Genomic DNA, 57,671 nt, shown 5'->3' with positions numbered 1-57,671 from the left:
CTGCCGCAGCAGATGCTGCCAACGCTGCATGATCTGATCGCCTCCAGCACGCCCGCGCCGGTCAACGCTTACCTCGGCGAAGGCGCAACCGGCACGCTCCTGGGTCAGGGCAAGTTGCTGCTGATCGACAATCAGGTGGCGGCCAGCACGGGCACCATTCGCGCCAAAGCGATATTCGACAACGCCACAGAGAAGCTGTGGCCCGGGCAACTGGTGACCGTGCGCATTCAGACCGCCATCGACCGCGGTGCCCTGAAGGTCCCGCCGCAAGTGGTGCAGCGCGGCATCGACCAGCATTACGTGTATCGGATCAAAGGCGACACGGCTGAAGTGGTGCCGGTCAACGTGCTGTATCAGGACAGCGACCTGATGCTCATCAGCGGGGTGGAGGCCAATGACGTGCTGGTCAGCGATGGTCAGTCACGTTTGAAAAACGGCGCGCGGATCGAGGTGGTCAAGGGTGATCCTGTAGACACCCTGGCCGACTCCACCGGGGCGGCAAAATGAACAGCCGCGGTTCTATCTCCGCTTGGTGCGTCAACCACCCGATCGCCACCGTTTTGCTGACCTTCGCGCTGGTGCTGCTGGGCTGCATCGCCTTCCCTCGCCTGCCGGTGGCGCCGCTGCCGGAAGCCGAATTTCCGACGATTCAGGTTGCTGCCCAGTTGCCCGGCGCCAGCCCGGAAACCATGGCGTCGTCAGTGGCGACGCCCCTTGAAGTGCAGTTCAGCGCCATTCCCGGCATGACACAGATGACGTCGAGCAGCGCGCTGGGATCGACCAACCTGACGCTGCAATTCACCCTCAACAAAAGCATCGACACCGCCGCGCAGGAAGTGCAGGCAGCCATCAACACGGCAGCCGGGCGCTTGCCCGCGGATTTGCCAACGCTGCCGACCTGGCGCAAGGTCAACCCGGCGGACAGCCCGGTGCTGATCCTCAGCGTCAGCTCGAACCTGATGCCCGGCACCGAACTCAGCGACGTCACCGAATCCCTGCTGGCGCGTCAGTTGAGCCAGATCGACGGCGTCGGACAGGTCAACATCACCGGTCAGCAACGTCCGGCGATTCGTGTCCAGGCGGCGCCCGAAAAACTAGCGTCGATCGGGCTGACCCTCGCCGATCTGCGGGAATCCCTGCAGCAGACCAGCCTGAACCTGGCCAAGGGCGCGCTGTACGGCAAAGACAGCATTTCCACCCTCGCCTCCAACGACCAACTGTTTCAGGCGAAGGACTACGAACAACTGATCGTTTCCTACAAAGACGGCGCGCCGGTTCATTTGCGCGACGTGGCGCGGGTCGTCAACGGCTCGGAAAACGCCTACGTGCGCGCCTGGTCCGGGGATCAGCAGGGCGTGAACATTGTGGTGTTCCGCCAGCCCGGCGCGAACATCGTCGAGACAGTCGATCGCGTACTCGGCCAGTTGCCCAAGTTGCAGGAAATGCTCCCGGCGTCGGTGGACGTCTCGGTACTCAGCGACCGCACCAAAACCATCCGTGCGTCGCTGCATGAAGTGGAAATGACGCTGCTGATCGCCATCGCCCTGGTCATCGCGGTCATGGCGCTGTTCCTCCGACAGCTCTCGGCGACGCTGATCGTGACCGCCGTGCTCGGCGTGTCCCTCGTCGCCAGTTTCGCGCTGATGTACGTGCTCGGCTTCAGCCTGAACAACCTGACATTGGTGGCGATCGTGGTGGCGGTGGGGTTTGTCGTCGATGATGCAATTGTCGTGGTCGAGAACATCCATCGACACCTCGAAGCCGGCGACAGCATGCGCGATGCGGCAATCAAGGGGTCCAGTGAAATCGGCTTCACCGTGGTGTCGATCAGCTTCTCGCTGATTGCCGCGTTCATTCCGCTGCTGTTCATGGGCGGCGTGGTCGGCAGGCTATTCAAGGAGTTCGCGCTGACCGCGACGTCGACCATTCTGATTTCGGTGGTGGTGTCACTGACGCTGGCGCCGACCCTTGCAGCGCTGTTCATGCGCGCGCCGAAACACGATCCTCACGCCAAGCCCGGCTTCGGGGAGCGACTGCTCGCGCGGTATGCCCGCGGCGTGCGCTTCGCCCTCGCCCACCAGCGAATGATGATGGGGATTTTTGGCCTGACCCTGGTGCTGGCGGTGGCCGGCTATTTGCTGATCCCCAAGGGGTTCTTCCCGGTGCAGGACACCGGCATGGTGCTGGGCACGAGCGAAGCGGCGGCGGATATTTCCTTCCCGGACATGATCGAGAAACACAAACAGCTGGCGAAAATCATCGCCGCCGATCCGGCGGTCAAAGCGTTCTCGCACTCGGTTGGCGTCAGCGGCAGCAACCAGACGATTGCCAACGGCCGGGTGTGGATTGCCCTCAAAGACCGCGAAGACCGGGATGTGACAGCCAGCCAGTTCATTGACCGGATCCGGCCGAAACTGGCGCAGATCCCCGGCATCGTCCTGTACCTGCGGGCCGGGCAGGACATCAACCTGAGTTCAGGGCCGAGCCGCGCGCAGTATCAGTACGTGCTCAAGAGTAACGACGGCGCGCTGCTGAATGTCTGGACGCAGAAGCTGACCGATAAGCTGAAAACCCTGCCGGCTTTCCGTGACCTCTCCAACGACTTGCAACTGGGCGGCAGCGTCACGCACCTGGACATCGACCGCAGCGCCGCGGCGCGCTTCGGCCTGACCACGGCGGACGTCGATCAGGCGCTGTACGACGCCTTTGGTCAGCGGCAGATCAACGAATACCAGACCGACATCAACCAGTACAAAGTCATTCTGGAGCTGGAGCCGCAACAGCGCGGCAAGGCCGAAAGCCTGAACTACTTCTACCTGCGTTCGCCGCTGACCAATGAAATGGTGCCGCTGTCGGCGCTGGCCAAGGTCGGTGCGCCGAAGATGGGCCCGTTGTCGATCAGCCACGATGGCATGTTCCCGGCCGCCAACCTGTCGTTCAACCTGTCGGCAGGCGTGGCGCTGGGGGATGCCGTGGTGCTGCTCGATCAGGCGAAGAACGAAATCGGCATGCCGGCCTCGATCATCGGCAACTTCCAGGGCGCGGCCCAGGCGTTCCAGAGTTCGCTGGCCAACCAGCCGTGGTTGATCCTCGCCGCGCTGGTGGCGGTGTACATCATCCTTGGCGTGCTTTATGAAAGCTTCGTCCACCCGCTGACCATCATTTCCACCCTGCCCTCCGCCGGTATCGGTGCGCTGTTGCTGCTGTGGCTGATGGGTCAGGACTTTTCAATCATGGGCCTGATCGGGATCGTGCTGCTGATCGGCATAGTCAAGAAGAACGGCATCCTGCTGGTGGACTTCGCGCTGGACGCTCAACGCAATCGCGGAATGTCCCCGCGTGACGCCATTTATGAAGCGTGTCTGACGCGCTTCCGGCCCATCATCATGACCACGCTGGCCGCATTGCTCGGCGCGCTGCCTTTGATGCTCGGCTATGGTGTCGGCGCTGAACTGCGTCAGCCGTTGGGCATTGCCGTTGTCGGGGGATTGCTGGTGAGCCAGGCGCTGACGCTGTTCACCACGCCGGTGATCTACCTGCAGCTTGAGCGACTTTTCCATCGCCAGCGTCCGACGCCGGACCCGACAGCGCCAGGCTCGACAGCGTCCAGGCCAGCCGCAGTCCAACTGGGTGCGGAAAAGCAGGCCGTTGAAACAAGCACCTATAAGTAAGCATCAACAAGTGAGCGTGGACCGATGCGTGTCCTGATTATCGAAGACGAAGAGAAAACCGCCGATTACCTGCACCGGGGCCTGACCGAGCAGGGTTACACCACCGACGTCGCGCGCGAAGGCATCGAAGGCCTGCACATGGCGCTGGAGAGTGAATACGCGGTGATCATTCTCGACGTCATGCTGCCGGGTCTGGACGGTTATGGCGTGCTGCGTGCCCTGCGCGCGCGCAAACAGACGCCGGTGATCATGCTCACCGCCCGCGAGAACGTCGACGATCGCATACGCGGCCTGCGCGAAGGCGCTGACGATTACCTCGGCAAGCCGTTCTCGTTTCTGGAACTGGTGGCGCGTTTGCAAGCCCTGACCCGACGCAGCGGCGGTCACGAGCCGGTGCAGATCAGCGTCGCCGATTTGTGGATCGACCTGATCAGCCGCAAGGCCACGCGGGCCGGCGTGCGTCTGGACCTCACTGCCAAGGAGTTTTCGCTGCTCAGCGTACTGGCCCGGCGTCAGGGGGAAATCCTGTCGAAGACGTCGATTGCCGAGATGGTCTGGGACGTGAATTTCGACAGCGATGCCAACGTCGTCGAAGTCGCGATCAAACGCCTGCGCGCCAAGCTCGACGGGCCGTTCGAGCAGAAACTGCTGCACACCATCCGCGGCATGGGTTACGTGCTGGAGAGCCGTCGTGTCGACTAACTCCATCGCCCTGCGCCTGAGCGGCATGTTCGCCCTCGTGGCGCTGCTGGTGTTTCTGTTGATCGGCTGGGCGCTTTACCTGCAAGTGGACAAGGGCCTGGGTCTGCTGCCGGAAGCCGAGGTCGACGCTCGATACAGCGTGCTCGAATCGGCCGTCCAGCGTTACGGCACGCCTGAACACTGGGCGAAGATCAACGCCAAGCTCAGGCTGCTCAGCGAGGAAGACAAACGCCTGCGCTTTTGGGTGGTCAGCGACAACCCGACCTATGAATTCGGCAACCCGGACGCCGAGATCCGCGCTTTCGCCAAGGGCCCCTTGGGCATGCGCGACTTGAACCTGAGCGGCCATGATTACCCGTTCAAAGTGCTGGTCAGTCAGTTCCCGGCGAAAGATCAACGCCCGCCGCTGCGTTTTCTCACAGCGGTCGACACCGAAACCTTCTGGCAGACCCAACACTCGCTGCTCATCGCGCTGATCAGTCTGGCAGCCGTCGGCATTCTCCTCGCCTCAGCACTGGGTTACTGGGTGGCGCGCATTGGCCTGAAACCGCTGACGGAATTGTCGCTGGAGGCGCGCAAACTGACGCCGCCTCGATTGAGCGGGCGCCTGAAGTTGGCGCATCTGCCGCCGGAGCTGGATCAGTTCGTGACCTCGTTCAACTCCACGCTGGACCGGGTTGAGCAGGCCTATTCGCGGCTGGAGTCGTTCAACGCCGACGTCGCCCATGAACTGCGCTCGCCACTGACCAATCTCATTGGGCAGACCCAGGTGGCGTTGACCCGAGGGCGGTCGGCCGAGCATTACTTCGAGGTGCTGCAATCCAACCTTGAGGAGCTTGAGCGGCTGCGCTCGATCATCAATGACATGCTGTTTCTGGCCAGCGCCGACCAGGGCAGCAAGGCCACGCAACTGACCCAGGCCTCGCTCGCCCAGGAAGTGGCGAAGACCCTGGATTACCTGGATTTCATTCTGGAAGACGCCCAGGTGCAGGTTGACGTGCGAGGCGATGCCAGCGCGCCCATCGAAACCGCGCACTTGCGCCGGGCGCTGATCAACCTGCTGCACAATGCGGTGCAGCACACCTCGCCAGGGCAGTTGATTCATGTGGATATTCGCGATGAGGGCGATCACGTCAGCATCGGCGTGACCAACCCCGGCGCGCCGATCGCCGAGGAACATCTGCCGAAACTGTTCGAGCGCTTTTACCGGGTGGATGCCTCGCGCAGCAACAGCGGCGCCAACCACGGGCTGGGCCTGGCGATCGTCAAAGCCATCGCCCTGATGCACGGCGGCACCGTGTTCGTGCGCAGCGAGCATGGGGTGAATACGTTCGGGATTAATTTGCCGAGTTGAGGTGGGCGCTTGTCACTCCACCATGATCGTTATGATCGTTCCCACGCTCCGCGCGGGATGCTCCGCGTCCCCCAAATACATGGCTGCTTGAAGTTAACTGTGGGAGTGAGCCTGCTCACGAAGACGTTAGTACATCCGCAAAGTATCCAGCGGTTGGAATGCAATCTTCGCGAGCAAGCTCGCTCCCACAAGTCCACCAGCATTCCCGAGATCCTGAGTCCACCCCCGATCCTGTGGGAGTGAGCTTGCTCACGAAGACGTGGGTACATCCGTAAAGTATCCGGCGGCTGGAATGCAGTCTTCCCGAGCAAGGTGGAGCGCCACCCCGGTCACCCCCACCTGTACAGCGTGGGACACGCATTCCGGAGACGCAGAGCGTCATCAGCGGCATTCCCACGCGGAGCGTGAGGAACGATCCTCGTGGAGATCAACCCTTCTTCACAAACTCCGACTTCAGCTTCATCGCGCCGATGCCGTCGATTTTGCAGTCGATGTCGTGATCGCCGTCCACCAGACGGATGTTTTTGACCTTGGTGCCGACCTTGACCACCAGCGACGAGCCTTTGACCTTCAGGTCCTTGATGACCGTGACGGTGTCGCCGTCCTGCAGGGTGTTACCCACGGCGTCCTTGATGACTTTGGTGTCATCGCCCGCCTCGGCGCTGGCGCCGTCAGCCGACCATTCATGGGCGCATTCCGGGCACACGAACTGGCTGCCATCTTCGTAGGTGTACTCGGAACTGCATTTTGGGCACGGCGGTAAGCTCACGGCGGATCTCGCATCAGAAGGAATAGGCGCAGGATTATAAGGGTTTTTATCCACCTGAGGAGCGGGCGCCTGAAAACGCTGGAAACATCGCCCGCTGCGGTAGTCTGAATCCCAAGCACGGCGAGAGGCCGTGGTCAGGGCGAGGAGTCAGCCATGAACGATCCATTTGACCTGCAGCGATTTGTCGAGGCGCAAGCGTCGACCCACGAACGCGCATTGGCGGAGCTTAAATCCGGGCGCAAACAGTCGCACTGGATGTGGTTCGTCTTCCCGCAACTGGCGGGTCTGGGCCACAGCGACATGGCCCGGCGGTACGGCATCAGTGGGCGTGACGAGGCGATTGCCTACTTGCAGCATCCGGTATTGGGCGAACGGTTGGCGCGCTGTTGCGAGGCGTTGCTTGAATGGAAAGACCGCAGCGCCCTGCAGATCATGGGCTCGCCGGACGACATGAAGTTGCGATCAAGCATGACCCTGCTTGCAGCGGTTGCGCCTGAAACGCGGGTTTTTCAGGAAGTGCTTGAGGCGTTTTTCGACGGCAAGCCGGATGCCGTGACGCTGTCGAAGCTGGGCTGAGGCAGGCTTTCACCTGCACTCACCCTCAGGCCAACGCCGTGTCCATCACCATCATCAGGCAGAACCCGACCAGCAATCCGAAGCTGGCAATTTTGTCGTGACCGTTGCGGCGGGATTCGGGGATGATTTCGTGGGTCACCACCAGCAGCATCGCCCCGGCTGCCAGCGCCAGGCCCACCTGCAACAGCAACGCGGCCACTTCCACCAGCCAGGCGCAGAGCACGGCGAACACCGGCTCGACCAACCCGGACGCCGCGCCGATCAGAAACGCCTTGAGCCGCGACATGCCGGCAGCCGCCAGCACCAGCGCGATAACCAGCCCTTCCGGCACATCCTGAATGGCGATACCCATCGCCAGGCTGTCGGCGTGAGCCAGACCACCACCCGCCGACACGCCCACCGCCATGCCTTCGGGAATGTTGTGGGCAATGATGGCAATCACAAACAGCCAGATGTTCGAGGGAATCGCCGGTTTCCCGGCCACCTCCGACAACTGCGGTCCTCTGGAGACCAGCGTGTCGACCAGAAACAGGCCCGCCGCGCCGAGCAATATCCCGAAGCTGATCAACGCACCGGCGCCCCACGGGGTAAAGCCCAAATCGTGGGCCGCGCCAAGGCCCGGCACGATCAATGAAAACGCCGTCGCCGCCAGCATGATGCCGGCGCCGAATCCCAGCAGGCCGTCGGACACCGCCACCGGCATGCCGCGGATCACCAGCACCGGCACGGCACCCAGCGCGGTGCCCAATGCGCAGATGGCGCCACCTTCCAGCGCTCGCAACATTCTGGGCTCAAGTGCAACCCATGAAAGTCCCTGCGCCACCAGCAGGCAGGTGCCAACGAGGACCAGAATCGAGCCCAATGCCAGCCGCAATAACCGCACGCTGCCGAGAGCCAGTATGTCCGAACGCATAAATCGCCTTATCCGAGGTCTGGGAAATTTCAGCCGAGCGCCGCTGCGTAGCGCTTGGCAACCTCATCCCAGTTGACGACGTTGTAGAACGCGGCGATGTATTCCGGACGACGGTTCTGGTAGCGCAGGTAATAGGCATGCTCCCAGACGTCCAGCCCGAGGATCGGCGTGTTGCCATTCATGAGCGGGCTGTCCTGATTGCCACTGCTTTCCACCACGAGTTTTTTGTCCGGGGTAACGCTCAGCCAGGCCCAGCCGCTGCCGAAGCGGGTCAGCGCTGCCTTGGTGAAGGCGTCCTTGAACGCGTCGAATCCGCCCACTTGCTCGTCGATCGCCGTCGCCAGCGCACCGCTTGGCAGGCCGCCCCCTTGGGGGCTCATCACTTCCCAAAACAGCGAATGGTTGGCATGACCGCCGCCTTGATTGATCACCGCCGGGCGCAGTTTTTCCGGAAGCTCGGCGACGCTGGCGACCAGCTTCTCGATGGGCCACTCGGCGTATTCCGTGCCGTCGACGGCTGCGTTGAGGTTGTTGATGTAGGTCTGGTGGTGCTTGCTGTAGTGGATTTCCATGGTCTGCGCGTCGATGTGCGGCTCGAGTGCATCGTAGGCGTAGGGCAAGGCAGGCAAGGTAAACGGCATGTCAGTGGACTCCAAACGAGAGGGTGCCGGCGCGGGCAACGTGGTGCTGAAGCGCCGAGCGGGAATGTTCGCCGTTGCTGTTGAGCAGGCGACGGGTGCGTGGGTACTCGCCGTATTGGCCGACGAAACCCAAGAGTTCGCTGTAGGTTTTATTGCTGTGCCGCAGCGCCGACTGTCGCAGGGCGGGCGTCATTTGCGTGTCCTGAATCACATTCAACAGGCGCTGATGGACGGCGCAGAGGTATTCGGCGCTCTCCTCCGGCTGACCCAGGCTCAGGTGCAGATCCGCCAGGTTGTGGTGCGAAATCACGAACGCCGCCACGGCCTCATCGGCGACGCTCCAGCGGTCGAACAGCACTTGCGCCAGCGCGAGGGCTTGCAGGTACAGCTCTCGCGCATCGATCAGGTCGCCTCGGTTGAAGCAACTGTTACCGCTCAGGATGGTACGTTTCCATTGCTCCATGGCGCAGGTCCTCACGAGTGGCGCCGGCGATCAGAAGCCGTCGGCAGGGCGTTTTGCGGATTCGATGGCGCGGGTTCCGTCAGCGAAATCGACGGCAGCAGTGCGCAGGTCGCCAGGCGCTGGGCGAAGGCCTGAACGCGTTCCAACTGAGCAGCGGAGAAAGCAAGCGCCTGCATGTCTCGCAGCGGACGCCATGCCTGGTCCAGGCACAGACAACGCCAATGCCAGGGCAGCGCGGTATCGCTGGCGGTGTCGATCAGCAGGCGAAAGGTGCTTTCACAGATGAGGGATTTGGGCGTGGCGGTAAAGCGCGCCAGGTAGCGGCCTTCCGCAAGGTAGTGTTCGATGAGCCGCGGCTCGTCCGGATCCAGCGCGCAGCGAATCCGCAGACTCAACGCGCGCCAGTTTTCCAGGTACGGCGACTCGTGCAGAACAGTGCCCATGACCGAGGCCCACTTAACGAATGAGATTCATTATTAAATGAGTTTAAGAATCAAAACAACCCCGGCGGCGGATTGAGTTCACGCACGGAGCTTGAAATCGCCCATAAAAAAGGCCCGCACCGAAATCGGGGCAGGCCTTTTGGGTGAAGCGGCCGAACAGGACGAACTCAGCTGCCCGCGACCATCATTTTCTCGATCAGCACAGAGCCGGTGCGGATGTTGCTGCGCAACTCCAGATCACTGCCCACGGCGACGATCTGCTTGAACATGTCGCGCATGTTGCCGGCGATGGTTACTTCCTGAACCGGGAACTGGATCTCGCCGTTCTCGACCCAAAAACCTGCCGCGCCGCGAGAATAATCGCCGGTGACCATGTTCAGGCCGCTGCCCATTAGCTCGGTGACCAACAGCCCGCGTCCCATTCGGCGGATCAGCGCCGCCTGGTCCTCAGTGCTGTGGCTGACGAACAGGTTATGCACGCCACCTGCGTTCGCGGTGCTCGGCAGGCCGAGTTTGCGGCCCGAATAGGTGCTGAGGATGTAGGAGACCAGATCACCGTTTTCGACGAACGGCTTGGCGTAAGTCGCCAGGCCATCGCCGTCGAACGCGGAGCTGCCCATGGCGCCGACCAGATGCGGACGCTCGTCGATGGTCATCCACTCGGGGAACAGACGTTGACCGATGGCGCCTTCAAGGAAAGACGACTTGCGGTACAGGTTGCCGCCGGAAATCGCGCCCATAAAACTGCCGAACAAACCGCCCGCCAATTCTGCCGAGAACAGCACCGGCACTTCGCAAGTCGGCACCGGCCGTGCGCCCAGTCGGCTCGCGGCGCGCTCGGCGGCTTTCTGGCCGATGAGTCTGGCGTCCATCAACAGCTCGCCACGGCGATTCACGTCATACCAGTAGTCGCGCTGCATCTGCCCTTCGCCCTCGGCGATCATCACGCAGCTCAGGCTGTGGCGGGTCGACGCGTAGCCGCCGATGAAACCGTGACTGTTGCCGTAGACGCGGCAGCCCTGATGCACGTTCAGCGTGGTGCCGTCGGCGTTCTTGATCCGGCTTTCGGCGTCGAAGGCTGCGGCTTCACAGATCAGCGCGCGCTCGATGGCTTGTTCGGGGGTGATGTCCCACGGGTGATAGAGGTCAAAATCCGGCTGGTCTTTCGCCATCAGCGCAGCGTCGGCGAGCCCCGAGGCTTCGTCTTCCGACGTGTGTTTGGCGATGGCCAAGGCCGCGGCAACGGTTTCACGAATGGCGTCGGGGCCGCTCGCGGAGGTGCTGGCCGAACCCTTGCGGTGGCCCACGTACAAGGTGATGCCGAAACCCTGATCGCGGTTGAATTCGACTGTCTCGACTTCGCGCTGGCGAACCGTGGTGGACAGGCCCTGCTCCAGCGACACGGCGACTTCACACGCAGTCGCGCCCTGACGCTTGGCTTCAGCGACGATCTGCTCGACCTGCTGCTGCAATGCCGGCAAAGCCTGCGGGCCGACGCTTTCTGATGCACTCATGACGTTCTCCATCAAATTCTGATTTCAGCAGCCGGGCCGGACAACCGGGCCCTGACTGGTTATCATGGCGGCGTTTATTTGCGGACGGCCCCCATGGTTGATTCTTACGACGACTCCTTCGACGGAGAGAAAAGCAAAACCCAGGTCAAACGAGAGCTTCACGCTCTGGTGGAGCTGGGCGAACGCTTGACGACATTCAAGCCCGATGTGCTGGCCAAGCTGCCTCTGACCGACCCTCTGCGTCGGGCATTGGCCGATGCTCCCAAGCACACCGCGCACATTGCGCGCAAACGCCACATTCAATTCATCGGCAAGCTGATGCGCGATCAGGATCTGGATGAAATCCTGGTGCTGCTCGATCAGCTCGACGCTTCTACGCGCCAGTACAACGAGCGTTTCCACAATCTGGAACGCTGGCGTGATCGCCTGGTGACCGGTACCGACGACGTACTTGAGCAGTTCGTCAGTGAATACCCGGACGCCGACCGCCAGCAACTGCGCTCGCTGATCCGTCAGGCTCAGCATGAAGCCGCGCAGAACAAGGCCCCTACCGCGACCCGCAAAATCTTCAAATACATCCGCGAGCTAGACGAAAGCAAACGCGGACTGCGCTAGAACTGCTGCGCCGTTTGAATCACTCAACCGGCGCAAGCCCCTCGATTATCAAGCCCCGCCTGTGCCGCCAACGGTGATCGCATCGATCTTCAGCGTGGGCTGACCGACGCCGACTGGAACCGATTGACCGTCCTTGCCGCAGGTGCCCACGCCACTGTCCAGGGACAGATCGTTGCCGACCATCGACACGCGGCTCATGCATTCCGGCCCGTTACCAATCAGCGTCGCGCCTTTGACCGGTGCGGTGATTTTGCCGTCTTCGATCAGATAGGCCTCGCTGGTGGAGAACACGAACTTGCCGCTGGTGATATCGACCTGCCCGCCACCGAGGTTGGCGCAGTAGATCCCGCGCTTGACCGAGGCGATGATTTCCGCCGGATCGCTCTGGCCGCCGAGCATGTAGGTATTGGTCATGCGCGGCATCGGCAGGTGCGCGTAGGACTCGCGACGACCATTGCCCGTGCGCGCGACGCCCATCAGCCGTGCATTGAGCTTGTCTTGCATGTAGCCCTTGAGCACACCGTTTTCGATCAGCGTGGTGCACTCGGTCGGGGTGCCTTCGTCATCGACGGTGAGAGAACCGCGGCGATCGGCCAACGTGCCGTCATCGACGATGGTGCAGAGCTTGGACGCGACCATCTCGCCCATGCGACCGCTGTAGGCCGAGCTGCCCTTGCGGTTGAAGTCGCCCTCAAGGCCGTGGCCGACCGCTTCGTGCAGCAGCACGCCGGACCAGCCGGAACCCAACACCACTGGCAAGGTGCCCGCCGGCGCCGGAATAGCTTCGAGATTGACCAGCGCCTGACGCAGCGCTTCACGGGCATAGCCCATGGCGCGGTCGTCGCTGAGGAAATAACGGTAATCGGTGCGACCGCCGCCGCCATGGCCGCCGCGCTCACGACGGCCGTTCTGTTCGACGATCACGCTGACGTTGAAACGCACCAGCGGACGGACGTCGGCGGCAAGACCACCGTCAGTGGAGGCGACAAGAATGCGTTCCCAGACACCGGCCATGCTCACGGTGACTTGCTGAATGCGCGGGTCAAGCGCACGGGTAGCGGCGTCGACACGCTTGAGCAATTCGACTTTCTCGGCGCGGGTCATGACTTCCAGCGGGTTGTCCGGCGCGTACAGCTGGGCGACGTCCTGGGTGGTGAACGCCTGAACACGACCGTTCTGGCCAGCTCGGGAAATCGAGCGCGCGGCGCGCGCCGCCTGGGTCAAAGCTTCAGGGGTGATGGCGTTGCTGTAGGCAAAGCCGGTTTTCTCACCCGATTGCGCGCGGACGCCGACGCCCTGGTCCAGGTTGAAACTGCCTTCCTTGACGATGCCGTCTTCCAGCGCCCAGGACTCGGAAATCTGCCCCTGAAAATACAGGTCGGCCGCATCAATGCCGGGGCCGGCCAGCTCGCCGAGCACCGATTGCAGGCTGTCGATGCTCAGGCCGCCTGGTGCCAGAAGGTGTTCGCTGACAGAGGACAAGTGGCTCATATTCACTCCGGGGTATTGGCAGGTCGCACGGCGGCCTGCGAAAAAAATCGCCGGTGATTCGATACCGGCATGCGCGCCCGTATGGACGCTTGTTCTACGCTGTCTCGTTCGGCCAGCAGCACGGCTTCACCCTGTGCCTGCTCGGCCAGCACGCGGCCCCATGGATCTATGATCGCCGCGTGCCCAAATGTTTCTCTCGGCCCCGGATGAATGCCGCCTTGCGCGGCCGCCAGTACGTAGCACTGGGTTTCGATGGCCCGGGCGCGCAACAGAATCTCCCAGTGCGCCGCGCCGGTCACGGCGGTGAAGGCCGACGGCGCAGTGATCAATTCAGCCCCCGCCTCCCGCAGCGCGGTGTACAGCTCCGGGAAACGCAGGTCGTAACACACCGAAAGCCCCAGCCGTCCGACCGGCGTGTCATCCACTACGACATTGTTGCCGTGGGCGTAATCGTCGGATTCCCGGTACCGCCCTCGGGCATCGGCAACATCGACGTCGAACAGGTGCAGCTTGTCGTAACGCGCGACTTGCCGGCCCTGGTCGTCAATCAGCAACGAACACGCGGTGACTTTGCCATCAGGCTGACCTTCGGGCGGCAGCGGCAATGTCCCGGCCACTATCCATAAGGTGAGGTCGCGAGCGGCAAGTTTCAACCATGGCAGGATCGGTCCTTCGCCAAGGGCCTCGGCGCGGCCGATGGCAGCCACATCACGACGGCCCATCGCGGCGAAGTTTTCCGGGAGCACAGCCAGTTTCGCACCTGACGCAGCGGCCTGTTCCAGCAATCGGCGCGCCTGGGCCAGATTGCCTAGCACGTCGCTCTGGCTGACCATCTGAATGACTGCGAAGGACATACACGCTCCCTGATCGATAGAACTGCACTCTACTCCAAGCGCCGATGATTGGGCTTGCTCGACACGCTGATTTCAACTCAGTGGGACTGGCTTTAGCCGGGAAAGCGTCGGGCGTCACACCGCAGATTCATTTTCCGGGCGTCACACCTCACTGCGGTTTCTCGAACGGCTTGTCGAAGGTGATCTTGGGTTCTTTCCATGGCCCTTCGACCTTGTACTGGACGCTGGCGAATCGGGACACGCGGTCGCCGAGCAGCTTGTCGACCAGAAACAACGCGCCGCCAATCGCCGGTGCGCCGACGATCAATGCGGCAATCGGCAGGTTATTGGTCACCGGCAGGGTCACCAGCAGCTTGGCGTCGACGCGGTCGCGGACCATGTCCAGCGTGCCGTCGAGCTCAAGATTAGTGGACGGCCCGGTCATGGTGATCGGATCGCGGGTGACGTAAACCCCATCGCTCGCCACCAGCAGCCCTTTGACCTTGTCGTAGCTCAGCCCCTTGCCCAGCAGGTCGGAGAAGTCCAGACGCAGACGCCGGCCAATCGAATTGAAGTTGAGCAAGCCGAACACTCGCAACGCCTGCGCGCCACCCTCGACCTCAACGAACTGGCCGTTCTTCAGCGTCGCATCCAGGCTGCCGGAATAACGCTTCAAACCCACCCACGCAGGCGAACCCGGCCAACGTCCGTCAGCGTTCAGCTCGAACTCCTGACTGGTGACGGTGGGCGCGAAGCCCCAGGCCTTGAGCACATCCGCGAGATTCTTGCCGCTCACTTGGCCTTTGAACCAACTGCCCGTCGTCCCCGGCGTGCCTTCCCAACCGCCATTGCCCAGCAGCGCAATACCTTTGAGGCCCAAATTCATGTCAGACATCTGGAGACCGTTCGGCGTCGGACGGACCTTGAGCGACCACGCGCCCATCAACTGATCGCCCTGAAACAGCTGGGTGATCTTGATGTTCAGCGCGGGGATCTTGCGCGGGTCGACGTCCGCCAATGGGTCTGGCGCGTTTTCCACAACTGCGGCATTCGGGTCCGGCGCGGGCAAGCGCACGTAGAGCAGGCTGATGTCGATCGGCGAGGATTTGCTGTCCGGCAACGTAGCAGTGCCTTTCACCTTCGAGCTGTCCAGCGATAGCGCCCATGCAGTATCACTGCGCTTGAGCTGAACGCCCGCCTGCTCAAGGGTCGTGCCCATCGCGGTCAACTTGCCGATCTGCAAGTCGACACTGTTGAGCAACTGCTTGGCGCTGCCGCCCGGATCATTGCCGGCATAACGCTCAGCCATGGCTTGCCAGGGCGCGATGTCCAGCTCCGACAACGAGCCGCGAACACGCAGCCCCTTGCTGTCCGGCACGATCGCACCGCCCTCACCGAGGAACAGCTCGCCACGTCCGTCGCCGAATTTACCCGGCGGCGACGCGAACGCCAGATTGGCGATATTGCCGTAGCCGACGTCGATACGCCGCTCCGGGCCTTGCAGGTTCATGCGGAAATCGGTGTCGCGCGTCTCATCAACGGTTTTGCCGAACGGAGCTGGCAGATCCACAGCCAGCCCTTTCAGGTCCGAGTTGATCTGCAGCTGGCTGGCGTTGCCGCTCAACGTTAGCTGCAGCTGATAGGGCAGATCCCCCGAAATCGGCAGCGGCTGCGTGACGCCCAACCAATCGGTCAGGCGTTTGCTGGCGATCTGGCTGCTGGCGGTGATGCGCGTCACCGGCGCCCCCGGTTTGCCTTCGGCGAAAATCTCGGCGTTCACCGGCTTGTCGAACGCAACGGCCTTGATGTTCTTGCCGCTCAGGCCTTTGGTGTAATCGAAGCGGAAGTCACCGCGCAGCTGCGTCAGCTCCAGCACCGGATCGGCGAGCTTGAGCCGCGCGCTGTCGGTACTGAAATCCATCACGACCTTGGGATCCTGTCCCTTGACCAGCGGAATATCCAGATTGAGGTGCCCCTGCAACGGCCCTTCCGCCTGCCAGCCGGCGAAGGTCTGGGCGGTGCCGATTGGCGCTTCCTGGAGAATCTTCATGCCGTCCTGGAGGCTGCCTTTCAAGTCACTGTCCACCAGCAGATGGCTGGACTGGCCCGAAGGGACGTGTGGAATGTCCACCGCGACATTGCTGACCTGGGTGTTCAGCAGCTGACCCTTGTTGGCCCGAATGCGCACGCCGCTGTTCTCGACGAACACATCGCCGTCGACATTGTTCAGCTGCGGCCAGCCCGGTTGAAAGGCCAGGCTCGCGTTGCGCACCTTGAAGAACAGGCTGATGACCCGCGCCACGTCAGGCGCGTCCTTGTTGATCGAGCCCTGATACTGGAAGAAACCCTGATCGACTTTGCCGCCCAGAATCGCAGTGCGCAGCCATTGATCGAGGGCCGGGCTGAGCACGGCGGGCAGGTACTTGGAGGTGTAGCGACCGTCGCCGTCGACCAGCCCGACGCGCAGGTCCATGTAGTCTTCCTGGCTGTGATCGAAGTGCAGGCGAATGAGGAAATCGCTGGCGATGTTGCCCTCCTCCCCCGCGACCTTGATGTACGGCGCAATCAGCGTGAAGCCCTGATCGTCCAGCGACCAGGTCAGCTTCGCATTGGCGTGAAGGTACTTCCATTCGTTACGGAAGATCGGGTCCAGGTGCAGCATGAAATCGTCGGTGTCCAGGCGCAGTTCGCCCTGGCCCAGATCTCCGCTGATGGCTCCGCTGACGTTCCCCGCAGCCGGCGCGCCGTGGTAGGCGTCGAAACCGACCTTGTCCAGGTTGGCGGCGAAGCTCACTCGTTTCGGCGCCTCGGCCTGAGGGCGGTAATCAACCAGCACGTTGCGCAGCCCGCCGGTGACTTTCAGGCGGTCCACCGCCACCATGACTTGGTCGGGCAACGGCGCCAGTGAGTCGAGCAACGGCGTGATGGGCGTCAGATCAAGCCGGTCAGCCTGGACGTGCCACAGTTCTTCGGCGTCAGCCGTGGCGGCGGTCTGTTGCAAGTGAATGCGGCTTTCCCAACGCTTGCTGTTCAGGTCCATCGCCAGCGAGTCGAGGGTGGCGCTGAAGCCTTTTTCGTCGCGCTGAAACCAGGCGTTTAGGGCCAGGTTGTCGATGCTCGCGGATTTGCGGTCGGCGTAGGCGCCTTTGAACTGCGGCACATTCAGCCGCACCGCGGCACTTTGCAGATTGCCCTTGCCCCAGTTCAGCCACACCTCACCGCCGGCCTTGAGGTTCTGGATATTCCAGTCGCGGGTGAGGCTCTTCGGCAGCCACTTCGACCAGTCGCTTTGCGGGAGGCTCAAGTACGCTTCGGCCGCACCGTCGCGCCACTCATGGGCGCGCACGGTAGAGCGAACGTTCAGCGACAGCGGCTGGCCGTCAGGCAGGTTCAGGCGGGCGTCGAGGCGCTGGTGCACGCTGCCGGTCTTCAGCGTCAGGCTTACATAGGTCAGCGTCAGGGGCGACTGATCGTAGGGCTGCAAGGTGATCTGGCTGTCGAACAACGACAGGTGCGAGACCATCTGCATCTGAGTGAAGATTGTCTCGGGATCGGTGACCTGATCCGGCTGTACGGGCAGGCCTTGCAGTGCCCAGTGGCCGTTCTGGTCTTCTTTCAGGCCGAACTGCAGCCCGTCCAGCTCAAGCCGTTCAAGGCGCACTTCACGGGTCCGCAGGCTGGCGAGCAGGTCAGGCATGGCCCGCACGTGATCCAGCCGAACGGCGTTGCCGCCCTCGCCGATCATTACGTCACGGGCGACGAAGATAGGGGCGAAGCCGCTCCAGCTGCCTTCCAGCCGACCGATGCTCACCGGCATGCCCAGCGCGGTCTGCGCTTTGGCTTCCACATCGGCGCGGTATTCGGCCACCATCGGCACCAACTGACGCCCGACGCTCACGTACAGCGCGACCAGCACCACGAAAAGGGCACACAGACTCAGGCCCCACCGCGTCAGTACAGCCAGAAACCGGGTCAGACGCTCCATGTCGCTGCGCCTCCGCAAAAACGGCCTGCATATGGCATCCGGCCCAATCGTGCAGGTGCGGGTACGTCCAGGTTGTGCTCAATCGCCACGCGTTGTTCTCTTTGGACGGCATCCGTTCCGTCTGCCTCAAGGGCACTGTTTTCTGTCTTCAACTGCACCGCCACTCGGCAGCACGGCGCATCACGCACTCTCAGAGCAGCACGACGTCATATTGTTCCTGGGAGTACATGGTCTCGACCTGAAAACGAATGGTTCTGCCGATGAACACTTCCAGCTCGGCCACGTTGCCGGATTCTTCGTCAAGCAGCCGGTCGACCACCTTCTGATTGGCCAGCACGCGATAACCCACCGCCTGATAAGCGCGGGCTTCACGCAGGATCTCGCGGAATATCTCGTAGCAGATGGTTTCCGGGGTCTTCAGCTTGCCACGGCCCTGGCAACTGCTGCACGGCTCGCACAGCACTTGCTCGAGACTTTCCCGGGTGCGCTTGCGCGTCATCTGCACCAGACCCAGTTCGGTGATGCCGATGATGTTGGTTTTCGCGTGATCGCGCTCGAGCTGTTTTTCGAGGGTCCGTAGCACCTGGCGCTGATGCTCGGCGTCTTCCATGTCGATGAAATCGATGATGATGATGCCGCCGATGTTGCGCAGGCGCAGCTGTCGGGCAATGGCAGTCGCCGCTTCAAGATTGGTCTTGAAGATGGTCTCTTCGAGGTTGCGATGGCCGACGAACGCACCGGTGTTGACGTCGATGGTGGTCATGGCTTCGGCAGGATCGATCACCAGATAACCGCCGGACTTGAGCGGCACCTTGCGGTCCAGCGCCCGCTGAATTTCGTCCTCGACGCCATACAGGTCGAAGATCGGCCGCTCGCCAGGGTAGTGCTCAAGACGGTCGGCGATTTCCGGCATCAGCTCGGCAACGAACTGGGTGGTCTTCTGGAAGGTTTCGCGGGAATCGATGCGGATCTTTTCGGTGCGCGGGCTGACCAGGTCGCGCAAGGTGCGCAGCGCCAGGCCGAGGTCTTCGTAGATCACGCTGGCCGGGCTGATGGTTTTGATCTGCTCGCCAATCTGGTCCCACAGCCTGCGTAGGTAGCGGATGTCCATCATGATCTCGTCGGCGCCCGCCCCTTCGGCCGCCGTACGCAGGATGAACCCGCCCTTCTCCTTGATCCCTTCCTTGGCGACGCAATCGCTGACCACTTGCTTCAGGCGCTCGCGCTCGGCTTCGTCTTCGATTTTCAGGGAAATGCCGACATGGGCCGTGCGTGGCATGTACACGAGGTAGCGCGACGGAATCGACAGTTGAGTCGTCAGCCGTGCGCCTTTGCTGCCGATCGGGTCTTTGGTGACCTGCACCACCAGACTCTGGCCGTCGTGGACCAGCGAGCTGATGGTCTCCACGGCCGGCCCTTCGCGCATGGAGATTTCCGAGGCGTGAATGAACGCCGCGCGGTCCAGACCGATGTCGATGAACGCCGCCTGCATCCCAGGCAGCACGCGCACGACCTTGCCCTTGTAGATATTGCCCACGATCCCGCGACGCTGGGTGCGTTCGACGTGCACCTCTTGCAACACCCCGTTCTCAACGACCGCCACGCGCGATTCCATCGGCGTGATGTTGATCAGAATCTCTTCACTCATGACTTGTCACCTTCCGGGCGTTGCCAACAGGGTATGCCGAAACGCTGGAGGATTTCTGCGGTTTCGCACAAGGGCAAACCGACCACGGCGGAATAACTGCCACTGAGGTTTTCCACGAACACCGCGCCCAGGCCTTGAATACCGTAGCCGCCGGCCTTGTCGCAGGGCTCGCCGCTGGCCCAGTAACGGCGGGCCTCGTCCTCCGGGATCGCCCGGAAACGGACACGGCTGGTGACGGTTCGGGTTTCGCAGCGCTCTTCATGGACCACGGCGATGGCGGTCAGGACTTCGTGTTCTCGGTTCGACAACGCGGCAAGCATCGCCAGCGCCTCGGCCTCGTCCGCCGGTTTGCCGAGGATGCGGCCGTCGAGGACCACGGCGGTGTCGGCGCCGAGGACGCAGGCAGTCGGGTAAGCAGGATCGTTGGCGAGCTGCAGCAGGCCGGCGTCCGCCTTGCCACGGGCCAGCCGCAGGACGTACGCGGCGGGGGCTTCGTTGGCCAGAGGGGCTTCGTCGATGTCGGCGCTGAGGGTCGTAAACGGCACGCCGATCTGGGTCAGCAGCTCACGACGGCGCGGGGAGCCGGAGGCTAGAAGAAGTTGGGGCATGGGACGTCTCCGTGTCGTTGATCACAAGCGTAGCCTTGGTGCAGACCGCTGACGTGATGGTGGTCACACTGGCCTCTTCCCGGCTGAAGCCGGTCCCACTAAAGCATCGCATTCATCCTGCGGGACCGGCTTTAGCCGGGAAAGCGCCGGGTGTCACACCGCAGAACTGATGGCGCCCATACCGGCCTCTTCCCGGCTGAAGCCGGTCCTACTGAGACAGACCGCAGCCGGTCCCACTGAATGGTATTGCTCAGTTGATCTTCAACCGCAAACGCAATCCGCGCAGACCGTAGCTGACCCATGGCCAGAGCAATGCGCTGACCAACGCCGGCAACACCAGCGCCAGGGTCGGCTGACGGTTGCCGGTCAGGGCGCTGAGCCATAGCTGTACCAACTGCGCGAGGCCGAAAATCACCAGAATCACCAGGCACTGCTGCCACATCGGGAACATGCGCAAGCGCTGCTGCAGCGACAGCACCAGAAAGGTAATCAGCGTGAGGATCAACGCGTTCTGCCCCAGCAACGTGCCGTACAGCACATCCTCGGCCAGCCCCAGCATCCACGCCGTGACCATGCCGATCTTGTGCGGCAACGCCAATGCCCAGAAGGCCAGCAGCAGCGCCAGCCACAAAGGGCGAAATATTTCCATGAACTGCGGCAGCGGCGAAACGCTGAGCAGCAGGCCGATGGCGAAGGTCAGCCAGACCACCCAGCCGTTTCGTGCGGGAGCGTGACGCGCCATTATTCTTCCCTCTCGCGTGGAGCGGCCGGGGTAGCAGCAGGTGTCGCCGGTCGGGTAGCGGCAGGCTTTGCCGCAGGTTTGGCGGCCGGCTTGCTGGTCGCGGGCTTGGCAGGCGTTGTCGCCGCCGGTGCGGTAGTCGCCGGCGCAGGCGCCGTGCTGGCGTTGGCGGGCGTCGACGAAGAACTGTGCCCGGCCGGTTTCGGCACGGTGGCCGGAACCACCGCTTTGTTCGGCGTGGCGGCAGGCGCGGCACCCGGCACAGTGGCCGATGGCACCGCCGACGGATCAGCTGCCTGACGATCAAGGGACTCCTGCTGCTGCGCGGCGTCGGCAGCGCGCTCTTCAGGGGAACGGCCGTCCGAGAACACCAGCAGCAAATAACGACTGCGGTTCAGCGCGGCCGTCGGCACCGCGCGCACGATGGCAAAGGGTTGACCGGAGTCGTGAATCACTTCCTTGACCGTCGCCACCGGATAACCGGCCGGGAAACGCTGACCCAGGCCGGAACTCACAAGCAGGTCGCCTTCCTTGATGTCAGCGGTGTCGGCCACATGGCGCAGCTCAAGGCGTTCCGGGTTGCCGGTGCCGCTGGCAATCGCGCGCAGGCCGTTGCGGTTCACCTGCACCGGAATGCTGTGGGTGGTGTCGGTCAGCAGCAGCACGCGGGACGTGTACGGCATCAACTCGACCACCTGCCCCATCAGTCCGCGTGCGTCGAGCACCGGTTGACCGAGCACCACGCCATCGCGCTCACCCTTGTTGATGATGATGCGATGGGTGAACGGGTTGGGGTCCATGCCGATCAGCTCGGCGACTTCGACTTTCTCGTTGACCAGCGCCGACGAATTCAACAACTCGCGCAAGCGCACGTTCTGCTCGGTCAGGGCGGCCAGCTTTTGCAGGCGGCCTTGCAGCAGCAGGTTCTCGGTCTTGAGTTTTTCGTTTTCGGCGGCGAGTTCGGTGCGGCTGCCAAACTGGCTGGCGACGCCCTGATACAAACGCTCGGGCAGATCGGCAATCCAGTAAGACTGCATCAGCACCAGCGACATCTGACTGCGGACAGGCTTGAGCAGGGTGAAACGCGCGTCCACGACCATGATGGCCACAGACAGCACGACCAGCACCAGTAGACGGACGCCCAGGGACGGGCCCTTGGAGAAAAGCGGTTTAATGGGCCGCTCCTTCCAGAGATGCGTGCAGAGGTGCTTGAGTGTGGCTGTGCTTATTCATGCGACATGAAACCGGCCTGATGCGGGTTGATGGAAATGCAGGGCGTCAGACTTGCAACATCGCTGCGCGACGTCAACAGGTCGGACACGAACAGGCAGCACGGTGAGGTGCTGCCCGTTAAGCGCAACATGCTGCGTTCCGGCGACTTATTCGCTGGAGAGCAGGTCCATGGTGTGCTTGTCCATCATTTCCAGCGCACGACCACCGCCACGCGCGACGCAGGTCAGCGGGTCTTCGGCAACGATCACCGGCAGACCGGTTTCCTGGGCCAGCAGCTTGTCGAGGTCACGCAGCAACGCGCCACCACCGGTCAGCACCAGACCGCGCTCGGCGATGTCCGAAGCCAGCTCTGGCGGAGATTGCTCCAGCGCGCTTTTCACGGCCTGAACGATGGTTGCGAGGGATTCCTGCAACGCCTCCAGCACTTCGTTGGAGTTCAGGGTGAAGGCACGCGGCACGCCTTCGGCCAGGTTGCGGCCGCGTACGTCGACTTCACGCACTTCGCCGCCCGGGTAGGCCGTGCCGATTTCCTGCTTGATGCGCTCGGCAGTGGATTCGCCGATCAGGCTGCCGTAGTTGCGACGCACGTAAGTGATGATCGCTTCGTCGAAACGGTCGCCACCGACACGGACGGATTCGGCATACACGACGCCGTTCAGGGAGATCAGCGCGATTTCAGTGGTACCGCCACCGATGTCGACGACCATCGAACCGCGGGCCTCTTCGACCGGCAGGCCGGCACCGATGGCCGCCGCCATTGGCTCCTCGATCAGGAATACTTCACGTGCACCGGCGCCCAGAGCGGATTCACGGATCGCACGACGCTCGACCTGAGTCGATTTGCACGGAACGCAGATCAGTACGCGAGGGCTTGGCTGCAGGAAGCTGTTCTCGTGAACCTTGTTGATGAAGTACTGAAGCATTTTTTCGCAGACGCTGAAATCGGCGATGACGCCGTCTTTCATCGGGCGAATGGCGGCGATATTGCCCGGGGTACGGCCCAGCATCCGCTTGGCTTCCATCCCGACAGCAACAACGCTCTTCTGATTTCCGTGGGTCCGAATGGCCACAACTGATGGCTCATTCAGCACAATGCCGCGCTCACGCACGTAAATAAGGGTGTTGGCAGTGCCCAGGTCGATGGAAAGATCGCTGGAAAACATGCCACGCAGTTTCTTGAACATGGGGAAAGGACCCTAGGCAACGCGTGGGTAAAAAAGTGCGGCAAACTCTAACAACGACAGGGATTTTGGGCAAGGAGCCAATATGTTAAATTGGCGGTTTTTCCGAGCACTACCCTGGTAGATCGCGGCCTTATGACCGTTTAAAGGGCGTAGTGTTCCGCAATCTGACGTACGGCCTGGCCCTTACGCATTCCACTGGAGAACCCCATGGCGCTTGATCGCTCCGACGTGGAAAAAATCGCTCATCTGGCCCGACTGGGCCTCAATGACGCCGATATCCCGCGTACTACTGAAGCACTGAACAGCATTCTCGGGCTGATTGACCAGATGCAGGCGGTCGATACCACCGGCATCGAGCCCCTCGCGCATCCCCTTGAAGCCTCGCAACGCCTGCGTGTAGACGCCGTGACCGAGGTCAATCATCGCGACGCCTATCAAGCCATCGCACCAGCGGTCCAAGACGGCCTTTATCTGGTTCCGAAAGTCCTCGACTAAGGGAATGTGCCTGCAATGCATCAAATGACTCTGGCAGAGATCGCTCGCGGACTCGCCGATAAAAAGTTTTCCTCCGAAGAACTGACCCGCACTCTGCTGGCGCGCATCGCCCAGCTGGATCCGCAGCTCAATAGCTTCATTACTGTCACCGAAGACCTGGCGATCACCCAGGCCCAGGCCGCCGACGCCCGTCGCGCGGCAGGGGAAACCGGCGCGCTGCTGGGCGCTCCTCTGGCGCACAAGGACCTCTTCTGCACCAAGGGCATTCGCACCAGCTGCGCGTCGAAGATGCTCGACAACTTCAAGGCGCCCTACGACGCCACCGTGGTTGCCAAGCTCGCCGCCGCCGGCACCGTGACCCTGGGCAAGACCAACATGGACGAATTCGCCATGGGGTCGGCCAACGAATCCAGCCATTACGGCGCGGTGAAAAACCCGTGGAACCTGGAGCACGTCCCGGGCGGCTCGTCCGGCGGTTCAGCTGCGGCGGTTGCCGCGCGTCTGCTGCCCGGCGCCACCGGCACCGACACCGGCGGTTCCATTCGCCAGCCTGCCGCACTGACCAACCTGACCGGCCTGAAGCCGACTTACGGTCGCGTGTCGCGCTGGGGCATGATCGCCTACGCTTCCAGCCTCGATCAGGCCGGCCCGATGGCGCGTACCGCTGAAGACTGCGCGTTGCTGTTGCAAGGCATGGCGGGTTTCGACGTCAATGACTCCACCAGCATCGACGAGCCCGTGCCGGATTACAGCGCCAGCCTGAATGCCTCGCTGCAAGGCCTGCGCATTGGCGTGCCGAAGGAATACTTCAGCGCAGGTCTCGACCCGCGCATCGCCGATCTGGTCATGGCCAGCGTCGAGGAGCTGAAAAAGCTCGGCGCCGTGGTCAAGGAAATCAGCCTGCCGAACCTGCAACACGCGATTCCGGCTTACTACGTGATCGCGCCGGCCGAGGCTTCCTCGAACCTGTCGCGTTTCGACGGCGTGCGCTTCGGCTATCGCTGCGAAGACCCGAAAGACCTCACCGATCTGTACAAGCGCTCCCGTGGCGAAGGCTTCGGCCCTGAAGTGCAGCGCCGGATCATGGTCGGCGCCTACGCGCTGTCGGCCGGTTACTACGACGCTTACTACTTGCAGGCGCAGAAGATCCGCCGCCTGATCAAGAACGACTTCATGAACGCGTTCGCTGAAGTCGACGTGATCCTCGGCCCGACCACGCCGAACCCGGCCTGGAAAATCGGCGCCAAGAATGCCGACCCGATCGCCGAGTACCTGGAAGACTTCTACACCATTACCGCCAACCTCGCGGGCCTGCCGGGCCTGTCGATGCCTGCCGGTTTCGCCGACGGCCTGCCGGTGGGCGTGCAACTGCTGGCGCCGTATTTCCAGGAAGGCCGCTTGCTGAACGTTGCCCATCAATATCAGCAAGTCACCGATTGGCACACCCGCTCGCCGGCTGGCTTCTAAGGAGAAAACACATGCAATGGGAAGTCGTCATCGGGCTGGAGATTCACACCCAGCTCACCACCCAATCGAAGATTTTCTCCGGTAGCGCCACCACGTTCGGCTCCGAGCCCAACACTCAGGCCAGCCTCGTCGACCTGGGCATGCCCGGCACGTTGCCGGTGCTGAACCAGGAAGCCGTGCAAATGGCGGTCAAGTTTGGCCTGGCCATCGACGCCGAGATCGGTCAGCACAACGTGTTCGCCCGCAAAAACTACTTCTACCCGGACCTGCCGAAGGGTTATCAGATCAGCCAGATGGAATTGCCGATCGTTGGCAAAGGCCACCTGGACATCACCCTGGAAGACGGCACCATCAAGCGCATCGGCGTGACCCGCGCCCACCTTGAAGAAGACGCCGGCAAGAGCCTGCACGAAGACTACAGCGGCATGACCGGCATCGACTTGAACCGCGCCGGTACGCCGTTGCTGGAGATCGTTTCCGAGCCGGACATGCGCTCGGCGAAAGAAGCCGTCGCCTACGTCAAGGCGATGCACGCGCTGGTTCGCTACCTGGGCATCTGCGACGGCAACATGGCCGAAGGCTCGCTGCGTTGCGACTGCAACGTGTCGATTCGCCCGAAAGGCCAGGTCGAGTACGGGACGCGCTGCGAGATCAAGAACGTCAACTCGTTCCGCTTCATCGAGAAGGCGATCAACAGCGAGATCCAGCGCCAGATCGACCTGATCGAAGACGGCGGCAAGGTCATTCAGCAGACTCGGCTGTACGACCCGAACACCAACGAAACCCGCGCCATGCGCAGCAAAGAGGAAGCCAACGACTACCGTTACTTCCCCGATCCTGACCTGCTGCCGGTGATCATCGAAGACGCGTTCCTGGAGCAGACCCGCGCCACCCTGCCGGAACTGCCACCGCAGAAACGCGAGCGCTTCCAGTCGCAGTTCGGCTTGTCGCTGTATGACGCCAGCGTGTTGGCGTCGAGCCGCGAACAGGCGGACTTCTTCGAGAAGGTGGTGAGCATTTCCGGTGACGCGAAGCTCGCGGCCAACTGGGTGATGGTTGAGTTGGGTTCGTTGCTGAACAAGCAAGGCGTCGAGATCGACGAGTCGCCGGTCAGCGCTGAACAGTTGGGCGGCATGTTGCTGCGCATCAAGGACAACACCATTTCCGGCAAGATCGCGAAGATGGTGTTTGAGGCCATGGCCAATGGTGAAGGCAGCGCCGACGAGATCATCGAGCAGCGCGGCCTGAAGCAGGTCACCGACAGCGGCGCCATCGAATCGATGCTGGACGACGTCCTCGCCGCCAACGCCGAACAGGTCGAGCAATACCGTGCGGCGGATGAAGCCAAACGCGGCAAAATGTTCGGCTTCTTCGTCGGGCAGGCGATGAAAGCATCGAAAGGCAAGGCCAACCCGGGCCAGGTCAACGAGCTGCTGAAGCGCAAGCTCGAAGGCTGAGTGCATTCACCCCAGTGATCGTTCCTGCGCCGGGCGCGGGAACGATCATCGCTTTCTGTAGGGACCCTGCCCCATGCAGCGAATCCTCGGCGCCTGCGCCCTGCTCTCTCTGCTGGCCGGCTGCGCCAGTGACGGCATCATCGACCCGCACGGTTACAACGCCACCGGCGGCGCCTCTTACTACGGCTCGCAACATCACGGTCAGCGCACCGCCAGCGGTGAACGCTTCGACGCCAATTCCCTGACCGCCGCGCATCGGCAATTGCCGTTCGGCACGCGCGTGCAAGTCACCAATCTGGACAACGACCGCAAGGTCATCGTCCGTATCAACGACCGCGGCCCGCACACCCGGGGGCGGCTGATCGATGTGTCACGTGCAGCCGCCGCGCAATTGGGTATGCTGCGCAGCGGAACCGCACAAGTGCGGGTACAAGCCCTCGACGACTGACTGGTGCCCTGAATTCTCGCCCTAACGAATCTGCCCTTGCCCACACTGATCGAGCTGGTCAGCGGCCTGCTGCTGATGATCATCGGCGCGCAACTCTCGGTGCGCGCTGCCGTGGCCCTCGCCGCCCTGCTCAAGACCCGCCCGCTGTTCCTCGGCCTGACCGTCGTCGCGCTGGGCAGCAGTGCCCCGCAACTGGCGGTCGGGCTGCAAGCGGCGTTCACCGACAGCACCGACATTGCGGTCGGCAGCGTCATCGGCAGCAATATTTTCAACATATTGGTCACGCTGGGGCTGTCCGCTCTGATCATCCCGCTGCGCGTGGCCCGGCAACTGGTGCGCGTTGATCTGCCGCTGATGATCGCTGCCACCGCCCTGGTCGCGGCGCTGGCGTGGAATGGCGAGCTGAGCGCGCTGGATGGCGTCGTGCTGTTGCTGGGCATGGCGGCGTATCTGTTCGTTGTGGTCCGTCAGTTCGCCCACGGCGCGCGGCATGTGCCGAGAACAGACCTTGAGCCGCGCTGGCGCATCTGGCCGTTGCTGGGCCGTCTGGCACTCATGGCCTGCGGCCTGGCGCTGCTGACACTTGGCAGTCATCTGCTGGTCGGCGCGGCGGTCTCGGTGGCCCTGGATCTGGGCCTGTCGGAGCGGGTGATCGGCCTGACCGTGATCGCCGTCGCAACCTCGCTGCCCGCGCTGATGACCTCGCTGGTCGCCGCATTGCGCGGCGAGCGGGATATCGCAGTGGGCAATATCATCGGCAGCAACCTGTTCAACCTGCTGGGCGTGCTCGGCATCACGGCGTTGATTTCCACCGGGCCGTTGTCGATCTCGCCCAATGCGCTGGATTTCGATTTGCCGGTGATGCTGGGCGTCGCGGCGCTGTGCGTGCCGCTGTTCTACTCGGGGTACCGAATCACCCGGCTGGAGGGGCTATTGATGCTCGGGCTTTACGCGGTGTACGGGCTGCACATCGTTTCGTTTACCACGGGCATGCCACTGGCCGAGCGGCTGGAACGACTGATGATCCATTACGCGCTGCCGGTGATTGCGCTGTGCATTGTGGTGGGGACGGTGCGGGCGTGGCGGCGTCAGCATTGATTGGCGACAGCCCGAATCAAGACTAAATCCACCCGCCCCACTGCAGAATGAAAATCCCGACGTTGGTCGTCACCGCCGCCGCCAGGGTGGTCATGACGATGATTGAGGCGGCCAGCTCGTGGTTGCCGTTGGCCGCGCGGACCATGACGAAACTGGCCGATGCGGTCGGGGCGCCGAAGTACAGAAACAGAATCCCCAGTTCCGCATGACGGAAGCCCAGCAGCCACGCGCCCAGCGTGCAGATCAGCGGCAACCAGACCATCTTCATCAGGCTCGCGCTGATCGCCAGCGTGCCGCTCTCTCGCAACGACTTTAACGACAGCGTGCCGCCGATGCACATCAGCGCCAGCGGCAGGGTCATCTGCGCCAGATAGCTGCCGGAGGTGTCGAGCCATTTGGGGAGCGGGATCTGGAAATAGGCGAACGGCGCCGCGACGACAATGCTGATGATCAGCGGATTGGCCATGACGCTCTTGGTGATGCTCCACGGGTCGGACTTGATCACCGGGCTGTAGACCGCCAGCACGACCGTGGACAGGGTGTTGTAGAAAAGAATGACCAGCGCCGCCAGGATCGCACCGAGGGAAATGCCGTAATCGCCGTACATGCTCGCGGCCAGGGCGAGGCCGATGACGCCGTTGTTGCCGCGAAACGCCCCTTGGGTGTAAGTGCCACGCTCGGCGAACGGCACTCGGTAGATCGCCCAGCCCCACGACAATGCGAAACCCGCAAGGGTAGCGACGATGAAGTAGATCAACACGCCCGGCTGAAACGCCGCGTGCAGGTCAGCGTGAATGATCCCCAGAAACAGCAGCGCCGGCATGGTGCAGTTGAACACCAGCGACGAAGCGGTGTGGATGAAGCTGTCGTTGATCCAGCCCACGCGCTTGAGCAACACGCCGAGAAACAGCATCGCGAACACCGGCGCGGTGATGTTCAGGGTTTCCAGAAAGATTGCCAGCATGCACGCCAAACCCTGAGCCGTCGTTAGGTGGCTAATGATAGGCCAGCGGCGCGGGAAGTGTTACCGGCAATTACGCAGTGGTCGTACAACCCAAGGGCTGCGTCAGGCGATGAGCGCAGGCTGCAGCTTCTTCTCGAACACTGAAACCCCGTCCAGATCCCGCAGCGTTACGGTCATCTCCCCGCTCTGACCGTCGATGTTCACCTCACCAAAAAACTGGAAGCCGGCGAAGGGTGAAGTGTTCTGCGCCGGGGGAGCTTTCTGGAACACCAGTTCAGGGCCGAAGGTTTTGTCCAACGTATTGGGCCCGAAGCTGCCGGCATTCAGCGGGCCGGCAACAAACTCCCAGAACGGGTCGAAATCCTGAAACACCGCCTGATCCGGATGGTAGTGGTGAGCCGCGCAGTAATGCACATCGGCGGTCAGCCAGACGGTGTCGCGCACCTTCTGCTGGCGCAGGAAGCCCAGCAGCTCGGCGACTTCCAGTTCACGTCCTCTCGGCGCGCCGTTGTCGGTGTTGGCGATCGCTTCCCAGCGCATCACGCCAGGGCTGATCTCGCCGTCGGGCACGCCAAGGCCAATGGGCATGTCGGCGGCGATGACTTTCCACTGAGCGCCGGAAGCTTGAAGTTCGCGTTTGAGCCAGTCCAGTTGCTGGCGGCCGAGGAATGCGGTGGTGGGTCCGGGTTTGTCGGCGAGATTGGCGTCGTTGCCGTCGCGGTAGCTGCGCATGTCGAGCACGAACACGTCGAGCATCGGACCGTAAGCGATTTTGCGATAGACCCGCCCGCCGTTGTCGGCGCTCTGTAGGCGCATAGGGGAGTATTCAAGGAACGCCTGACGCCCGCGCGCCGCCAACAGCTGGATGTCTTTGACCTTGTAGCGGTCGTCGAGCTGTTTGCTCGGTGACCAGTTGTTGGTCACTTCGTGGTCGTCCCACTGCCAGATCTGCGAGACCTCGGCGTTGAAGCGCCGCATGTTTTCGTCCATCAGGTTGTAACGGTAGGCGCCGCGGTATTCGTCGAGGGTTTCCGCGACTTTGCTTTTTTCTTCGGTGGTGATGTTGCGCCAGACCCGACCGCCTTCGGTGACCACTTCGGCGGGCACCGGACCGTCGGCGTAAATGGTGTCGCCGCTGTGGATGAAGAAGTCCGGCAAGCGCAGGCGCATGGCTTCGTAGATGCGCATGCCGCCGATCTCGGGGTTGATGCCGAAGCCCTGGCCGACGGTGTCGCCGCTCCAGACGAAGCGGATGTTGCGGCGATTGACCGGCACGCTGCGCAAGTGACCGAACCAAGGTTCGCTGGCGACGCCGGTTTGCGCGTCTTCGAAGAACACGCGATAGAAGATGGCTTGATCCGCCGGCAGCCCGGTCAGATCGACGCGTGCGGTGAAGTCGGTGCGCTGGTCGGCGAGCAGCGAGACCGTGCGGCGCGGGTTGCTGAACATGCTGCGGGTGTCCCATTCGACCACCATGCGCGCCGGCCGGTCGCTGCGACTCCAGACCATGGCGCGGTCGCCGAGCACGTCGCCGGACTGCACGCCGTCGGTCATCTTCGGACGGTCCTTGACCGAAGCAATGACCGCCGGCGCAAGCCCCGGCACCAACAATCCGGCGCCAGCGGCCTGGATGATACGGCGGCGAGTCAGGTCGAACCGGGACATGTTTATCCTCCTCAAGCGAATGCCAAAAGAAGGACGCTAGCAGCGGATTGTTTGCGGGAGATGACAGGGCAGTGAACAGGCCGAGTGTTGTCTGTATCCGGCACAAGATCCAGTGCCGAGCCCGGTCCCTGTAGGAGTGAGCTTGCTCGCGAAGAGGCCTGCACATCTGCCACACCTCAGCGCTTGGAACATCGCTTTCGCGAGCAAGCTCACTCCTACAATTGATCGTGTTCGCCCGCGGAAATCCGGAGCGCACTCAGCCTCCTGTAGGAGTGAGCTTGCTCGCGAAGAGGCCGAACATGCAAAAGCATCTCTGGCGGCCGGACCGAGCACTTGTAGGACTGGCTTTAGCCGGGAAGGCGTCAGCATTCACACCAAAAATCTGATGGCGAACACACCGGCCTCTTCCCGGCTAAAGCCGGTCCCACTGACCGCATGCACTTTGTGGACTGGCTTTAGCCGGGAAGGCGTCGGTATTCACACCGCAATTTTGATGGTGTGCCGACGGGCCTTTTCCCGGCTGAAGCCGGTCCTACTAAAGCATCGCGTGCATACAACAGGACCGGCTGGAGCCACAATTTGTAGGACCGGCTTTAGCCGGGAAGTGTCCGGTGCGGTCAGCGGTCAGGCGCCGGCGGGCACCGCGTCCAGCTCTGCCGTTTCCGGCCGTTTCAGCAGCGCGTACAGCACGCCCGTCACGACGCTGCCTGCCACGATCGCCAGCAGATACAGCAGCGCATGGTTGATCGCATTCGGGATCAGCAGTACGAACAATCCACCGTGAGGCGCCATCAGTTTGCAGCCGAAGAACATCGACAGCGCACCGGTCAGCGCGCCGCCCACGATGCTGGCCGGAATCACCCGCAGCGGGTCTTTCGCGGCAAACGGAATCGCGCCTTCGGAGATAAAGCAAAGCCCCAACACAAAGGCGGCCTTCCCCGCCTCACGCTCGCTCTGGGCAAACTTGCGCCGGGCAATCAATGCCGCGATGCCCATACCAATCGGCGGCACCATACCCGCAGCCATCGTGGCCGCCATCGGCGCGCCACTGCTCGAGGCCAGCAAGCCCACGGAAAACGCATACGACGCCTTGTTGATCGGCCCACCCAGATCCACACACATCATCGCGCCCAGCAGCACGCCGAGCAGCACCGCGTTGGCCGTGCCCATGGTGTCGAGGAAGTGGGTCAGCCCTTCAAGCATGCCGGCAACCGGCTTGCCTACCACGTAAATCATCACCAGCCCGGTGAACAGGCTCGCCAGCAGCGGAATGATCAGGATCGGCTTCAGCGCTTCGACACTGGCCGGCAGCTTCGCGTAGCGATTCACCGCCCAGGCGCTGTAGCCCGCAAGAAACCCGGCGATGATCCCGCCAATGAAGCCAGCGCCCAAGGTGCTCGCCAGCAGACCACCGATCATCCCCGGCGCAAGGCCCGGACGGTCGGCAATGGAGTAAGCGATGTAACCGGCCAGCAACGGCACCATCAACTGGAACGCCGCGCCCGCGCCGATCTGCTTCAAGGCTGCCGCCAGCGTGCCCGGTTCTTCCGCCGCGTGAATGCCGAACACGAACGACAGCGCAATCAGCAAACCGCCCGCCACCACCATCGGCAGCATGAAAGACACGCCGGTCAGCAGGTGTTTGTAGACGCCGGTCTTCTCTTTCTTGGAGGAGGCCTTGGATGCCGAAGCCGTGGATTCAACCTCCGCCTCCGCCAAGGCTTTTTTCAACGTCGCTTCGGCCTGCTTGAGGGCGACACCGGTGCCGCAGCGATAAATGCGCTTGCCAGCGAAGCGCTCGGTGGCGACTTCAATATCACACGCCAGCAGCACCACATCGGCGTCAGCAATGGCCTGGGCGCTGAGCGGATTACGCGCACCGACCGAGCCCTGGGTTTCCACCTGCAGGTCATAGCCGAGTTTTTTCGCCGCCTGCTGAATCGCCTCGGCCGCCATAAAGGTGTGGGCGACGCCGGTCGGGCACGCCGTTACCGCCACCAGACGCGGCTGCGCGCTGGACGTAGCAGACGGGGCGGAAGTTGCGGTGTGCTCGGTCGCCAGCGCCGCCGCTGAACGCAGGAAGCCATCGGCGTCCTGCAACGCTTGCGCGGGCGTGGCCTGATACAGGCGCTTGCCGGAGAAACGCGCCAGGTCCAGCGCGCCGGTGTTGACCACCAGCACCCAGTCGGCCGCTTCGATGTCGCCCGGCGACAGTTGCTTCTCCGGATGGCGCGGATCGTGGATCTCGACGCTGGTGCTCCAACCCTGACGCTGGGCCGCCGCGTCCAGCAGACGGGCACTGAGGACGCTGCTGATTTTGCCGTTCGGACAGGCCGTAACGATGGCTAACTTCATCACACTTCCTCTCTTGTTATGCCGTCAGGACGCGGACGTTGACGCCGCTTTCCAGACGTTTCAATTGCGCCGGATCATTGATGCCGAAGCCGATCTGAGTCACGGCCATGGCCGCAATGGCCGTGGCGGTGCGCAGGGTTTGCTCGGGTTTGTGCCCGCAGAGCAAACCGTGAACCATCCCGGCCAGCAGCGAATCACCCGCGCCGACCGTGCTGGCGACCGTGACTTTGGGCGGCAGCGCCTGCAGCGCCACGTCGGCACTGAACCAGTGAACGCCTTCTGAGCCCTGGGAAATCACCACGTGCTCGATGCCGCGCTGGCGCAGGTCCGCCGCCGCTTGCGCTTGAGCGTCAATGGAAATGATCGGCGCATCGAGGGCGTCGGCCAGTTCTTCGGTGTTGGGTTTGATCATCCACGGCGACGCTTCCAGTCCGGCGCGCAAGGCTTCGCCGCTGGTGTCCAGCGCCACTTTCAAACCCATCGCGTTGAGGCGCAGCAACAGCGTTTTCAGCCAATGGGCGCTCACGCCACGGGGCAGACTGCCGGCCACGACCACCGCATCAAAACCTGCCGCGATCTGCTCAACCCGAGCGGCCAGCGCCTGTTGCGCCTGGGCGCTGACTTCGGGGCCTGGGCCGTTGAGGTCGGTAATGCGCCCGCTGCTTTCGGCCAATTTGATGTTGCTGCGCGTCTCACCCGGCACCCGCACGAACTCATCGACGAAGCCGCGCTTGGCGAACAGGGTTTCAAACGGCTGCTGGTTATCCACGCCGAGGAAGCCGGCAACGGTCAGCTCGTGGCCCAAGTCAGCCAGCACCTGAGCGACGTTGATGCCCTTGCCCGCCGCGTGGCTGAGCATGGCGTCGCTGCGGTTGACCTGGCCGATCTGCAAGGGGCCCAACTGCACGGTCAGGTCCAGCGCCGGGTTCATGGTCAATGTCAGAATTTTCGCCATTACAGCCCCTCCACCAAGGCTCGCACGTCTGCCGCGCTGCCAACGGCCAGGGCCGCCTGCGCAAGTTTTCGGGCTTCGATCAGATTCAATTCACGGACGCAGGCTTTGACTTCGCCGATGCTCCGCGCCGAGACGCTCAATTCATCCACACCCAGGCCGACCAGCACCGGCACGGCCAGCGGGTCGGCGGCCAACTCACCGCAGACGCCCACCCACTTGCCATGGGCATGGGCCGCACGCACGGTGATGTCGATCAGTTGCAACACCGCCGGGTGCAGGCCATCAGCCTGGGCGGACAGGGTCGGGTGACCGCGGTCGATGGCCATCGTGTACTGGGTCAGGTCGTTGGTGCCGACGCTGAAGAAGTCCACTTCCTTGGCCAGCACCGGCGCCAGCAACGCCGCCGACGGCACCTCGATCATGATCCCCAGTTGCAGGTCGGCCACCGGGATCTCCAGACGCAGGCGCTCGGTCATGTCCCGGGCCTGACGCCATTCTTCAACGGTGCCCACCATCGGGAACATGATGCGCAGCGGGCGATTGTCCGACGCACGCAGCAATGCGCGCAGCTGGCTTTCCATGATGTCCGGGCGCTGCAAGGTCAGGCGAATGCCGCGCACGCCGAGAAACGGGTTTTCTTCTTTATCGATGGGCCAGTACGGCAGCGGTTTGTCGCCGCCGACGTCCAGGGTGCGAACCACCAGCGGGCGACCGTCGAGGTCTTTGAGCACGCGACGGTATTCGGCTTCCTGGGTCGCTTCATCGGGCGCAGAGCTGTGGGCCATGAACAGCAATTCGGTGCGCAGCAGGCCAATCCCTTCGGCGCCCTGCTCCACCGCGGCCGGCGTACCCGCGCTGTCACCGATGTTGGCGAACACCTCAACGGCGTGGCCGTCCTGGGTGATCGCAGGCTTCATGCGCAGCGCAGCCGCAGCCTTGAGGCGTTGCTCGCGGGTGTCGCGGTCCTGCAAGGCGCGCTGCAGGGTTGCTTCGCCTGGCGCGACGTCGAGACGCCCGCGCTGGCCGTCGATCAACAACTGCGTGCCGGATTTGATCAGCAACACGGCATCGCCGGCACCGACCAGCGCCGGGATGCCCAACGCCCGGGCAACGATGGCGCTGTGGGCCGTGGCGCCGCCGCGGGCGGTGAGAATCCCGGCGACGCGCGCAGGGTCCAGACGTGCGACGTCGGACGGCCCGACTTCGTCCATCACCAGAATGTACGGTTCTTCGGGCTCAACCAGATCCTCGACACCACAGATCTGCGCCAGCACGCGGCGACCGACATCCCGCAGGTCAGCGGCACGTTCGGCCAGCAGCGCATCTTTCAGCTGTTCCTGCTGACGGGCGGCGGCCTCGATTACGTTCATCCACGCCGCTGCCGCGCTCTCGCCTTGCTTCAAGCGCTGGGCCACTTCGTCGACCAGTTCGGGGTCGGCGAGCATTTCCTGGTGGGTGACGAAAATCTCGCGAATGGCCTTCGCCGTGCTGCGCTGAATCAACTGCTCGATGTCGATGCGCACCTGCGCCAGCGCGCTGTGCAGGCGTTCGTGTTCGACGCTTTGCGACTCGCCCTGGGCCGGGTAATCGATCACCGGCAGAACCTGCACGTGGGCCGGGCCGACGGCGATGCCGGGCGCCGCGGGTACGGCCTGAATTTGAGCGCCGGCAACGGGCGCGCTGAGGGTTTTCTCAACGATCGCCGGAGCTGGCGCGGATTCGCTGTGGGTCGGCAACGGCTCGATTTCTTCGCCCAGGCCTTCGAGCACCGCAGCGATCAACGCAGGCAAGGCATCGGCGGCAATGGTCGGCTCGGCAATGAACTCAAGGGACTGACCGCGCTGCACGCCGAGGCTCAGCAGTTTGCTCAGGCTCTTGGCGGACACAGGATTCTCGGTGCCGTCGACAATGCGCACGCGGATGTCGCCGTCGAAGCCTTTGGCCAACTGCGCTAGGATTTTCGCCGGCCGCGCGTGCAGGCCGTGGGCATTGGCCAGGGTTACGCGCTCGCTCGGCCAGTCTGGCGGCACTTCGCCGCCCAATGCCTGGAGCACGGCGCGGCTGCTGGTGGCCTTGCCCAGTTCGTGGCCGCGGCCTTCAATCAGCAACGAGCACAGGCGTTCAAGCAACGCCTGGTGTGATTCGCCCAGACTGGCGAGGCAAAACAGCCCTGTCAGCGACTGACCCAGATGCCGCATGGGTTTGTCCGGGGTAACGAAGGCCAGTCCGGGCTTGTTCACCATCTGCTCGCTGTGCAGCCACCAGAGGCCTTCGCCCAATGGCAGCGGCTCGACCTGCTGCAGGACCGCCGCGAAGCCGTTGTTCACACACTCGGCCTTGCGCAGCAGACGCGCGCCGCGCCAGACCAGTTCTTCGAAATCATCGACCATGACGCCCAGGCTGATCATCTGCGCATCGAGGGCCAGTTCCTGCGGCGCGCCTTGCAGCAGTTTGAGCAGCGACTCGGGGTCCTTCGCCTGACGCAGGGCTTCGCCCAAGTCGTTCTCACCGAGGGCGCGGGTCAACAGCTGGAGCAAACGCAGGTGCTCGTCAGACTTGGCGGCGATGCCAATGGCCAGATAAACCATCTGCCCGTCGCCCCAGTCCACGCCTTCGGGGAATTGCATCAGGCGCACGCCGGTGGCAAATACTTGGTCGCGGGTCTGCGGCGTGCCGTGGGGAATGGCGATGCCCTGCCCCAGAAAGGTCGAGCCCTGTTGCTCGCGCGCCTGCAAGCCTGCAAGGTAGCCGGCAGCCACCAGGCCGTCAGCGACGAGCAAGTCAGCCAGCAGTTGCAACGCGGCGGGCTTGTCCACCGCCGACTGGTCCATGGAAATTTGCTCTATGGTCAGCTCGAGCATTGCGTTCTCCTGTGCTGCGCGAGGTCGCGCCAGATTCTTGTTGTAGGACCGGTCGTAGACACCGATGACTGACGGTTTGCGAATATTGAATGCGGCATTCAGAGGTGCGATTGGGCAAAAAGTGCCATAAACAGGCCTGCTGAATCGTTTAATCTAAAGTGTCGCGCACGTTACTTGATAATCCCGGCGGTTTGAAGCTCATCCGGTCGAATCGTGTAGGAAACATCCCGAGCGGGCTACATGCTTCCTACAAGACGACGGTCTGCTGTCATGATGGCTGTTAATCGGTGAAAATCCCTGCCACGGTAGTTCAGCTCTCACTTCTGCTTCCCATCACGAAAGGATGCCCGGCTTGAAACTCAGTGATATTGCGCGTCTGGCCGGTGTTTCTGTGACCACGGCCAGCTACGTGATCAACGGAAAGGCCGAACAGCAACGCATCAGCAGTGCAACGGTCGAGCGTGTGCGCGCGGTCGTCGACGCCCACGGCTTTCGGCCCAACCCGCAGGCCGCCGGGCTGCGCAGCCGGCATACCCGGACCCTCGGCTTCATCCTGCCCGACCTGGAAAACCCCAGTTACGCGCGCATCGCCAAGCAACTGGAACAGGGCGCCCGCGCGCGCGGCTACCAGCTGCTGATCGCCAGTTCTGACGACGATCCCATCAGCGAGTTGCAGTTGTTGCAGCTGTTTCGCGCGCGACGCTGCGATGCGCTGTTCGTCGCCAGTTGCCTGCCGGCCAGCGATGACAGCTACCGGGCGCTGCAGCAGCAAGGGACGCCGGTCATCGCCATCGACCGGGAGATGGACCCCGCGTACTTCTGCTCGGTGGTCAGCGACGACCACGATGCCAGCCAGCAGCTGACCCGCAGCCTGCTGGAGATCAAACCCCGGCACATCGCCCTGATCGGCGCGCAGCCCGAACTGAGCGTCAGTAAGGCGCGGGCCAGCGGCTTCGAAGACGCGCTGGAGGGTTTCGAAGGCTCGGTGATCATCGAACACGGCGACGCGTTCAGCCGTGATTGCGGCCTGCGACTGGCCAGCGACATGTTTGACCGCCTGGGGTATTTCCCCGATGCGCTGATCACCACGTCCTACGTCCTGCTGCAAGGGGTGTTCGACCTGCTGCACCAGCGCCGCCTGAATCCGGACCAACTTCACCTGGGCACGTTCGGTGACACGCAGTTGCTGGATTTCCTGCCGTTGCCGGTCAATGCCATGGCTCAGCAGCACCCTTTGATCGCCGAGAAAGCCCTCGCGCTGGCGTTGTCGGCCATTGAGCAGGATCAGTACGAACCGGGCGTGCATGCCATCGTGCGGACATTCAAACAGCGGATTCACGAGGCGTAAGCAACGTGCGACTGATCGACACCCACACGCACCTGGATTTCGACGATTTCGACGCCGACCGCGACGACGTCCTCGCCAACAGCCGGCAGCTTGGGGTGGAGCGCATCGTGGTGTTGGGCGTCTATCAGCGCAATCTGCAGCGAGTGTGGGATCTGGCGCTCAGCGAACCTTCGGTGTACGCCGCGCTGGGCTTGCACCCGGTGTTCCTGGAAGAGCATCAGCCCGAGCATGTGCAGCAATTGCACGACTGGCTGACCCGTCTGGCCGGGCATCCCAAGCTGTGCGCCGTGGGCGAGATCGGTCTGGATTACTACATCGAATCCCTAGACCGCCCGCCACAACAGACCTTGCTCGACCAGCAGTTGCAGATGGCCGCCGACTTCAACCTCCCTGCCCTGCTCCACGTGCGCCGCAGCCACGCCGACACCATCGCAGCGCTCAAGCGTTTCAAGCTCAAGCGCTGTGGCATCGTTCACGCCTTCGCCGGCAGCCGCGAGGAAGCGCGGGAATACATCAAGCTGGGTTACAAGCTGGGGCTGGGCGGTGCGGCGACCTGGCCGCAGGCCTTGCGCATGCACCGGGTGATCGCCGAGTTGCCGCTCGAAAGCATTGTGCTGGAGACCGATTCCCCGGACATGGCGCCTGCGATGTTCCCCGGCATGCGCAACAGCCCGGAGCACCTTCCCGACATCTGCGCCGCCATCGCCGAACTGATGAAAATCCCTGCGGACAAACTGGCCGCAGCGAGCACCGCCAACGCGTGTGAAGCGTTCGGCTGGGACTGAAACCTGTCGCCGATTTCATGTTGCGATAAGAAATTTCAAAGACTTAGCGTGGTCCCTTGGGTATCTCTCTTGGTTAACTAAGGAAACCCGTTAATGAAATTCTCGAAGTTCGCGCAGGCCTTGTCGCAGTGGTCCGGCAGCCCACGAACCTTCCTCGTGGCGATTGCGCTGATCTGTGTGTGGGCCGTGACCGGGCCATTCTTCCACTACAACGACACGTGGCAGCTGATCATCAACACGTCCACCACCATCATCACCTTCCTGATGGTTTTTCTGATCCAGAACACCCAGAACCGCGACACCGATCAGATGCACATCAAGATCGACGAACTGCTACGCGTGACCAAAGACGCACAGAACGCCGTGCTCAGTCTGGATAACCTCAACCAGAGGGAACTGCATGCCCTGCGCAAGAAGTACAAGGCGATGGGCGAGGGCGTGGAGTTTGATCACACCGAGGCGTTTCCGGAGCCGGAACCTGAGCCTGAGCCTGAGCCTGAGCCTGAGCCTGAGCCTGAGGCAGGTGAAAAGAAAGCGGAGTTGGTGACTAGCCGCTGATGCCTTTGACTCTTCAGCGGTTGAAGTGACGTATTCGCGAGCAAGCTCGCTCCCACATGTACCGTGATCCAGCCGGACTAATAAGCCCGGCCGGTAATGACTTGGCCTCCGGCTTATGTGATCGGCGCCGGGTTGAACAGGGTGATGTCGTTGTGCAGACGATACTTCTCGGTCCAGGTCGTCTTCTTTCCGCTGGCGACGTCGAGGTAGAAGTGAAAAAGCTCCCATCCCAAGTCTTCGATGCTCGCGCGCCCGGTTGCAATGCGCCCGGCATCAACATCGATCAGATCGGGCCAGCGCTGTGCCAGCTCGGTGCGGGTCGACACTTTCACCACCGGTGACATCGCCAGACCATACGGCGTGCCGCGCCCGGTAGTGAACACGTGCAGGTTCATCCCTGCTGCCAGCTGCAGCGTCCCGCAAACAAAATCGCTTGCCGGCGTCGCGCAGAAGATCAGGCCTTTACGCGTCACCCGTTCGCCAGGGCCGAGCACCCCGTTGATCGCGCTGCTGCCGGACTTGACGATCGACCCGAGGGACTTCTCGACGATGTTCGACAGCCCGCCCTTCTTGTTCCCCGGCGTGGTGTTGGCGCTGCGGTCCGCTTCGCCCTTGGCCAGATAGCGGTCGTACCAGTCCATTTCGCGAACCAGTCCTTCCGCGACGTCCATGTTTTCCGCGCGGGAGGTTAGCAGGTAGATCGCATCACGCACTTCGGTCACTTCCGAAAACATCACGGTCGCGCCCGCGCGCAGCAGCAGGTCCGAGGCATAGCCCAGCGCGGGGTTGGCGGTGATGCCGGAAAACGCATCGCTGCCGCCGCACTGCATGCCCAGAATCAGTTCCGACGCCGGCACGGTTTCGCGACGACGCTGGTCTAGCTTCTTCAAGCGCGTTTCGGCCAATTCCATGATCTGCTCGATCATTTCGTTGAAGCCGTGCTTGGAATCCTGCAGGCGATACAGCCACGGCTCACTCAGATCGACCGAGGCGTCGTCGCTGTGCATGACCTGATCGGCCTGCAACTTCTCGCAGCCAAGGCTGATCACCAGCGCCTCGCCCCCCAGGTTCGGGTTGCGCGCCAGATTGCGCACGGTGCGAATCGGTATGTACGCGTCCTTGGCGGTGATAGCGACGCCGCAGCCGTAGCTGTGGGTCAGCGCCACCACGTCATCGACGTTCGGGTACTTGGGCAGCAGTTCTTCGCGGATGCGCTTGACGGCGAAATCCAGAACCCCCGTCACGCACTGAACGGTCGTGGTAATCCCCAGGATATTGCGCGTGCCGACCGTGCCGTCGGCGTTGCGATAACCCTCGAAGGTGAAGCCTTCCAGCGGTTCGCCCCTGACCGGCACCGCGTCAGACATCGGCAGACTGTCCAGCGCCGGCGCCGACGGCATGCGCAGCTGATCTTCCTTGACCCAACTGCCCTTCGGGATCGGCTGCAGCGCATAGCCGATGGTGTGGCCGTAACGAATGATCGGCTCCCCTTCGGCGATGTCCACGGTGTTCACCTTGTGGCTCTGCGGCACATTGTCGACGGTCACCAGACCGTTATCGAATTCAGTCCCCGCCGGAACGCCCTGGTCATTGACCACGACGACGACGTTATCAAGCGCATGCAAGCGAATGTAACGCGGCGAGTCGGCATGTTGGATCAAGTTCATCACGGTTTTTCCTCAGAGTTTCGCTTGAGAAAGCTCGGCTTCACTGGCCGGCAAGGCACCCTTCGTTGGGGTTTCCTTGAGTTCTACGCGTTTGATTTCACCGACGATGAAGATGTAGCTGATCACCGCCACCAGCGCGTTGGCGCCGACGAACACCAGGGCCCATTTGAACGAACCGGTGGTGCTGATGATGTAGCCGATGACGATCGGCGTGGTGATGGAAGCGATGTTACCGAACATGTTGAACAGACCGCCGCTCAAACCGGCGATTTGTTTCGGCGATGCGTCGGACATGACCGCCCAGCCCAATGCGCCCACGCCCTTGCCGAAGAAGGCCAGGGCCATGAAGCCCACGACGACCCATTCGATGTCGACGTAGTTGCACGTGACGATGGACGTCGACAGCAGCAAACCACCAATGATCGGCGCCTTGCGTGCGAAGGTCAGCGAGTGGCCTTTGCGCAGCAGGTAATCGGAGATGATCCCGCCGAGTACGCCGCCGATAAACCCGCAGATGGCCGGCAGTGAAGCGATGAAGCCCGCTTTCAGGATGGTCATGCCGCGTTCTTGAACCAGGTACACCGGGAACCAGGTCAGGAAGAAGTAGGTGATGCCATTGATGCAGTATTGAGCCAGGTAAATGCCGAGCATCATGCGGTTGGTCAGCAACTGGCGTACGTAGTCCCATTTCGGACCGCTGGCCGAGCCTTTGCCCTTGTCCTGATCCATATCGACCATGCCGCCGTTGTTGGCGATGTGATCGAACTCTTCCTTGTTGATGTTCGGGTGGTTGCGCGGGCTGTGGATAACTTTCAGCCAGATCAGCGAGAACACGATGCCGATGCTGCCCATCACGACGAACACGTGCTGCCAGCCGAAGGTGTAGACGATCCAGCCCATGATCGGGGCGAACAACACGGTGGCGAAGTACTGCGCCGAGTTGAAGATCGCTGACGCCGTGCCGCGTTCGGACGTCGGGAACCAGGCCGCCACGATACGGGCGTTGCCGGGGAACGACGGTGCTTCGGCGAAGCCGACCATGAAGCGTAGGGCGAACAGCAGGAAGATGGCGGTGGAGAGACCGAATTCACCGACATAGCCTTGCAGCACGGTGAACAGCGACCAGGTGAAGATGCTCATTGCATACACTTTCTTGGAACCGTAGCGGTCCAGAAGCCAGCCGCCGGGGATCTGGCCGGCGACGTACGCCCAACCAAATGCGGAGAAGATAAAACCGAGGGTGACGGCGTCGATGCCGAGGCTTTTTTGCAGGCTGGAGCCCGCGATGGCGATGGTTGCACGGTCGGCGTAGTTGATCGTGGTCACCAAAAACAGCATGAGCAAGATCAAATAGCGGACGTGGGTCGGCTTGGTTTTCAGCATGTTCGAAACTCCCACTAATTATTTTTTTGTGCGGGTAAACGATCTTATGTGTGTGCTGCTCGCCCCTGCCCCTAAAACAGATGCGATGTGAAGCTGTCCTGCCAGGTATCCGTTAGCGAAGCCCCGAGGGCAAAAAACCGCTGATCGCTCAGCGGTTTTGCGGCAACTGGGCAGTTACTGCTTGCCCTGCTTGTCCATCAGAGCAGCCAGCATGTCGACTTCGTCCGACGTCAGATCAGTCAGCGGCGCGCGGACCGGACCTGCGTCGTAACCGGCAAGCTTGGCGCCTGCCTTGACGATGCTCACTGCGTAGCCGTGTTTGCGGTTACGGATGTCGAGGTACGGCAGGAAGAAATCGTCGATCAGCTTGCCGACGGTCTGGTGATCGTCTTTGGCGATGGCGTGGTAGAAGTCCATCGCCATTTTCGGCAGGAAGTTGAAGACCGCCGACGAGTAGACCGGCACGCCCAGCGCCTTGTAGGCGGCGGCGTAGACTTCAGCGGTCGGCAGGCCGCCCAGGTACGAGAAGCGGTCACCCAGACGACGGCGGATCGAAACCATCAGTTCGATATCGCCCAGGCCGTCTTTGTAGCCGATCAGGTTCGGGCAGCGCTCGGCCAGTTGTTCCAGCAGCGCAGGCGTCAGGCGGCAGACGTTACGGTTGTAGACGACAACACCGATCTTGACCGATTTGCAGACCGCTTCAACGTGGAGGGCAACGCCGTCCTGGCTGGCTTCGGTCAGGTAGTGAGGCAACAGCAGCAGGCCTTTGGCACCCAGACGCTCGGCTTCTTGAGCCATCTGAATCGCTTGGCGGGTCGGACCACCGACGCCAGCCAGAATCGGCACGCTGGTTTCGCAGGTGTCGACGGCAGTCTTGATGATCTCGGAATATTCGTCGCCGGTCAGGGAGAAGAACTCACCTGTGCCGCCAGCCGCGAACAGCGCGGAGGCGCCGTACGGAGCGAGCCATTCCAGACGCTTGATGTAGCCAGCGCGATGGAAGTCGCCCTGGGCATTGAAATCGGTAACGGGGAAGGAAAGCAGACCGTGAGAGAGGATGGACTTCAGTTCTTGTGGATTCATTATTCGAACACCCTGGGGGAGCTATTTTTGTGGATGAAGCACCAGTCCTGCGCTGATGTCGTAAGTCATCGTACAACTGGGAAGGGGGATCACTCAATAGCGTTTTGAAATATTTATGACGGGTGAGGATGAGTGGTGGTTTTTCAGCTCAGACGGGATGGCGAAGGTGTAATCGCCATAGAACATCGCCTGGATGGACGCTGCGCAGTCGGGCTCTGAACTCGATCGTGTAGGAGTGAGCTTGCTCGCGATCTGGCGCGGAGCGGCAGCATTGAGGTGAATGCCGCGTATGGGAAAGAACCGCAGCTTCAGCTTTACGACTGCTACGCAGCCGATCGCGAGCAAGCTCACTCCTACGGCCTCCGGCCAGAATCACACGTTTTCACCGCCCTCTCGGATTATTCCGTAGTCCAGTGATCCAGGTGTTGTAGTCCCTCTCTGAAACTGCTCGCGCACAGGGTTGGAAAACCTTCTGCGGGGCGCGTCACGTCGCTAAAGTCGTCGCGGTTCAAATTTAAAACTCTTAATCATCACGAACCGCAAGGAAGGACACAAAATGGCAATTGATGCTTTTTTGAAAATGGCTGATATCCCAGGTGAATCACTGGATGCGCAGTTCAAAGATTGGATTGAGATGGAGGACTTTGATGTCGGCGCCAGCCAATCAGCCTCCGCAACCACTACAAGCTCAGGCGGGGCCAGCAGTGGCCGAGCGAAAATGAGCGATTTGTATTTTCGAAAATCCGTCGACAAGGCGACGCCGAAACTGCATGAAGCCTGCTGCAGTGGCAGGCACTTCAAAGAAGTGACCATCGCATTGAATCGGGCTGGCAATGACAAGATCAAGTACCTGGAAATAAAACTCGAGGAGGTCATTGTTTCGTCGGTCTCGCTGAATGGGAATGGCAGTAAAGAAATTGGCTTCCCCACTGAAACCGTGCGCCTCAATTACGCTCGGATCAAAATGACCTACATACAACAGAGGCGTTCTGATGGATCAGGCGGCGGCCAGATTGTTGGAGGCTGGGATGGTGTCGCGAACAAGATATATGCGTAACGCCAAACCGGTGGAGGACAGCTGGCATGGCTGATGGAAATGAACGGAACCCAAATATTGCTTACTGCACCTATGTACTTAACGGCGAACCGTTGAGCGAGTTGACGTGCGAGGATAGAACTTATGAAGCGTTTTCTGGAGACGCTGCTACGTATGTTAATAATGCACTTTATCAAGATGTGGTTAAGGAGGGGCCTTTGCCTCTCGGTAGGTATTACATAGTAGACCGAGAATCTGGCGGCATGCTGGGATGGATTAAACAGCCAGTTAAAGATGTATTTGCAGGAACAGACAGAAGCGAGTGGTTCAGCCTCTATCGAGACGACGACCAAGTGGATGACCAGACGACAATCAATAACATTCAGCGAAGCGCATTTAGGATTCATCCGGTTGGACCTCAGGGGATAAGCCAAGGCTGCGTGACCCTGACATCGAAATTGGCATTCGATGAGCTACGTCAGTCATTGAGAAATATGCCGGGGGAGATCTTGCCTGGCACGGGGATCAAATACTTCGGAGTGCTGGATGTGGTGGAAAGCTCTTGGGGGGCCAAATGACTAGACTACTGGCGTTAGTCCTACAAATCATCTTCACCCTGACCCTTTCGACATTACTCGAACGCTGGGTGATGATTGGCGGACCGATGAAATGGCTACTTCACACTGAAAGCGGTATGGATACTTACGTCTGGCTACTAACGCTCTTCAATCTAGAGGGGCTAGAAGACGGAGAAGACATGCTCATTCTCTTGACGCTCAGTGTGACGCTTATCATTTCGACGCTGACGTGCGTAGCGCTCACCAGAGCCCTTCGGAGATTGAGACGCTCACCGGTGGATACAAACGCCGAATAACCAGCCCATAAACTTGGTAGATCAAGGGCACCGCCGCAGCTACGCCATGCCCTTTCAAACAATCCACCTCAAGCCCGCTGCGACTCAGCCTCTTCATGGGCATGGCGCAGTCGTTCGCGGCTGTTGGTCAGGTGCAGGCGCATGGCAGCGCGAGCGGCGTCGGAGTCCTGGCGCGCGATGGCGTCGTAGATTTCCTCATGCTCGCGGCTCAGGCGGCTCATGTAATGCTGGTTGTCGTCATGAGCGAGGCGCGCGGAGTTCAGCCGGGTACGGGGAATGATGCTCGTACCCAGGTGATTCATGATGTCGGTGAAGTAGCGGTTGCCGGTCGACAGGGCGATTGCCATGTGGAACTGGAAATCGGCGCCGACGGCATCGCTGGCATGGGCCGCACTTTCGTTGAGTGCGTCGAGGGCGGCGCGCATGTCCGCCAGTTGTTCGGCGGATCGGCGTTGAGCAGCCAGACCGGCCGATTCGACCTCAAGACTGATGCGCAGCTCAAGAATCGCCAGGACGTCGCGCAGGGTGACGATGGTGGCTGGGTCGATACGGAAACCGCTCGGGCTTGGCGTGTCGAGGACAAAAGTGCCGATGCCGTGCCGGGTCTCCACCAGCCCGGAGGCCTGCAAGCGCGAGATGGCTTCGCGTACGACGGTACGGCTGACGCCCTGCTCCTCCATGATGGCGGACTCGGTGGGCAACTTATCGCCGCGCTTGAGTCCGCCCGTGCGGATGCGCTCGGAGAGTTCAGTGACCAATTCCTGCGCGAGACTGCGGTGCTTTCGGCGGGCGCGAGGCGGAGCGCTCTGATTTTCCATATCCAACATGCATCTCTAAATACGCTGAACGCTGATGATAGCTCACCGGGTTGTCTGATCACACAACAACCCCGGCGAGGCGCCTGGTTACGACACTTTATCGCTTCAGCACTTTACGCTCAAAGTGCCGTTTCGGTTAGCGGCTGCTCGTGCAACTGGCCACCGTCAATGCGCACGTGACGACGATGGAAGCGCTTGAGGCTGCTGCGGTGGCCGATGCTGAGCAAGGTCACGCCCGGCAACTCGTCCAGCAACGCCTGATACAACGCGGCTTCATCCTCTTCGTCCATCGCTGATGTGGCTTCATCCAAGTACAACCAGTCCGGCGCGAACAGCAGCGCGCGGGCGAACGCCACCCGTTGTTGCTCGCCCGGCGACAGCATGCGCTGCCAGTGCTCGGTCTCGTCCAGTCGCGGAATCAGATGACCCAGGCGGCAGGTTTCCAACACTTGAGCAAAGCGCTCGGCCGGATAGACCTCGGGCGCCTGGGGATAACTCAACGCTTCCCGCAGCGTGCCAATCGGCAGATACGGTTTTTGCGGCAGGAAGAACGCACGTTTGGCCGGTAATTTCACCGCACCATGGCCTTCTTTCCACAACCCGCCCATCGCCCGCAGCAGCGTACTTTTGCCACTGCCGGAGCGCCCGCTGAGCATGACCTTCTCACCTGCTGCAATGCTGATGTTTGCGTTGTTCAGGAGCTGGCGACCGCCTGCGAGGGATAGCGCCAGGCCTTCAAGCTGCAAGGCGTTGCTTTCATGACTGACCTGGATGGCCGGCACGCGCGCTTCGTTTTCGTCCATGGCCTGACGGAAGCTGAGCAGACGATCACAGGTGGCGCGCCACGACGCCAGTTGGGTGTACGCGTCGATGAACCAGCTGAAGTTCTCCTGCACATTGCCGAACGCCGAGTTGATCTGCATCAGCTCGCCCAATTCTATCTTGCCCGCGAAATAACGCGGCGCGGCCACAACAAAGGCGAACACGATGGCGATTTGTGAGTAACCAGCGGTGAAGAACGTCAGGCGCTTCTGCACCTTCATGATCGTCCAGAAGTTGCTCCAGACCATGCCGAATCGCGCACTCAGGCGCTGATTCTCGTTGGCTTCGCCGTCGGACAGAGCGATGCTTTCGGCGTTCTCGCGAACGCGCACCAGCGAGAAACGCATGTCGGCTTCGTACCGCTGTTGCTGGTTGCTCAGCACGATCAGGCGTTTGCCAATCAGGTGAGTCAGCAAGCTGCCAACCGCCGCGTAAATAAGTGCGGCCCAGAACATGTAGCCCGGAATGGTGATGCCGAACAGCTCAATGCTGCCGGACACACCCCACAGAATCACCGAAAACGACACCAGACTGACCACGGTGCGCAGCAGGCCGAGGCTCAGGCTGAGGGTGTCGGACGTGAAGTTGTTGAGGTCTTCGGACAGACGCTGGTCAGGGTTATCGGTGTAACCGCCCTGCTCCAGCCGATAGTAATTCTTGTGCGCGAGCCATTTCGCGAAATGCTGTTCAGTCAGCCAGCGACGCCAGCGGATGGTAAGCATCTGGGTCAGATAGAGGCGATACACCGCGCCGAGAATGGCAATGGCGGCAATCCCGCAGAAGTAGAGGATGAGATGGGTGAAGGCCCCCAGGTCCTTATTCTGCAGCGCGTTGTAGAAGTCGCGGTACCAGCTGTTGACCAACACCGAAATGAACACGCTGAACAGCGACAGCACGATCACTGCGATCAACAGCACCCAGGCCATGCCTTTTTCTTCGCTGCGCCAGTACGGCGTCACCAGCTTCCAGACCCGGGAAAAGAAATTCCCGTTCACAGCGTCATTGACCCTGGATTCATCAACATCAAAATTCATGGCAAAAAGCTCGGCAGCGGGCAGTTATAGGCGTTGGCGCCAATGTGCCAGACGCCACAGACGATCTTCCATGAATAAATCTTTAAAAAGCAGTCCCTGCTTAACGACGGACCGGGCGCTTCTGCAACTTGCGCTGCAAGGTGCGTCGATGCATGCCCAGCGCCCGCGCCGTAGCGGAGATATTGCCTTCGTGCTCGGTCAGCACGCGCTGAATGTGCTCCCACTGCAAACGGTCAACCGACATCGGGTTTTCCGGCACCAGCGTGTCCAGATCGGCATGTTCGGACAGCAGCGCTGCCAGCACGTCATCGGCATCGGCCGGTTTGCACAGGTAGTTGCAGGCGCCGCGCTTGATCGCTTCGACTGCGGTGGCGATGCTCGAATAACCGGTCAGGATCAACACGCGCATTTCCGGGTCCAGTTCCAGCAGCTTGGGCAACAGCACCAGCCCCGAGTCGCCTTCCATTTTCAGGTCGACGGCGGCGTAGTCCGGAATATCCTGCTGTGCGAGGGCCAGGCCCTCGTCGGCGGAGCCGGCAGTGCTCACGCGAAAGCCACGGCGCGCCATGGCCCGTGCCATCACGCGAGTGAAAGTGGCGTCGTCGTCCACCAGCAGCAGGTGCGGCAGTTCTTCGCCTTCAACCTGGATTTCGTCAGTCATGCTTCATCTCCTCGTGCGTCACGGGGCAGGCGCAGCTCGGTAAGCGTGCCGCCTTCCTCGTGAGGATAGAGTTTCACCGAGCCGCCCGCGCGGGTCACGCTGGCCTTACTCAAGAACAGGCCCAGGCCGAAGCCTTTGCCCTTGGTGGTAAAAAAGGGTTTGCCGATCTGCTCGGCGATGGCCAGTGGTACACCGGCGCCATGATCGCGGATGCTGATGCGGATTTCAGTGGCGGTCCAGTCCAGATTCACCTCGAGCCCTTCGGCGCAGGCATCGGCGGCATTGTTGAGCAGGTTCAGCAGCGCCTGAGTGAGATCCGGCGGCGGCGCCAGCATCGGCACGTCGCCCTGCCCCAGGCGTTGAAAGCGGTAAGTGGCTTCCGGGCGCATCAAGTGCCAGCGGTTGAGCGCCTGATCGAGCCAGTGCGTAACGGTCTGTTCCTGCACCGAGAGCCGACGATTCGCCTCAGCGGCGCGAACCAATTGCTGCAGCGTCTCTTTGCACAGCTTGACCTGATCCTGCAGCACCGAGAGGTCTTCCTGTAGCGCGGGGTCTCTGTGGTCCTGCTGCATTTCCTTCAGCAGCACGCTCATCGTCGCCAGTGGCGTGCCCAGCTCATGGGCGGCTCCAGCGGCTTCGGTCGCCACCGCCAACAGTTGCTGATCGCGTGCCCCTTCTTCGCGGCGCAAGGCACGCATGTGTTCCTGACGGCGCAGCTCTTCGGCCATGCGCGCGGCGAAGAAGGTGATCACCCCGGCCGCCAGCGCGAAGCTCAGCCACATGCCGTAGATCTGCATGTTCTCGCGGGCCACAAACGCATCCAGCTGGAAGAACTTGGCCAGCATCAGCGTGTACAGCGCCAGCGCGATGCCCGACAGGATCAGCGAATAACGCCACGGCAGGGTCACTGCAGCGATGGTCAGCGGCACCAGATAATAAGAAACGAACGGGTTGGTCGAGCCGCCGGAGAAATACAGCAGCGCGCTGTGGATAAACAGGTCGAACGCCAATTGCACCGCGTATTCGAGTTCGGTCACCGGCCATGAGGTGCGCAGACGAATGGCGGTCAGCAGGCAGACGATCGCCGAAAAACCGAGGGTGATGTCCAGCTGCAGCCAGGGCAGCGGCAGCAGATCGAAGAGGTAGGCGAACCCCACCGAGCCCGCCTGTGCACCCAGCACCAGAATGCGGATGAACGTCAGGCGCCAGAGGTTCTGACGGGTGGCGGAAAGCAGTTGCAAGGGGGCGAGCATGAGCTCTCCTGATGAGCGCTCCAGGCGAATCGGAGCGAGTATAACCAATGCGACAACAGTTGCCGTCAAAGTGCGTCAAAGCGCCACATCCATCTGACGGGTGTGTGACGGCGCAGGAACAAGCCTCCGGGTTCACAGTCTCATGGGCATCCGTCCGCCGGGGGCTTGCAATGCGCCTCAGGACGGTTCGCCAAACAAGGAGTTTTTATGTTCAGCCTTCGCCCCACTGCCACATTGTTCACCCTCGGCGCACTCGCGCTGGCCAGCACCCCTGCCCTCGCCGACGACGTTCACTACAATCAGGTTTCGGTCCGCGCCGAGGTCAGCCAGGAAGTGCAGCGCGACCTGATGACCGTCACGCTCTACACCGAATCCCAGAACACCGACCCGGCCAAACTGGCGGCCGGCGTCACTGAAACCCTGAACAAGGCCCTGGGCGAAGCGCGTCAGGTCAAGGACATCAACATTCGTCAGGGCAGCCGCAACAGCTACCCGATCTACGACGACAAAGGCCAGAAGATCACCGGCTGGCGCGAGCACGCCGAATTGCGTCTGGAAAGCGCAGACTTCGCTGCCCTCTCCAAGCTGACCGGCGACCTGTTGGGCGGCGACATGAAAATGGGCGGCATGGACTTCTCGATCTCCAACCCCGCGCGCAAGACCAGCGAAGACGCTCTGCTCAAGGACGCTGTGACGGCCTTCCGCGCCCGCGCCAAACTGGTGACTGACGCACTGGGCGGCACTGGCTACAAGGTGGTGAATCTGAACCTGAACACCTCCGGTTTCCCGCAGCCCTATCTGCGAGCGCCGGTCATGATGATGAAGGCCGCCCGTGCCGACGCCGCGCCAACGCCGGATGTCGAGGCCGGCACCAGTCAGGTCAGCGTCGCGGCAGACGGCGTCATCGAAGTCGCTATTCCTTGATGCACCCGGCGGCAGCCAAGGGCTGCCGCTTTTTCCTTCCCCCGCCCCTGCTTTTATCCCGCTGTCCCGTGGCCCCTTCCACATCCGCGCGCCCCTTATCTCCTACGTCCCCGGGCGATTCGGCCGATTTTCACGTCGCCTGAAATACATAGAATTGTCCCCGGCAGTACCCAACCTAAACGCGCAATGACGGCCGCCTCCTCCTATGGGGTGTGACCGTGCGCAGCTAATGATTCAAGGAAGAATCCAGTCATGCCTTTTCAAGCTCAACCCGTCATTCCGGTCGACATGACCACCCGCACATTACGCAGTAGCTTCGCGCTGGACCTACTGACCCAAGTGGCCAAAAAACTCACGCCAGATTCTTTTGCTCTGGAGATGAGCAACATCTTCGGCAACGACATCCCGCATCACCTCTACACGAAGCTGCAGGACAAGCTGCTGGCAGGGGAAGTGGCAAACCCTGAGATCCTCCTTGCCTGGGAGCTGGGTTTCGAAGCGGACTACGACAACCGCGAGCGCGTCATCCGCGTCGATTGGGGATTCTTCGTCCGCACCACTGCCCACCCACAGCACTACTGGTGGCTGCTCACCGCACTGCTCCACGAATTCGGCCACCACATCGACAATGTCCTGCGTCGTGAGTTGATCGACGAGAACGCACCCGTGGCGACCGACGCGCCATTTGAAGAGGGCCATCTGTTTACCTTGTGGATAACCGAAGCTGCTCGTCCGGCCCAGGACGAACTGACCTTTGCCACGTATTCCGAAAGTGCAGCCACCGACCGTCAGTACGCGATGTCGTGGAAAAAAGCCTGCGAAGCCATTCGCGATTATCTGGCCTCAACCGATCTGCGCTTCGAGCCAACGCACAGCAATTCCGATCGGGAAGCCTTCGAAGCGGGCACTGACGCCAAAGGCAGCACCCACCAGACAATCGAGTGGGTTCTGCGGGATTTCAATTTCAGCCGAGTAGAGATAGACGCCGTGTACTTCGGCAACTGGCTGCGGGATTACTCCCAGGTCGTCGATCCCAAGATCACCCGCGCAGCAGATATGCCAAAGGAGTTTCCAGCGGCCCTCTCTCGCGCAAGCTGGACCCACCTCGTCGATGTGCTGGCCGCTAAAAAATTCGTCGATTTGCGGATGCGCTACCCCAACGAAATGAAGGTCACGCCCGAAAAGCTCGGCGTTTATCGCCCGACGGAGCACATCGACAATCCGCTGGTCACTGATCCGCCCTTCCCGGACCCGAAGGTGCGTGATCCCGACTTTGAAGCCTGGGTGCTGCCCGGCGATCCATCCCTTGGTGCGGACCGAGCCACGTCGATGAAGCGCTACATCGGCAATGCGGTGAGCTACATGGAGCAAGAACTGCGTCTTGCCATGAGCAAAGGCCGCTCCCTCGACGGGCTGCGCAGCTTCGGCGCCGCCCTGCATGTGCTCGAAGACCTGTTCGCCCATTCAAACTTCGCAGAGCTGAGCCTGATCAAGGCCGGGCATGTCAGGGTTCTGCCCTGGACAACGCCTGTTCACGTCAAATGGAATCTGCCTTTGGTCACGGGCACGTTCGGGGCCACCGACGTGATTGCCAGCCTGGCAGGGCCGGTGGGCAAAATCCTCTTTTCCACCCAGGAACTGGAGTTCGAGCTCACTCAGCCGGGTTATCGTTCGGACCGGGATAAAGTGATGCTGGTGTTGCTGAGCGAACATCCTGATCAGGACTATTTCAAGGCATTCGACGCGCTACTCACGGCCAGGGACGGCCTGGTGACGCTTGCGAAGCAAATGGGCGTAGACACCCTTAAGTTCTATCGCTGGCTGATCAACACCCCGGCTGGCATTCTCTTGAACGCCTATAACAGCGCGGCGCAAGGCGTTCTGACCTGGATCGGCAATAGCGTCGACGACGCTCAGACCCTGCTGGGCAGTGACCCGAATATAGATCCGACTCTGGAGCCGAGCCACTCGCAACTCTCCAAGGACCATGCCGAACACCCTCTTCACGATCTGGCAGCGCTGCTCGCTACCGAAGCCGTGCGCCAGGTCGCGCAGGCCATGGTTGATCACTGGGCAGGAAAACCTGGCGCCGATCCGGTCGCCGTCGCATCGGCGTTCTTTTGCCATCCCGCCGACAGCGAGTGGCAGTACCCGATCGTCACGGCATGGGCGGGCAGCAATCCGGCGGAAGTGGCGCGCAGTGAATCGAAGAGCGAGCTGGACAAAACCCAGCAAGCGGCGATCGATGAACTCCGCGCCATCCAGAACACCCTCATCAAAAACAGTCAGAGCTATCTGGACTACGTGTTCAACAGCAAAACCTCTCAGACCTCTGGCGTGCAGGGTTTTCTGGAGCAGGGTTTCATGAGAGTGGTTTCCAGCACACCCTGGTGGAAAGAGCTGCAAACGTTCATCAAGTAATAAGCTTATGAATTTCCGTGGCTTGTTGCCCAAGTGAGCCGTGCGGCATTCTTGGCGGTCTATCATCCCGTCGATGAATTCAGGCATGAGTGCCGCACTTAATGAGGTTCACATGGACACAACCTTCAAACCCCTGCTCCTGGCAGCCGCAATGGCGCTGTGCGTTCCCTCGGTGCAGGCGGCCAGCACCCTTGTCTATTGCTCCGAAGCTAGCCCTGCCGGCTTCGATCCCAGTCAGTACACCAGCGGCACCGAGTTCGATGCGTCAGCAGAAACAGTCTTCAACCGCCTCACCCAGTTCAAGCGCGGCGGCACCGATGTCGAGCCGGGGCTGTCTACCAAATGGGAAGTGTCCGACGACGGCTTGACCTACACCTTTCATTTACGGCCCGGGGTGAAATTCCACACCACGGACTATTTCAAACCCACCCGCGACTTCAACGCCGATGACGTGCTGTTCACCTTCAATCGCCTGCTGAATGCGGACAACCCGTTCCGCAAGGCGTACCCGTCGGAGTCGCCGTACTTCACCGACATGGGCATGAACACCACCATCAAGCAGGTGGAAAAGCTCGACGACCAGACCGTCCGTTTTCAACTGAACAACATTGATGCCGCCTTCATCCAGAACCTGGCGATGAGCTTTGCCTCGATTCAGTCGGCTGAATACGCGGCGCAACTGATCAAACAAGGCAAGGCCGGCGACATCAACCTGAAGCCGATCGGTACAGGGCCATTCGTGTTCAAGCGCTACCAGAAAGACGCGCAGATCCGTTACGTCGGCAACAAGGAATACTGGAAGCCGGAGGACGTGAAGCTCGACAACCTGATCTTCTCGATCAACACCGACGCCGCCACCCGCTTGCAGAAACTCAAGACCGGCGAGTGCCAGATCAGCGGGTATCCGCGCCCTCAGGACATCGAAGAAGCGCAGAAAGACCCGAGCCTCAAGGTGCTGAGCCAGGCCGGTTTCAACCTGGGTTTTCTGGCCTACAACGTGACCCATCCGCCGCTCGATCAACTGAAGGTGCGTCAGGCACTGGACATGGCGATCGACAAGCCGGCCATCATCAAAGCGGTCTACCAGGGCGCAGGCCAACTGGCACAGAACGCGCTGCCACCGGCGCAATGGAGCTTTGATCCGAACATCAAGGACGCACCCCACGATCCTGAAAAAGCAAAGCAGTTGCTCAAGGAAGCAGGCGTTGCGCCAGGCACGCAGATCAATCTGTGGGCGATGACCGTGCAGCGTGCGTCCAACCCCAACGCGCGCATGTCGGCGCAGATGATTCAGTCGGACTGGGCAAAGATCGGCATCAAGGCCAACATCGTCAGCTATGAATGGGGCGAGTACATCAAACGCGCCAAGGCCGGCGAGCATGACGTGATGATCTACGGCTGGACCGGTGACAACGGTGACCCCGACAACTGGCTGGGCGTGCTGTACAGCTGTGGCGCGGTGAAGGGCAGCAACTACGCGAAGTGGTGCAACCCGGCCTACGACAAGCTGGTCACCCAGGCCAAGCTGACCAGCAACAAGGACGAGCGGATCAAGCTGTACCAGCAAGCGCAGAACATTCTGAAAAACGACGTGCCGATCACGCCCATCGCCAATTCCAAAGTGTTTCAGCCGATGCGCAAAGAGGTACAGGATTTCAAACTCAGCCCATTTGGCCTGACGCCCTTTTACGGCGTGAGCCTGGCCAAATAATTCGCTGAAACCAACAGCGAAGTAACACTTGATGACCGAAGCGGGTGCAATCGCCACGTTGCGATGCACCCTTTTGGTGCTGCAAAGATATCGATATGCGACACGCAAACGTTCAACAGCGTCAGAAATTACACTTATGCGACATTCGTGTACGTTCGTGCCACTGTTTGTCACCTTGCTGGCGCCAGCATCTTGCTTTGGGTATGGCGCCTGCATAAGTATCCGCGGGACAGGCTCAAAAGGCCGTACCCTCAATCAAAAAATGACAACAACTGAGGCCACCATGCTCAAAAAAGCGGTCATTCCGTTTCTTCTCGGCGCAGGTTTGATCGCCAGCGCTCCCTTCGCCCATGCAGCATCGAATCTGGTGTTCTGCTCCGAAGGCAGCCCTGCTGGTTTCGATCCAGGTCAATACACCACCGGTACCGACTTCGATGCTTCGGCCGAGACCGTTTTCAACCGTTTGAGCCAGTTCGAACGTGGCGGCACCGCTGTCATTCCAGGCCTGGCCACCAGCTGGGACGTTGCCCCGGATGGCCTGACCTACACCTTCCACCTGCGTGAAGGTGTGAAATTCCATACCACGCCATACTTCAAACCGACGCGTACCTTCAATGCCGATGACGTGCTGTTCACGTTCAACCGCATGATCAACAAGGACGACCCGTTCCGTAAGGCGTACCCGACCGAATTCCCGTATTTCACCGACATGGCGATGGACACCAACATCACCAAGATCGAGAAGGTCGACGATCACACCGTCAGAATGACCCTCGGCACCGTCGATGCTGCGTTCATCCAGAACCTGGCGATGAGCTTCGCGTCCATTCAGTCCGCTGAATACGCCGCCCAGTTGCTCAAAGAAGGCAAGCCGGAAGACATCAACCAGAAGCCGATCGGCACTGGCCCGTTCGTGTTCAAGAGCTACCAGAAAGACTCCAACATCCGGTTCACCGGGAACAAGGACTACTGGAAGCCTGAAGACGTCAAAGTCGACAACCTGATTTTCGCCATCACCACTGACGCCTCGGTTCGTGCGCAGAAGCTGAAGAAAGGCGAATGCCAGATCACCGCTTACCCGCGTCCGGCCGACCTCGCACCACTGAAGGCTGACCCTGCCTTGAAGATGCCTGATCAGGCCGGCTTCAACCTGGGTTACATCGCCTACAACGTGATGCCGAAGATCAAGGGCGAAGACAAGCCAAACCCGCTGGCTGACCTGAAAGTACGTCAGGCGCTGGACATGGCTGTCGACAAGAAAGCCATCATCGACGCGGTGTATCAGGGCGCGGGCCAACTGGCGACCAACGCCATGCCGCCGACCCAGTGGTCCTACGACACCACCATCAAAGATGCTCCGTACGACGTCGCCAAAGCCAAGGACCTGCTCAAGCAGGCGGGCGTGAAGGAAGGTACCGAAATCACCCTGTGGGCGATGCCGGTTCAGCGTCCTTACAACCCGAACGCCAAGCTGATGGCCGAGATGCTCCAGAACGACTGGAAGAAGATCGGCATCAACGCCAAGATCGTTTCCTATGAGTGGGGCGAGTACATCAAGCGTGCCAAGGCCGGCGAGAACGGCGCCATGCTGATTGGCTGGAGCGGCGACAACGGTGACCCGGACAACTGGCTGGGTACCCTGTTTGGCTGTGACGCCCTCAACGGCAACAACTTCGCCAAATGGTGTGACAAGCCGTTCGATACCTTGATCCACCAGGCCAAGGAAACCACCGATCAGGCCAAACGCACCGAGCTGTACAAGCAGGCTCAACACCTGCTCAAAGATGCCGTGCCTATGACTCCGATTGCCCACTCGACTGTTTATCAGCCGATGCGCAAAGAAGTTCAGGACTTCAAGATCAGCCCGTTCGGTCTGAACTCGTTCTACGGCGTCAGCGTCAGCGGCAAGTAATATCTCTAAATGACCAACCGGTCGCGTTGCCTCAGGGCAACGCGACCGCGTTGTCATGTGCACGATCGTTAAATGAAATTGACTATCGTTAGATGAGTAGCGACTTGCTTACAGTCCTTGCCTACTAACGATAAGCACTTTTCCTACAAACTTTGAAGCACGCGTAACTATGGACTGTGTGGCGCCAGAGACATACCTTCTGACAAGCCGCCAATATTGTCCGTTGTTTAT

Annotated in this window: 48 protein-coding genes (1 of these 48 only partly in view); 20 read left to right on the top strand and 28 right to left on the bottom strand. The window is 61.5% G+C overall.

Going from position 1 to position 57,671, the window contains the following annotated elements; translation table 11 throughout:
- The 4 genes in view from ACYASU_RS19095 to ACYASU_RS19080 are tightly spaced (at most 24 nt apart) and all read left to right on the top strand, a layout consistent with a single transcriptional unit that may run on beyond the window.
- Positions 1 to 507: the 3' end of an efflux RND transporter periplasmic adaptor subunit gene (locus ACYASU_RS19095; protein ID WP_463583713.1), read on the top strand. 654 nt of this gene lie to the left of the window's left edge; the window shows 507 of its 1,161 coding nt (coding positions 655–1,161); the start codon falls outside the window, past its left edge; the stop codon is at positions 505 to 507.
- Complete coding sequence (locus tag ACYASU_RS19090; RefSeq protein WP_346629993.1) at positions 504 to 3,671, top strand: multidrug efflux RND transporter permease subunit; 3,168 nt, start codon at positions 504 to 506, stop codon at positions 3,669 to 3,671. Before ACYASU_RS19095 ends, ACYASU_RS19090 begins: the two co-directional genes overlap by 4 nt.
- 24 nt (positions 3,672 to 3,695) lie before the next feature.
- Positions 3,696 to 4,373 (top strand): heavy metal response regulator transcription factor, encoded by a 678-nt coding sequence (locus tag ACYASU_RS19085; protein WP_122534987.1) that lies wholly within the window; start codon positions 3,696 to 3,698, stop codon positions 4,371 to 4,373.
- Complete coding sequence (locus ACYASU_RS19080) at positions 4,363 to 5,727, top strand: heavy metal sensor histidine kinase (RefSeq protein WP_192170708.1); 1,365 nt, start codon at positions 4,363 to 4,365, stop codon at positions 5,725 to 5,727. The genes ACYASU_RS19085 and ACYASU_RS19080 overlap by 11 nt, the downstream gene beginning before the upstream one ends.
- A 427-nt stretch (positions 5,728 to 6,154) precedes the next feature.
- On the opposite strand, the gene ACYASU_RS19075 is transcribed toward ACYASU_RS19080, so the two are convergent.
- A complete protein-coding gene (locus ACYASU_RS19075) occupies positions 6,155 to 6,496 on the bottom strand; it encodes a zinc ribbon domain-containing protein YjdM (RefSeq protein ID WP_074886446.1) in 342 nt (113 codons plus the stop codon).
- Positions 6,497 to 6,649: 153 nt separating this feature from the next.
- On the opposite strand from ACYASU_RS19075, the gene ACYASU_RS19070 reads away from it, so the two are divergent.
- Positions 6,650 to 7,072 (top strand): DUF1810 domain-containing protein, encoded by a 423-nt coding sequence (locus ACYASU_RS19070; RefSeq protein ID WP_463583712.1) that lies wholly within the window; start codon positions 6,650 to 6,652, stop codon positions 7,070 to 7,072.
- Between the two features lie 25 nt (positions 7,073 to 7,097).
- Here ACYASU_RS19070 and ACYASU_RS19065 read toward each other — a convergent pair whose 3' ends face one another.
- The 5 genes from ACYASU_RS19065 to pmbA form a co-directional block, all read right to left on the bottom strand.
- A complete protein-coding gene (locus ACYASU_RS19065; protein ID WP_463583711.1) occupies positions 7,098 to 7,985 on the bottom strand; it encodes a ZIP family metal transporter in 888 nt (295 codons plus the stop codon).
- Positions 7,986 to 8,014: 29 nt separating this feature from the next.
- Positions 8,015 to 8,626, bottom strand: coding sequence for a superoxide dismutase (locus tag ACYASU_RS19060; protein WP_282370439.1), 612 nt, complete (start codon positions 8,624 to 8,626; stop codon positions 8,015 to 8,017).
- A gap of 1 nt (position 8,627) precedes the next feature.
- Positions 8,628 to 9,089 (bottom strand): hypothetical protein, encoded by a 462-nt coding sequence (locus tag ACYASU_RS19055; RefSeq protein WP_463583710.1) that lies wholly within the window; start codon positions 9,087 to 9,089, stop codon positions 8,628 to 8,630.
- 11 nt (positions 9,090 to 9,100) lie between these two features.
- On the bottom strand, positions 9,101 to 9,532 hold the full coding sequence (locus ACYASU_RS19050) for a FagA protein (RefSeq protein ID WP_346629987.1): 432 nt from the start codon (positions 9,530 to 9,532) through the stop codon (positions 9,101 to 9,103).
- A 167-nt stretch (positions 9,533 to 9,699) separates the two neighbouring features.
- Positions 9,700 to 11,046: a metalloprotease PmbA gene (pmbA, locus tag ACYASU_RS19045; protein WP_463583709.1), complete on the bottom strand. Its 1,347-nt coding sequence runs from the start codon at positions 11,044 to 11,046 to the stop codon at positions 9,700 to 9,702.
- A gap of 93 nt (positions 11,047 to 11,139) precedes the next feature.
- Here pmbA and yjgA point away from each other — a divergent pair, with 93 nt between their 5' ends.
- Positions 11,140 to 11,661, top strand: a complete 522-nt coding sequence (yjgA, locus tag ACYASU_RS19040; RefSeq protein WP_065990105.1) for a ribosome biogenesis factor YjgA — start codon at positions 11,140 to 11,142, stop codon at positions 11,659 to 11,661.
- Between the two features lie 48 nt (positions 11,662 to 11,709).
- Here yjgA and tldD read toward each other — a convergent pair whose 3' ends face one another.
- From tldD to mreB, 9 genes are all read right to left on the bottom strand, one after another.
- Complete coding sequence (gene tldD / locus ACYASU_RS19035) at positions 11,710 to 13,152, bottom strand: metalloprotease TldD (protein WP_237251253.1); 1,443 nt, start codon at positions 13,150 to 13,152, stop codon at positions 11,710 to 11,712.
- A gap of 2 nt (positions 13,153 to 13,154) precedes the next feature.
- Positions 13,155 to 14,006 (bottom strand): carbon-nitrogen hydrolase family protein, encoded by an 852-nt coding sequence (locus ACYASU_RS19030; RefSeq protein WP_463583708.1) that lies wholly within the window; start codon positions 14,004 to 14,006, stop codon positions 13,155 to 13,157.
- A 148-nt stretch (positions 14,007 to 14,154) separates the two neighbouring features.
- Complete coding sequence (locus tag ACYASU_RS19025) at positions 14,155 to 17,970, bottom strand: YhdP family protein (protein WP_463583707.1); 3,816 nt, start codon at positions 17,968 to 17,970, stop codon at positions 14,155 to 14,157.
- Positions 17,971 to 18,160: 190 nt separating this feature from the next.
- Positions 18,161 to 19,618 carry a ribonuclease G gene (gene rng / locus ACYASU_RS19020; RefSeq protein WP_037012596.1) on the bottom strand — a complete coding sequence of 486 codons (1,458 nt, stop codon included), beginning with the start codon at positions 19,616 to 19,618 and terminating at the stop codon, positions 18,161 to 18,163.
- Positions 19,615 to 20,226, bottom strand: coding sequence for a Maf family protein (locus ACYASU_RS19015; RefSeq protein ID WP_463583706.1), 612 nt, complete (start codon positions 20,224 to 20,226; stop codon positions 19,615 to 19,617). Before ACYASU_RS19015 ends, rng begins: the two co-directional genes overlap by 4 nt.
- Positions 20,227 to 20,476: 250 nt before the next feature.
- Complete coding sequence (gene mreD / locus ACYASU_RS19010; RefSeq protein WP_065990112.1) at positions 20,477 to 20,968, bottom strand: rod shape-determining protein MreD; 492 nt, start codon at positions 20,966 to 20,968, stop codon at positions 20,477 to 20,479.
- On the bottom strand, positions 20,968 to 22,110 hold the full coding sequence (mreC, locus tag ACYASU_RS19005; protein ID WP_423571865.1) for a rod shape-determining protein MreC: 1,143 nt from the start codon (positions 22,108 to 22,110) through the stop codon (positions 20,968 to 20,970). Before mreC ends, mreD begins: the two co-directional genes overlap by 1 nt.
- An 80-nt stretch (positions 22,111 to 22,190) precedes the next feature.
- Positions 22,191 to 22,328 (bottom strand): hypothetical protein, encoded by a 138-nt coding sequence (locus ACYASU_RS19000; protein WP_192170698.1) that lies wholly within the window; start codon positions 22,326 to 22,328, stop codon positions 22,191 to 22,193.
- A 16-nt stretch (positions 22,329 to 22,344) separates the two neighbouring features.
- Positions 22,345 to 23,382 carry a rod shape-determining protein MreB gene (gene mreB / locus ACYASU_RS18995; RefSeq protein ID WP_020292894.1) on the bottom strand — a complete coding sequence of 346 codons (1,038 nt, stop codon included), beginning with the start codon at positions 23,380 to 23,382 and terminating at the stop codon, positions 22,345 to 22,347.
- A 207-nt stretch (positions 23,383 to 23,589) separates the two neighbouring features.
- Here mreB and gatC point away from each other — a divergent pair, with 207 nt between their 5' ends.
- The 5 genes from gatC (at position 23,590) to ACYASU_RS18970 (ending at position 28,347) form a co-directional block, all read left to right on the top strand.
- On the top strand, positions 23,590 to 23,877 hold the full coding sequence (gene gatC / locus ACYASU_RS18990; protein ID WP_122534975.1) for an Asp-tRNA(Asn)/Glu-tRNA(Gln) amidotransferase subunit GatC: 288 nt from the start codon (positions 23,590 to 23,592) through the stop codon (positions 23,875 to 23,877).
- Between the two features lie 15 nt (positions 23,878 to 23,892).
- Positions 23,893 to 25,344: an Asp-tRNA(Asn)/Glu-tRNA(Gln) amidotransferase subunit GatA gene (gatA, locus tag ACYASU_RS18985; protein WP_192170697.1), complete on the top strand. Its 1,452-nt coding sequence runs from the start codon at positions 23,893 to 23,895 to the stop codon at positions 25,342 to 25,344.
- Positions 25,345 to 25,355: 11 nt separating this feature from the next.
- Positions 25,356 to 26,801 carry an Asp-tRNA(Asn)/Glu-tRNA(Gln) amidotransferase subunit GatB gene (gatB, locus tag ACYASU_RS18980; protein ID WP_192170696.1) on the top strand — a complete coding sequence of 482 codons (1,446 nt, stop codon included), beginning with the start codon at positions 25,356 to 25,358 and terminating at the stop codon, positions 26,799 to 26,801.
- A gap of 73 nt (positions 26,802 to 26,874) precedes the next feature.
- Positions 26,875 to 27,249 carry a septal ring lytic transglycosylase RlpA family protein gene (locus ACYASU_RS18975; protein WP_282370478.1) on the top strand — a complete coding sequence of 125 codons (375 nt, stop codon included), beginning with the start codon at positions 26,875 to 26,877 and terminating at the stop codon, positions 27,247 to 27,249.
- 45 nt (positions 27,250 to 27,294) lie between these two features.
- Positions 27,295 to 28,347, top strand: coding sequence for a calcium/sodium antiporter (locus tag ACYASU_RS18970; protein ID WP_463583815.1), 1,053 nt, complete (start codon positions 27,295 to 27,297; stop codon positions 28,345 to 28,347).
- 22 nt (positions 28,348 to 28,369) lie between these two features.
- On the opposite strand, the gene ACYASU_RS18965 is transcribed toward ACYASU_RS18970, so the two are convergent.
- The 5 genes from ACYASU_RS18965 to ptsP all read right to left on the bottom strand — a co-directional run bounded on the left by ACYASU_RS18965 (position 28,370) and on the right by ptsP (position 37,147).
- The gene (locus ACYASU_RS18965; protein ID WP_133776254.1) at positions 28,370 to 29,311 is read right to left on the bottom strand and encodes an AEC family transporter; all 942 of its coding nucleotides are present in this window, start codon (positions 29,309 to 29,311) and stop codon (positions 28,370 to 28,372) included.
- 102 nt (positions 29,312 to 29,413) lie between these two features.
- Positions 29,414 to 30,976 (bottom strand): alkaline phosphatase D family protein, encoded by a 1,563-nt coding sequence (locus tag ACYASU_RS18960; protein WP_463583705.1) that lies wholly within the window; start codon positions 30,974 to 30,976, stop codon positions 29,414 to 29,416.
- Positions 30,977 to 31,600: 624 nt separating this feature from the next.
- Positions 31,601 to 33,331, bottom strand: a complete 1,731-nt coding sequence (locus ACYASU_RS18955; protein ID WP_192170693.1) for a PTS fructose-like transporter subunit IIB — start codon at positions 33,329 to 33,331, stop codon at positions 31,601 to 31,603.
- 16 nt (positions 33,332 to 33,347) lie between these two features.
- On the bottom strand, positions 33,348 to 34,286 hold the full coding sequence (gene pfkB, locus ACYASU_RS18950; RefSeq protein WP_463583704.1) for a 1-phosphofructokinase: 939 nt from the start codon (positions 34,284 to 34,286) through the stop codon (positions 33,348 to 33,350).
- Positions 34,286 to 37,147, bottom strand: coding sequence for a phosphoenolpyruvate--protein phosphotransferase (gene ptsP, locus ACYASU_RS18945; RefSeq protein WP_463583703.1), 2,862 nt, complete (start codon positions 37,145 to 37,147; stop codon positions 34,286 to 34,288). The genes pfkB and ptsP overlap by 1 nt, the downstream gene beginning before the upstream one ends.
- Before the next feature lie 352 nt (positions 37,148 to 37,499).
- On the opposite strand from ptsP, the gene cra reads away from it, so the two are divergent.
- The 3 genes from cra to ACYASU_RS18930 all read left to right on the top strand — a co-directional run bounded on the left by cra (position 37,500) and on the right by ACYASU_RS18930 (position 39,838).
- Positions 37,500 to 38,495, top strand: a complete 996-nt coding sequence (gene cra, locus ACYASU_RS18940) for a catabolite repressor/activator (protein WP_192170690.1) — start codon at positions 37,500 to 37,502, stop codon at positions 38,493 to 38,495.
- Between the two features lie 5 nt (positions 38,496 to 38,500).
- On the top strand, positions 38,501 to 39,280 hold the full coding sequence (locus ACYASU_RS18935) for a TatD family hydrolase (RefSeq protein ID WP_463583702.1): 780 nt from the start codon (positions 38,501 to 38,503) through the stop codon (positions 39,278 to 39,280).
- Between the two features lie 93 nt (positions 39,281 to 39,373).
- Entirely contained in the window at positions 39,374 to 39,838 is a 465-nt protein-coding gene (locus ACYASU_RS18930; RefSeq protein ID WP_463583701.1) for a low affinity iron permease family protein, read from the top strand.
- 113 nt (positions 39,839 to 39,951) lie between these two features.
- Here ACYASU_RS18930 and garD read toward each other — a convergent pair whose 3' ends face one another.
- From garD to ACYASU_RS18910, 4 genes are all read right to left on the bottom strand, one after another.
- Positions 39,952 to 41,505: a galactarate dehydratase gene (gene garD / locus ACYASU_RS18925; protein ID WP_463583700.1), complete on the bottom strand. Its 1,554-nt coding sequence runs from the start codon at positions 41,503 to 41,505 to the stop codon at positions 39,952 to 39,954.
- Between the two features lie 12 nt (positions 41,506 to 41,517).
- Positions 41,518 to 42,888 (bottom strand): MFS transporter, encoded by a 1,371-nt coding sequence (locus ACYASU_RS18920; RefSeq protein ID WP_463583699.1) that lies wholly within the window; start codon positions 42,886 to 42,888, stop codon positions 41,518 to 41,520.
- A gap of 174 nt (positions 42,889 to 43,062) precedes the next feature.
- Positions 43,063 to 43,974 carry a 5-dehydro-4-deoxyglucarate dehydratase gene (gene kdgD / locus ACYASU_RS18915; protein ID WP_346625627.1) on the bottom strand — a complete coding sequence of 304 codons (912 nt, stop codon included), beginning with the start codon at positions 43,972 to 43,974 and terminating at the stop codon, positions 43,063 to 43,065.
- 93 nt (positions 43,975 to 44,067) lie between these two features.
- Positions 44,068 to 44,319, bottom strand: a complete 252-nt coding sequence (locus tag ACYASU_RS18910) for a hypothetical protein (protein WP_463583698.1) — start codon at positions 44,317 to 44,319, stop codon at positions 44,068 to 44,070.
- A gap of 211 nt (positions 44,320 to 44,530) precedes the next feature.
- On the opposite strand from ACYASU_RS18910, the gene ACYASU_RS18905 reads away from it, so the two are divergent.
- Together ACYASU_RS18905 and ACYASU_RS18900 are read left to right on the top strand one after the other, a co-directional pair.
- Positions 44,531 to 45,031, top strand: a complete 501-nt coding sequence (locus tag ACYASU_RS18905) for an Hcp family type VI secretion system effector (protein WP_463583697.1) — start codon at positions 44,531 to 44,533, stop codon at positions 45,029 to 45,031.
- A 26-nt stretch (positions 45,032 to 45,057) separates the two neighbouring features.
- The gene (locus tag ACYASU_RS18900) at positions 45,058 to 45,588 is read left to right on the top strand and encodes a DUF2778 domain-containing protein (RefSeq protein ID WP_463583696.1); all 531 of its coding nucleotides are present in this window, start codon (positions 45,058 to 45,060) and stop codon (positions 45,586 to 45,588) included.
- Positions 45,589 to 45,952: 364 nt separating this feature from the next.
- Here the strand turns inward: ACYASU_RS18900 and ACYASU_RS18895 are convergent, their stop codons facing one another.
- The 4 genes from ACYASU_RS18895 to ACYASU_RS18880 all read right to left on the bottom strand — a co-directional run bounded on the left by ACYASU_RS18895 (position 45,953) and on the right by ACYASU_RS18880 (position 50,472).
- Positions 45,953 to 46,702 carry a FadR/GntR family transcriptional regulator gene (locus ACYASU_RS18895; protein WP_133776307.1) on the bottom strand — a complete coding sequence of 250 codons (750 nt, stop codon included), beginning with the start codon at positions 46,700 to 46,702 and terminating at the stop codon, positions 45,953 to 45,955.
- A gap of 119 nt (positions 46,703 to 46,821) precedes the next feature.
- Positions 46,822 to 48,558, bottom strand: a complete 1,737-nt coding sequence (locus ACYASU_RS18890; protein ID WP_463583695.1) for an ABC transporter ATP-binding protein/permease — start codon at positions 48,556 to 48,558, stop codon at positions 46,822 to 46,824.
- Between the two features lie 100 nt (positions 48,559 to 48,658).
- A complete protein-coding gene (locus ACYASU_RS18885; protein ID WP_065990162.1) occupies positions 48,659 to 49,219 on the bottom strand; it encodes a response regulator transcription factor in 561 nt (186 codons plus the stop codon).
- Positions 49,216 to 50,472, bottom strand: coding sequence for an ATP-binding protein (locus ACYASU_RS18880; RefSeq protein WP_463583694.1), 1,257 nt, complete (start codon positions 50,470 to 50,472; stop codon positions 49,216 to 49,218). The genes ACYASU_RS18885 and ACYASU_RS18880 overlap by 4 nt, the downstream gene beginning before the upstream one ends.
- A gap of 207 nt (positions 50,473 to 50,679) precedes the next feature.
- Between ACYASU_RS18880 and ACYASU_RS18875 the strand changes: the two genes are divergently transcribed.
- The 4 genes from ACYASU_RS18875 (at position 50,680) to ACYASU_RS18860 (ending at position 57,440) form a co-directional block, all read left to right on the top strand.
- Positions 50,680 to 51,396 (top strand): SIMPL domain-containing protein, encoded by a 717-nt coding sequence (locus ACYASU_RS18875; protein WP_192170682.1) that lies wholly within the window; start codon positions 50,680 to 50,682, stop codon positions 51,394 to 51,396.
- A 252-nt stretch (positions 51,397 to 51,648) separates the two neighbouring features.
- Positions 51,649 to 53,817, top strand: a complete 2,169-nt coding sequence (locus ACYASU_RS18870) for an HET-C-related protein (RefSeq protein WP_463583693.1) — start codon at positions 51,649 to 51,651, stop codon at positions 53,815 to 53,817.
- 112 nt (positions 53,818 to 53,929) lie between these two features.
- Positions 53,930 to 55,528 (top strand): ABC transporter substrate-binding protein, encoded by a 1,599-nt coding sequence (locus tag ACYASU_RS18865; RefSeq protein ID WP_463583692.1) that lies wholly within the window; start codon positions 53,930 to 53,932, stop codon positions 55,526 to 55,528.
- A 283-nt stretch (positions 55,529 to 55,811) separates the two neighbouring features.
- The gene (locus ACYASU_RS18860) at positions 55,812 to 57,440 is read left to right on the top strand and encodes an ABC transporter substrate-binding protein (RefSeq protein ID WP_282372486.1); all 1,629 of its coding nucleotides are present in this window, start codon (positions 55,812 to 55,814) and stop codon (positions 57,438 to 57,440) included.
- The last annotated feature ends 231 nt before the right edge of the window (positions 57,441 to 57,671 follow it).

It is taken from the genome of Pseudomonas sp. HP_12 (assembly GCF_055283955.1).
The sequence above is the reverse complement of the archived record's forward strand: the minus strand, read 5'-3'. Positions and strand labels throughout refer to the sequence as shown.

Coding starts and splice junctions, on each gene's coding strand:
- ACYASU_RS18960 (WP_463583705.1), bottom strand. CDS start 30,976: ATGTCCCGGTTCGACCTGACTCGCCGCCGTATCATCCAGGCCGCTGGC.
- ACYASU_RS18955 (WP_192170693.1), bottom strand. CDS start 33,331: ATGAAGTTAGCCATCGTTACGGCCTGTCCGAACGGCAAAATCAGCAGC.
- yjgA (WP_065990105.1), top strand. CDS start 11,140: ATGGTTGATTCTTACGACGACTCCTTCGACGGAGAGAAAAGCAAAACC.
- pfkB (WP_463583704.1), bottom strand. CDS start 34,286: ATGGCGAAAATTCTGACATTGACCATGAACCCGGCGCTGGACCTGACC.
- ACYASU_RS18890 (WP_463583695.1), bottom strand. CDS start 48,558: ATGAATTTTGATGTTGATGAATCCAGGGTCAATGACGCTGTGAACGGG.
- ACYASU_RS19070 (WP_463583712.1), top strand. CDS start 6,650: ATGAACGATCCATTTGACCTGCAGCGATTTGTCGAGGCGCAAGCGTCG.
- ACYASU_RS18865 (WP_463583692.1), top strand. CDS start 53,930: ATGGACACAACCTTCAAACCCCTGCTCCTGGCAGCCGCAATGGCGCTG.
- ACYASU_RS19050 (WP_346629987.1), bottom strand. CDS start 9,532: ATGGGCACTGTTCTGCACGAGTCGCCGTACCTGGAAAACTGGCGCGCG.
- ACYASU_RS18875 (WP_192170682.1), top strand. CDS start 50,680: ATGTTCAGCCTTCGCCCCACTGCCACATTGTTCACCCTCGGCGCACTC.
- ACYASU_RS18975 (WP_282370478.1), top strand. CDS start 26,875: ATGCAGCGAATCCTCGGCGCCTGCGCCCTGCTCTCTCTGCTGGCCGGC.
- mreD (WP_065990112.1), bottom strand. CDS start 20,968: ATGGCGCGTCACGCTCCCGCACGAAACGGCTGGGTGGTCTGGCTGACC.
- pmbA (WP_463583709.1), bottom strand. CDS start 11,046: ATGAGTGCATCAGAAAGCGTCGGCCCGCAGGCTTTGCCGGCATTGCAG.
- gatC (WP_122534975.1), top strand. CDS start 23,590: ATGGCGCTTGATCGCTCCGACGTGGAAAAAATCGCTCATCTGGCCCGA.
- ACYASU_RS18965 (WP_133776254.1), bottom strand. CDS start 29,311: ATGCTGGCAATCTTTCTGGAAACCCTGAACATCACCGCGCCGGTGTTC.
- rng (WP_037012596.1), bottom strand. CDS start 19,618: ATGAGTGAAGAGATTCTGATCAACATCACGCCGATGGAATCGCGCGTG.
- ACYASU_RS19015 (WP_463583706.1), bottom strand. CDS start 20,226: ATGCCCCAACTTCTTCTAGCCTCCGGCTCCCCGCGCCGTCGTGAGCTG.
- ACYASU_RS19055 (WP_463583710.1), bottom strand. CDS start 9,089: ATGGAGCAATGGAAACGTACCATCCTGAGCGGTAACAGTTGCTTCAAC.
- ACYASU_RS18930 (WP_463583701.1), top strand. CDS start 39,374: ATGAAATTCTCGAAGTTCGCGCAGGCCTTGTCGCAGTGGTCCGGCAGC.
- ACYASU_RS19090 (WP_346629993.1), top strand. CDS start 504: ATGAACAGCCGCGGTTCTATCTCCGCTTGGTGCGTCAACCACCCGATC.
- ACYASU_RS18895 (WP_133776307.1), bottom strand. CDS start 46,702: ATGGAAAATCAGAGCGCTCCGCCTCGCGCCCGCCGAAAGCACCGCAGT.
- ACYASU_RS19085 (WP_122534987.1), top strand. CDS start 3,696: ATGCGTGTCCTGATTATCGAAGACGAAGAGAAAACCGCCGATTACCTG.
- ACYASU_RS18885 (WP_065990162.1), bottom strand. CDS start 49,219: ATGACTGACGAAATCCAGGTTGAAGGCGAAGAACTGCCGCACCTGCTG.
- kdgD (WP_346625627.1), bottom strand. CDS start 43,974: ATGAATCCACAAGAACTGAAGTCCATCCTCTCTCACGGTCTGCTTTCC.
- ACYASU_RS19065 (WP_463583711.1), bottom strand. CDS start 7,985: ATGCGTTCGGACATACTGGCTCTCGGCAGCGTGCGGTTATTGCGGCTG.
- ACYASU_RS19060 (WP_282370439.1), bottom strand. CDS start 8,626: ATGCCGTTTACCTTGCCTGCCTTGCCCTACGCCTACGATGCACTCGAG.
- ACYASU_RS18900 (WP_463583696.1), top strand. CDS start 45,058: ATGGCTGATGGAAATGAACGGAACCCAAATATTGCTTACTGCACCTAT.
- ACYASU_RS19025 (WP_463583707.1), bottom strand. CDS start 17,970: ATGGAGCGTCTGACCCGGTTTCTGGCTGTACTGACGCGGTGGGGCCTG.
- ACYASU_RS19000 (WP_192170698.1), bottom strand. CDS start 22,328: ATGTTGCGCTTAACGGGCAGCACCTCACCGTGCTGCCTGTTCGTGTCC.
- ACYASU_RS18905 (WP_463583697.1), top strand. CDS start 44,531: ATGGCAATTGATGCTTTTTTGAAAATGGCTGATATCCCAGGTGAATCA.
- ACYASU_RS18870 (WP_463583693.1), top strand. CDS start 51,649: ATGCCTTTTCAAGCTCAACCCGTCATTCCGGTCGACATGACCACCCGC.
- gatA (WP_192170697.1), top strand. CDS start 23,893: ATGCATCAAATGACTCTGGCAGAGATCGCTCGCGGACTCGCCGATAAA.
- garD (WP_463583700.1), bottom strand. CDS start 41,505: ATGAACTTGATCCAACATGCCGACTCGCCGCGTTACATTCGCTTGCAT.
- ptsP (WP_463583703.1), bottom strand. CDS start 37,147: ATGCTCGAGCTGACCATAGAGCAAATTTCCATGGACCAGTCGGCGGTG.
- ACYASU_RS18860 (WP_282372486.1), top strand. CDS start 55,812: ATGCTCAAAAAAGCGGTCATTCCGTTTCTTCTCGGCGCAGGTTTGATC.
- ACYASU_RS19030 (WP_463583708.1), bottom strand. CDS start 14,006: ATGTCCTTCGCAGTCATTCAGATGGTCAGCCAGAGCGACGTGCTAGGC.
- mreB (WP_020292894.1), bottom strand. CDS start 23,382: ATGTTCAAGAAACTGCGTGGCATGTTTTCCAGCGATCTTTCCATCGAC.
- tldD (WP_237251253.1), bottom strand. CDS start 13,152: ATGAGCCACTTGTCCTCTGTCAGCGAACACCTTCTGGCACCAGGCGGC.
- gatB (WP_192170696.1), top strand. CDS start 25,356: ATGCAATGGGAAGTCGTCATCGGGCTGGAGATTCACACCCAGCTCACC.
- ACYASU_RS18880 (WP_463583694.1), bottom strand. CDS start 50,472: ATGCTCGCCCCCTTGCAACTGCTTTCCGCCACCCGTCAGAACCTCTGG.
- ACYASU_RS18920 (WP_463583699.1), bottom strand. CDS start 42,888: ATGCTGAAAACCAAGCCGACCCACGTCCGCTATTTGATCTTGCTCATG.